Genomic DNA, 57,671 nt, shown 5'->3' on the forward strand with positions numbered 1-57,671 from the left:
GGATCTCAGAATAAAGCGCAACACCTCAAACGCCTCCCCTCATCCGGTCCTCCGGACCACCTTTTCCCCTCCATAGGGGAGAAGGGACTTTTTAGAAGCGCCTCGCCGGCGGCCGCACAACCAAAAGGGTGTTGATCTTCCTCCAGCCGCGCTAAAACCCATGCACCACGTCACCGATCACGCCATTACCGGAGCTTCCCCTTTGAGCGCTGCCGTCATCGAATCCACCGGCCTGTGGACCCCGCCCCATTCCATCTCCAACGAAGAGCTGGTCGAGAGCTATAACGCCTGGGTCGAACGCTGGAACGCCGAAAACGCCGAAGCGATCGAGGCCGGAGAGGCCGAGCCCAAATCCTCCTCCTCCGTCGAGTTCATCGAGAAGGCCTCGGGCATTAAATCCCGCTACGTCGTGTCGAAAGACCCGATCCTGGATCCGGAGATCATGGCGCCGCGCATCCCCGAGCGCCCGAACAGCGAAATTTCCATCCTGGCCGAAATGGCCGTGAACGCCGCGAAGGACGCGCTCAAGCGCGCAGGCAAGACCGCCGAAGACGTCGATGCGGTGATCTGCGCCTGCTCCAATCTGCAGCGCCCCTACCCGGCCATCGCGGTCGAGGTTCAGGACGCGCTGGGCGTTCAGGGCTGGGGCTTCGACATGAATGTCGCCTGTTCCTCCGCCACGTTCGGCCTGCAGGCCGCGGCGGACATGATCGGCGGCGGTCATGCCCGCTCCATCCTGGTGGTGAACCCGGAAATCTGCTCGGGCCATCTCAATTTCCGCGACCGCGACTCCCACTTCATTTTCGGCGATGTCGCCACCGCCATCCTGGTGACGCGGGAGGAACTGGCCGACGGGGGCTGGCGCATCCTCGGCACCCATCTGAAGACGCAGTTCTCCAACAATATCCGCAATAATTTCGGCTTCCTGAACCGCGCCGCGCCCGAGCACGCCGCCGAGGCCGACAAGCTGTTCATTCAGGAGGGGCGCAAGGTCTTCAAGGAAGTGGTGCCGCTGGTCTCGGCCATGATCCTGGAACAGCTGGACACGCTCGGCCTCACCCCCGCCGACCTCAAGCGCATGTGGCTGCATCAGGCCAATCTCAACATGAACCGGATGATCGCCCACAAGGTGCTGGGCAAGGAGATGGACGAGACCTACGCCCCGGTAGTGCTGGACCAGTACGCCAACACCTCCTCGGCCGGCTCCATCATCGCCTTCCACCTCCATTCGGGGGATTTCGAGGGCGGCGAGAAGGGCCTCATCTGCTCCTTCGGCGCCGGCTATTCCGCCGGCACGGTGTTCGTGGAGAAGCGCTAGGGGGTCACTGCCCGGGCAGTAATTGCTGTTCGCTGACCACGTAGGTCAGGTCGTCGCCGTCCGCTTCGTGGATCGTCACGTAATCGCCGTGACGCAGGCGGTGATCGCCGAGCTTGTAGACCGGCTCGTCATCGCTGTCGTCATTGACATCGTAGTCGAAATACCAGCGCTCGCCCTTGTGGCGCAGCCGCCCCTCGCGGCGCTCCGCGCGGTCATCGGTGAAGCGCGTCACCGTGCAGTCGCGCCATTGCTCCGACCAGTTGGAGGCGTCCAGCATCCCGTCGGAATCCAGCGGCGCGACCATCACGTATCCGAAGCGGTCGTCGCCGTCCGGAAAGCCCGCGTCCGGGTTGCGGGAAAGGCGAAGCGTGATGCGATAGAGCGCCATGAGGATACCTCCCTAGTGGGCCAGCAACAGGCTCGGCCCCTCCTGGTTCTGGACAAAGGCGCGCGTGGCGCCGCCAAACACCATCTGCCGCGCCCGGGAATGACCGTAGGCCCCGGCCACCAGCAGGCCGCAATCATGGTCGGTGCAGGCTTTCATCAGCGCCTCGCCGACATAGCCGTCCCCGGCGCGCATCTGCCTGGCGTCCACGCCGCGCGCCTGCAGCCACATCTGCGCCTGAACCGGATCGGCGATGGTTTCGGCGCCGTCCGTATCCTCGCCCGCTTGCAACACGCAGACCTTGTCGGCGCGGCGCAGCAGGGGCAGGGCGAACTTCATCGCCGTCGCGGCCTCGCGCGAGCCGTTCCAGGCGATGGAGATATTGTCGAGATTGAACGTCCCGCGCGCCACCACCACCGGCGCGGCGTCGGTGAAAAGGAAATCCTCGAACAGGGTGGAAAACGGCCCTGCCCCGGCCGCCGACCCGGAATCGATCACGGTGAACGCCGCCAGCCGGACAAGGCCGGAAACCTCCTTGCGGCTGAGCGCGCCGCAGAACCGGGCCTCGCTGTCATCTGCGTCGCCAAAGACCGATTTGAAGGCCTGCCGGGCAATCTTCAGCCCCTCCTCCTGCGCGTCGGACAGCGCCGAGAGCGCCGCGCTGGGCAGGCCGTCCACGACGCTGATACCGGCAAGATAGGCGGAATTGTCCGGCTCCACGAACGCCGCTTCCACCGAAGCCTCGATCTGGCGCGCCAGCGTGGCGGCGTTTTTCAGCAGCGCCGCATCCGACTCCGCACCGGCCATGGGGGCGAATACATATCGGCCAGCCATGAAAAACCCTCTGTGCAGCTCTTCCCGTTCAATTCAATCTAACGGTTTATTTCTCCACTGTAACAAGAAATGCAACTGGACCGATTACCGCTGGCCCCGCTTCAAGCCGCGGCAAAAAGGCTTTAGGGGAAGAGAGATGGCTCCCAATTCACGCAAAAAAGAACCGCCCAGAGCCTGGCAGCGCATGCTCTCGGGACGCCGTCTGGACCTGCTGGACCCCTCCCCCTTCGATATCGAGATAGAGGACGTCGCCCACGGCCTCGCCCGGGTGGCGCGCTGGAACGGCCAGACAATCGGCGACCACGCCTTCTCCGTCGCCCAGCACTCGGTCATCGTGGAGGGGATCGTGGCTAAGCTGGACCCGAAAACCACGCCCGCCGGCCGCCTCGCCGCCCTGCTGCACGATGCGCCGGAATACGTGATCGGGGACATGATCTCCCCCTTCAAGACCGCGCTCGGCTTTGACTACAAGGATTTCGAGGCCCGGCTGGAGGCCGCCGTCCATTTGCGTTTCGGCCTGCCCGCCAAGCCGCCGCGGGAGTTGAAAACACTGATCAAGAAGGCCGACACGGTCTGCGCCTATTTCGAGGCGACCCAGCTGGCCGGTTTTTCGGACGCCGAGGCGCGGCGCTATTTTGGCGTGCCGCCGCGCGGCATGAAGCTGACCCTGAGGCCCCAGACCACGATGGAGGCGCAGCAATCGTTCCTGGACCGGTTCGAGGAACTGCGCGCCAGACGCGACCGCAGCGAGGCGGCGATTGGCCGCCGCGCCCGCTCATTCTAGTCTTGCCGGTATGAGCGAGATCTGGATCTGCCCGCTTTCGGAAGTCGAGGAACAGGTGCGCGGCCTGAAACCGGCGCATCTGGTCAGCCTGCTGGACCCCGGCTCCATGATCGGCACGCCGCACGGCCTGCACCCGGACCGCCATTTGCGGCTGGAATGCCATGACATCGGCGACGCCCAGCCGCAAATGGCGCCGCCCGGCGAAGGCCACGCAAAATCGCTGATCGATCTGGCCGGGCGCTGGGACGAAAGCGCGCCGATCCTTGTTCATTGCTGGGCGGGGGTCAGCCGCTCCACCGCCTCGGCCTTCATCATCGCCTGCGCCCGCAATCCGGACGCGGACGAGCTGGAGCTGGCGCAGCGCCTGCGCAAGGCCTCCCCCACCGCCTGGCCCAATCGCCGCCTGATCCGGTTCGCCGACCGCATGCTGGGCCGGGACGGGCGCATGATCGCCGCCATCAAATCCATCGGCGAGGGCGACATGATGGCCTGGCCCGAGCCTTTCGAACTGGCGTGGCGATGAACGGCGGCGAGCTGGTCATCGGCCTGAACGCGGTTATCATGGCCGTGGATGGCGAGAAGCCGCTGGCGCTGGTGATCCGCAATGCCGGCCTGCCCGACGGCCTGCCCTTCGGCTCCTTCGAGCCGGACAGCCACCGCACCTTCGAGCTGGCCCTTCGCCGCTTCGTGACCGAGCAGACAGGGTTCTCGCTGGGCTATGTCGAACAGCTCTACACGTTCGGCGACCGGGGCCGCGAGGCGCCGCTGGCCGAGCTGGCCGGGGCCGGCGATGCGCGCGTCATATCGGTCGGCTATCTGGCGCTGACCCCGCAGCCCGACGAGCTGGATGAACGCGGCGGCGTCTGGGAGGGCTGGTACCGCTATTTCCCTTGGGAGGATCACCGCAAGGGCGAACCCCGCATCATTGCGGAGACCATCGCCTCGCGCCTTCGCGTCTGGGCCGACGAGTCCGGCTCCGCCGGCGGCCGTCAGGCGCGCTGGGACCGCGCCCGCATTGCTTTCGGCCTCGATGGCCGCGACTGGAACGGACAGCGCGCGCTGGACCGCTATGAACTGCTCTACGAGGCGGGGCTGGTTCCCGAAGTCTCCCTCGACCAGGCGCGGGACGGCGAAACGGCGGGGACGGCGGAGGAGAAAGCCGGGCTGGGCTGCCCGATGGCCTCGGATCACCGCCGTATCCTCGCCACCGCGATTTCACGCCTGCGGGCCAAGATCACCTACCGCCCGGTCCTGTTCGAACTCGTCGGCGAAACCTTCACCCTGCGTGAATTGCAGGACACGGCGGAAGCCATCCTTGGCTATCGCCTGCACGCGCAGAATTTCCGCCGCGCGCTGGACCGCTCCGGCATGGTTGAATCCACGGGCGAGATGGAGACAGAAACCGGCGGCCGCCCGGCGCAGCTTTACCGCTTCCGCCGCGAAATCCTGCGCGAGCAACCGGCGCTGGGCGTCGCCGCGCCCCGCCTGCGCACGCCCTGAGGAGACCGCCATGACCGATATCCGGATCAAGCGCATCTATGAGGACGCGGCGGAGAGCGACGGCTACCGGGCGCTGGTCGACCGGCTCTGGCCGCGCGGGGTCAGCAAGGACAGGGCGCAACTGGACGAATGGGCCAAAGACCTCTCGCCCACCGACGACATGCGCAAGGAATTCGGCCATGACGAGGACGCCTGGCCGCATTTCAGGAAAGCCTATCGCCAGCACCTCACCGCCGAAGCCTGTCAGGAGCGCATGAGAGAGCTTCTGGAGGCGGCGGGCGATGGCGCCCTGACCCTGCTGTTCGCCGCAAAGAATGAAGAGCGCAACAACGCCGTCGTCCTGAAGGACGCGCTGGAGGACATGAAGAGCCCATAGGGCCGCGACTCTCTGTCCGTCATAAAAGTTTGCTTTTTCACCCTTGGCGCCTATATTTTGCTCAGATTGAGAAAAAGGGGCGGCTGGATGACAGCCAGACCCCTGAAAATGCGACCGGCTAATACTCACATTGAGCATTAGAGACGCAAGGAGGAACGCCATGGACCGCGGCGTCACAGACATTCCGAACCGTGAGACCCAAGCCGAGGCCCCGCTGGCCTATACGGACGAAGTCAAACGCGAGACCGATCACCTCTATGAGCGCGTGAAGGATTTCATTCCGAAGATCGAATGGCCGATGCACGCCCCGCTGATCCACGCGATCAACAAGCTCAAGAAGGAGAAAGGCGCGGTCATTCTGGCGCATAACTACATGACGCCGGAAATCTTCAATTGCGTCGGCGACTTCACCGGCGACAGCCTGGCGCTGGCGCGGGAAGCGGCGGAAACCGATTCCGATCTGATCGTTCAGGCCGGCGTTCATTTCATGGCCGAGACGGCGAAAATCCTCTCCCCCGAGAAGACCGTTCTGATCCCCGATACGCGCGCCGGCTGCTCGCTGGCCGCCTCGATCACCGCCGAGGACGTGAAGCTCATCCGTCAGCGTTTCCCCGGCGTGCCGATCGTCACCTATGTGAACACCTCCGCCGAGGTGAAGGCCGAATCCGACATCTGCTGCACCTCCTCCAACGCCGTGCAGGTGGTGGAGAGCCTGGGCGCGGACCGGGTCTTCCTGATCCCCGACCAGTACCTAGCCAAGAATGTCGCCGCCCAGACGGACGTCGAGATCCTGACCTGGGCCGGGTCATGCGAAGTGCATGAGCGCTTTACGGCGGAGGACATCGCCTCCATGCGGGCCGCCAATCCGGGCGTCGTCGTTCTGGCGCACCCCGAATGCCCGCCGGACGTGCTGACCGCGGCGGACTACGCCGGTTCAACCTCCGCCATGTCCAATTATGTGAAACAGAAAAGCCCCAATCAGGTGGTGCTGATCACCGAGTGTTCGATGAGCGACAATGTCGCCGCGGAGAACCCGGACGTGAATTTCGTGCGGCCCTGTAATCTCTGCCCACACATGAAGCGGATCACGCTGCAGAACATCTATGACGCGCTGCGCTTCAATCAGCACGAAGTTGAAGTTGACCCGGCCGTCGCCGAAAAGGCGAAGGAAGCGATCCAGAAAATGCTGGACCTGCCCGAGCCGGAAGAAAAGCGCGACTTCGACACCAAGCGTCCGCAGAAAAATATCGAGGTCGTCAGCCGCGACGCGGCCTGATCTTCAAACAGGCTGATCCAAGAATGGCCATTCACCGCCAGCGCCTGCCCGATGACGCCGTCCTGATCATCGGGGCGGGGCTGGCGGGCCTGTATCTGGCGCTGAATCTGAAACCCCGAAAAGCGGTCGTGCTGGCCGCCAAGCCGGTGTCCGAAGGCGCGGCCAGCGCTTGGGCGCAGGGCGGCGTGGCCGCGGCGCTGGCGGCCGGAGACTCGCCGCAGGCCCATGCCGCCGACACGGTGCGCGTGGGAGCGGGACTGGTGGATCCGGCCATCGCGCAAATGATTGCGGAGGACGGGCCGGGCCTGGTGCGCAACCTTGCCTCGCTGGGCGTGCCGTTCGACCGGGACGCGGCGGGCGAATTTGTGCTGAGCCGGGAGGCCGCCCATTCGGCGGCGCGCGTAGCCCGGGTCTCCGGCGATCTGGCCGGGAAATCCATCATGGAGGTGCTGGTCGCCAGGGCGAAAGCCGCCGACTGGATCGAGCTGGCCGAGGGCAAGGCTCTGGACCTGTTAACGGATGCGCAGGGCGGCGTGGCTGGCGTGCTGGCCGCCACGGAAGACGGGCTGACGGAATTCACCGCCGGCGAGGTGGTGATCGCCTCGGGCGGGGTCGGCGGGCTTTATGCGGTGACGACCAATCCCCCCTCCTCCCGCGGCGACGGGCTGGCCATGGCGGCGCGCGCCGGAGCGGTGATCGGGGAAGCCGAGTTTGTGCAATTCCACCCCACGGCGATGGATATCGGCCGCGACCCGGCGCCGCTGGCGACCGAAGCCTTGCGCGGCGACGGCGCATTGCTGGTGGATGCGGACGGGGCGCGGCTGGTCGACCACGCCGAGGGCGAACTGGCCCCGCGCGATATTGTCGCCCGCGCCGTACATCGCGCCAAGGCCGCCGGCCGCCAGCCCTATCTGGACGCGCGCCACGCGATTGGCGAGGCGTTTCCCGACCGTTTCCCGACCGTCTTTTCCGCCTGCATGTCCGCCGGGATCGACCCCCGCCGGGATCTGATCCCCGTCGCGCCCGCCGCGCATTACCACATGGGCGGGGTGCGGGTAGACGCGCAGGGCGCGGCCAGCCTGCCCGGCCTGTCTGTCTGCGGCGAGGCGGCCTGCACGGGCGCGCATGGCGGCAACCGGCTGGCCTCCAATTCCCTGTTGGAGGCGATCGTGTTCGCCCGCCGGATCGCGGAGCGGCTGAAAGACAGCGATGCGGTCAGCCGGACCGCGCAATCGGCGGAGGCCCCGCCCCGCCTGCCGCGCGCCGATCTGGCGCAATTGCGTGAAGCCATGGCGCGGCATGCAGGCGTGGAGCGGACCGCGAGCGGTCTTGCCGGACTTCTTGATGAGATGAACGCCATGGAGGCGCGGACCGGCGGCGCAAACCCCTTGATCGCCGCGCGCCTGATCGCCGCCAGCGCCCTGATACGCGAAGAGAGCCGCGGCGCGCACGCCCGCGCCGACCATCCCGAGACACACGCCGAGGCGCGCCGCAGCGCCATGACGCTGGCCGAGGCGCGCAACGCCGCCGCCCGCGCCGCCTGACCAGGAGTTTCAATGAGCGCCGTGCCCTATCCCGTTCTGGAGCCGATTATCCGCCGCGCGCTGGAGGAAGACCTGTCCGGCGGCGATGTGACCAGCCTGAGCTGTATCGACGCGGACGCCACGGCGCGCGCCGTGATGCGGGCGCGAGAGGCCGGCGTCGCCGCCGGTCTGGACGCCGCCCTGCTGTCTTTTCGCCTGGTGGAGCCCTCGCTGCGGGTCGAGGCGTTGAAGCGGGACGGCGACCCGCTGGAAGGCGGCGATGACGTTCTGGCCGTCAGCGGCAATGCCCGCACCATCCTGATGGCCGAACGCACGGCGCTGAACTTCGCCACCCATTTAAGCGGCGTCGCCAGCCTGACCGCGCGCTATGTCGAGGCCGTCGCCGGAACGGGCGCTAAGATCAGCCCCACGCGCAAGACGCTTCCCGGTCTGCGGGCGCTGCAGAAGGCGGCCGTGGAGGCGGGCGGGGGATCGCCCCACCGGTTTGCGCTGGGCGATGCGGTGATGATCAAGGACAACCATATCGCGGCGTCCGGCGGCATCGCCGAGGCGATTGAACGCGCCCGCAAGGCCGGCGGCCATATGCGCCGGATCAGCGTGGAGGTCGATACGCTGGACCAGCTGGACATTGCGCTGGACGCCGGGCCGGACGTGATCCTGCTGGACAATTTCTCAAACAAGGCGCTGGCCGAGGCCGTGACGCGCAATCAGGGCCGCGCCGTGCTGGAAGCCTCCGGCGGGGTGAATCTGAGCACCGTGCGCGGCATCGCGGAGAGGGGCGTGGACGTGATCAGCGTCGGCGCGCTGACCCATTCCGCCCCGGCGCTGGATCTGGGTCTGGATTTCGAGGCCTAGCCGCAAACGAAAACGGCCGGGCGTGACGCCCGGCCGTTTCCATCGATAAGTCCGCGGTGCGGAACTGTCAGATTACGCGTCCGTGTCCGGCAGGCGGCCAGCGGCACCCGGGAAACGGTAGAATTTGTGGCTGCCGATCACGCCGGTCTGCACCAGGCTGGGCGCCCAGTACGGGTTGATCGCGACCGTGTGATAGTGCGTCGCGCCATTGGTGGCCGGCTTCGCCAGACCCAGCATGGCGTGCGCGGCGACCTGATTGGCGTTGCGCCATGCCACGCCGCGCGGCTTGCGCGCCACCGAACCGTCACAGGTAAAGGTGAACTGGCAGCCCGTATTGCGGTAGGAGCCCTGATAGACGACGCCGCAGATCGTGTTCGGGTAGAGCGGGTGACGCACCCGGTTCATGACCACTTCGGCGACCGCCATCTGACCCGGGCGGGTTTCGGACCGCGCCTCGAAATAGACGGCGTCGGCCAGGCATTTGCGTTCTTTCGCCTGACGCTCGGCCTGATCGAAATGCGCCTGCGCGAAGGTCTGGTAGGCGCCGATCACGTCACGGTCGCGGGCCAGAGAATCCAGCGACTGGTTGGACGTGTAGGCGCGCGCCATGCGCCAGATCTTTTCACTGCGATCACTGCTGGTGAGGCGGAACCCGTTTTCGCGCGCGGCGTTGGCGTCGATAGAGAACATGTCGACGAAGGTTTCGGCGCGCTGGTTCCATTCCGCGTTGTTTTCCTGCGTTTGCAGCCGGGATTGCGCCATCGGCAGCGCGAAGGCCATCAGGCCTAGCGCCGCGGCGGCGGACGCAAACTTAGCGGCGGCGCGCGCTTTGCGCGCACGTTTGGAAACTTCAAGCTTCATGGTTTGGTTTTCGCATCGACGCCGCGCGCATCACGCAGCAGACAATTCTCGGCGGCCCTCTTCTATTTCTCAAAACCAGAAATAAGGTTTGGCCCCGTTCGTGAGCAGGCAGGTAGGGGCATCCTTCCGGCATGTCAAATTACGAATCAACGCAAGGATAGCGCCAAACCTTACCCGATTCTCCAAATTTTTATTAGTTCCATAGGTTTGCGGGCCTTCAGTGCTGCACTGCAACAAACTGAAAAAAGTTCCCTTACCGCTGTTCCTGCGATGGAACCCTGGCTTCAGAGCCTGATTTTTGCGCCTGATTCTCGCGGGCGCAATAAATCGCTATTGGTTTTCCGAAATCGCCGCCTGGGCCGCCGCCAGCCGCGCGATTGGCACGCGGTATGGCGAACAGGACACATAATCCAGGCCCGTTTTCGAGCAGAATCGAATCGAGGCCGGGTCGCCGCCATGCTCGCCGCAAATGCCCAGCTTGATGTCCCCGCGCGTCTTGCGGCCGCGCTCCACGGCGATCTCGATCAGGGCGCCGACGCCGGTCTGGTCCAGACTGACGAAGGGATCCTTCTCGTAGATATTGTTCTTGATGTAGTCGTTCAGGAACTTGCCGGAATCGTCGCGCGACAGGCCATAGGTGGTCTGGGTCAGGTCGTTGGTGCCGAAGGAGAAGAATTCCGCGTGCTCGGCCACTTCATCGGCGGTCAGCGCGGCGCGCGGCAGCTCGATCATCGTGCCCAGCATGTATTTCGGCGCGACGCCCGTCTTGCCGGTCACTTCCTTCGCCACGGCGTCCACGCGCTGTTTCAGGAATTTCAGCTCCGGCGCGATGGAGACCAGCGGGATCATCACCTCGACCAGAGGCTGGACGCCGGTTTCCTTTTCGACGGCGGCCTGCGCTTCGAAAATCGCGCGGGCCTGCATCTCGTAGATTTCGGGGAAGGTCACGCCCAGGCGGCAACCGCGATGGCCCAGCATGGGATTGGTCTCATGCAGGTCGGCGGCGCGCTTCATCAGCTGGTCGGCCGGCAGGCCCGTGGCCTCGGCGACGGCCTGAACGTCCTCCTCCGTATGCGGCAGGAATTCGTGCAGCGGCGGGTCCAGCAGGCGGATCGTGCAGGGCCGGTCCTCCATGATGCGGAAAATCTCGACGAAATCGTCCGTCTGGTAAGGCTGGATCTTGGCCAGCGCCTTTTCGCGGCCTTCAACGTCGTCGGCCAGGATCATCTCGCGCACCGCGGCGATGCGGTCGGCATCGAAGAACATGTGCTCAGTGCGGCACAGGCCAATGCCCTCCGCGCCGAAATCCTTGGCAGTCTGCACGTCATGCGGAGTCTCCGCATTGGTGCGGACCTTCAGCTTGCGCGCGCGGTCGGCCCACTCCATCAGCCTGGCGAAATCGCCCGACAGTTCGGGCTGGACCATTTTCGCCTGCCCCATGAAGACCTGACCGGTGGCGCCGTCGACGGTGATGATCTCGCCGCGCTGCACCTTGCGGCCCGCTACGGTGAAGCGGCCCTGGGCTTCCTCGATCCGCATGTCGCCGGCGCCGCAGACGCACGGCGTGCCCATGCCGCGCGCCACCACGGCGGCGTGGCTGGTCATGCCGCCGCGAGAGGTGACGATAGCCTCCGCCGCGTGCATGCCGTGAATATCCTCGGGCGAGGTTTCTGTGCGGACCAGGATGACCTTCTCGCCGGCCTGCGCCATGTCGCGGGCGTCATCGGCGGTGAACACCACCTTGCCCCAGGCCGCGCCGGGCGAGGCCGGCAGGCCCTTGACCAGCAGGTCGCGCTCGCCCTCGGGGTCCAGCGTCGGGTGCAACAGCTGATCCAGCGAGGCCGGCTCGACGCGCAGCACCGCTTCGTCCTCGGTAATCAGGCCATCAGCGGCCATATCGACCGCGATGCGAAGGGCGGCGCGGGCGGTGCGCTTCCCGTTGCGGGTCTGGAGGAGATAGAGATTGCCCTGCTCCACCGTGAACTCGATGTCCTGCATGTCCCGGTAATGGGTTTCCAGCCGGGTGAAAATCTTGTCCAGATCCGCATAGACCTCCGGCATGGCCTCCTCCATGGAGGGCATGTCGTCGCCCATTTCCTCGCGCGTCTTCTTCGTAAGATTCTGCGGCGTGCGGATGCCGGCCACCACGTCCTCGCCCTGTGCGTTGATCAGGAACTCGCCATAGACGCGGTTTTCACCGGTGGACGGGTTGCGGGTGAAGGCGACGCCGGTGGCGGACTTCTCGCCCATATTGCCGAACACCATGGCCTGAACGTTCACCGCCGTGCCCCAGCTGTGCGGGATGTCGTGCAGGCGGCGATAGGTGTTCGCGCGCTCGTTCATCCATGAGCCGAAGACCGCGTCCATCGCGCCGTTCAGCTGTTCGCGCGGATCGGTGGGGAACGGGCGGTCGTGGTTTTCCGCCACGGCCTTCTTGTAGGCGGCGACGATCACTTCCCAGTCATCGGCGGAAAGCTCTGTGTCCAGGTTGAAGTCGTTCTCCGCCTTGTAGTCGTCCAGGATCTCCTCGAACACGGAATGGGAGACGCCCAGCACCACGTCGGAATACATCTGGATGAAGCGGCGATAGGAATCGAAGGCAAAGCGGCGATCGCCGGAAAGTATCGCCAGACCCTCCGCCGTCTCGTCGTTCAGGCCGAGATTGAGGACCGTATCCATCATGCCCGGCATGGAGGCGCGGGCGCCGGAGCGGACAGAGACCAGAAGCGGGTTGGACGGGTCGCCGAATTTCTTGCCGGCCTTTTCCTCCAGCTCGGCCAGGGCGGAGTCGATCTCCGCCGTCAGGCCGTCCGGATAGGTGCGGTCATTGTCGTAATAGGCGGTGCAGACTTCGGTGGTCAGGGTGAAGCCGGGCGGGACGGGCAGGCCCAGCGAGGCCATCTCGGCCAGGTTCGCGCCCTTGCCGCCCAGAAGATTCTTCAGCGAGGAATCGCCATCGGCCGAGCCGCCGCCGAACGCATAAATCCACTTCCGCTTGGAGCCTGACATAAAGCTGACTTTCCTTAAGCTCGCGATTCAATCCGGTCGAAATCCGCCACCGCGCGAAGGGATTCGCGAATCTGCCCCAGCAGGAGCAGGCGGTTGCGGCGCAGTCCCTCGTCCTCGGCGTTCACCGTGACCGCATCGAAGAAATCGTCGATGCGCGCCCGCAGCGGGGCGATAGCCGCCATGGCGCCCTCGAAGTCTTCCGCTTCGATGGCCGCCTCGGCGGACGGTTTGGCGTGTTGCAGCGCATCATACAAGGCCTTTTCCTGCGGTTCAGGCAGGTTCGACCCGTCCGGCGCGCCCGCGCCCTCAAACCCCTTCTTCTCTTCGGCTTTGAGGATATTGGCCGCCCGCGTGTAACCGGCCAGCAGATTCTCCCCGTCCTCGGTCGCCAGGAAGGATTGCAGCGCCTCGACACGCTTGACGATGGCGACAAGGTCGTCCTCGCCGAGCGCGAAGACGGCGTCGATCAGGTCATGGCGGATACCTTGTTCGCGGAGCGCGACTTTCAGGCGGTCGGCGAAGAAAGCTAGAAGATCGGCTTTTGTTGGCTCTAACCACTCATAGGGAAAGGCGTCCCCTGTATACCTGTTTCTACCTAAAAGTCCCTGTACTAATGAATTGAGGTAAAGACGACATCCGTTCTCCAGAACCAAACGGATGACGCCCAGCGCCGCCCGCCTTAACGCATAAGGATCCTTCGACCCCGTCGGCTTTTCATCAATTGCCCAGAAACTAACCAGCGTATCCAGCTTGTCGGCCAGAGCGACGGCGACCGAGACCGGCTCTGTCGGGACTTCGTCGGAGGGGCCTTGCGGCTTGTAATGCTCCCGGATGGCGTTGGCGACGGCGTCCGGCTCGTTGAATTTCCTGGCGTAATACCAGCCCATCACGCCCTGAAGGTCGGTAAATTCGATGACCATCTGGGTGGTAAGGTCGGCCTTGGCGAGCATCGCGGCGCGTTCGGCCTGATCCGGGTCGGCGCCGACAACGGGCGCGAGTTCTTTCGCCAGCGCGGCGACACGCTCGGCCTTGTCCTTCACGCTGCCGAGCTTGCGATGGAAGACGACGTTTTCGAGGTCGTCGACGCGCTGATCCAGCGGGCGTTTGAGGTCTTCCTCCCAGAAGAAGCGGGCGTCTTCCAGGCGGGCGGTGAGGACGCGCTCATACCCCTTTATGGAGGCGCCGCCGCCATCGGAAGGGTTCAGGTCCGCCACGGCGATGAAGCGCGGGGCGAGTTGGCCCGTCTTCGGGTCGGCGACCGCGAAATATTTCTGGTTCTTGCCCATGGTGAGGCGGATTGCTTCATCCGGCAGGTCGAGGAATTTCTCGCCGAACGTGCCCAGGATCGGGTTCGGCCATTCGGCGAGGCCGGCGTTCTCGGCCAACAGGGCGGAATCCTCCACCCAGTCCAGCCCGGCCTCCTTGCAGATCGCCGCGACCCCTTCGGCGATGCGCGCCTCGCGGTCGGCGGCGTCCAGCAGGACATGGCCGTCCGTCTCCAGCGTCTTGCGGTAGCTGGCGAAGTCCGAAACCTCGAACGGGCCCGGCCCGTGGACGCGGTGGCCCTCGGTGACATTGCCGCTCTTCACTCCGGCAAATTCGAAAGGCACGACCGCGCCATCGAACAGGCAGAGAATGCGGCGCAGCGGGCGGACCCAGCGCTCCGACCGGCCGCCCCAGCGCATGGATTTCGGCCACGGAAAGGACCGGCAGATTTCCGGCGCGATCTCCGCGATGACGTCCGGCAGCTTGCGGCCCGGCTTTTCGATGATGGCGACGTAGAAATCGCCCTTCTTGTCCTCGCGCGTTTCGCAACTGTCCAGGCTCTCCAGCCCGGCACTGCGCAGGAAGCCCTCCACGGCCTTGTCCGGCGCGCCGACGCGCGGGCCCTTGCGCTCCTCGCGTACGTCCGGGGTCGCCCCGGGCAGGTCGTCGATGACCAGCGTCAGGCGGCGGGGCCCGGCAAAGCTCTGCACGGCGGCGGGCTTCACGCCGGCCTTTTCCAGCGCCTCGGTCATCAGGCGCGTCAGGTCGCGCGCGGCCTGGCCCTGCATGCGCGCGGGGATTTCCTCGGAAAAGAGTTCAAGGAGAAGCTGCGGCATCAGGCCAGTCTCGTCGGTTTATAGGTGCGCTCGGTGGGCGGGCCGTCGCCGGTGTTCACCACCGAGTCCCGCTCGATCAGCAGGACATGCACTTCGTCGGTCACGGTTACGGGCCGGTGCTCCACCCCGCGCGGGACGATGATGAATTCGCCCTCGCTGATAGTTTTCTCGCCGTCGCGGAATTCCATGCGCAGCACGCCCCTGGTGACGAGGAACATCTCGTCTTCCCGCGCGTGCGCATGCCAGTCGAACCCGCCGCGCAGCTTGGTCAGCTTCACGTGCTGGTCATTCACCTGCCCGGCGATCCGCGGCTGCCACGCCTCGTCGAACGTCGCGAAGCTCTTTTCCAGATTGATGACGCGCGGGAGGGTCATGAAATGGCTCCCCCTTCGCTTCCCCTCTCCCCTCGTGGGAGAGGGGTCAGGGGTGAGGGGGCGTCTCCGCCAATCGCGCACCTGACTTGTTCAAGCACCCGGTCCGTCTCATCCCAGACTTCCGAATTGTCGAAGCGCAGGACAGTAAAGCCTTCCGCCTTCAGCCAGTCGTCCTTCTTACGATCGAAGGCGCGAGCCTCATCGCTTTCATGATGCGGCCCATCCAGTTCGATGGCCAGCTTGGCTCCATGATGGACGAAATCGACGGCGTACGGACCAATCGGCGCTTGCCGGCGAAACTTGCCTTCGACGCCCTGCATGGCGCGTAGCTCATTCCAGAATTTCTTTTCCGTCGCGGGCATGTCCGCGCGCAGCCGTTTGGCGCGGGCATTAGTCAGGCCGAATGAAGTCTGGCGATTTTCCTGCGATCTGGGCGTGCTCATGCGTGCGCCCCCTTCCCCTCGGTCCCCTTCCCACGAGGGGAAGGGGAAGCCAATTTTACCCACCCTTCCGCGCAGCCTTTGGCGAGGTCGCGGACGCGTGCGATATAGGTGGGGCGTTCGGTGGCGGAGACGACGCCGCGGGCGTCCAGCAAATTGAAGAAGTGGGAGGCCTTGAGGGCGTAGTCGAAGGCCGGCAGCGGCAGGTTCTTTTCCAGAAGCAGGGCCGATTGCGCCTCCGCGTCCTCGAAATGCCGCTTCAGGGCCTCGACATTGGCGTGCTCGAAATTGAATTCGGAGAACTGGCGCTCTTGGGGCAGGAAGATGTCGCCATAGGTGACGCCGTCATCGTTGTAGCGCAGGTCATAGACGTTATCGACGCCCTGCACGTACATCGCCAGACGCTCCAGCCCGTAGGTCAACTCGCCGGAGACCAGGTCCACGTCCAGCCCGCCGACCTGCTGGAAATAGGTGTACTGGCTGACTTCCATGCCGTCGCACCAGACTTCCCAGCCAAGGCCCCAGGCCCCGACAGTCGGGTTTTCCCAGTCATCCTCGACGAAGCGCACGTCATGCAGGGCGCGGTCGATGCCGATGGCGTCGAGACTGCCGAGATACAGCTCCTGCAGGTTTTCCGGGTTGGGCTTCAGGATGACCTGGAACTGGTAGTATTTCTGCAACCGGTTCGGGTTCTCGCCATAGCGGCCGTCCGCCGGGCGGCGCGAGGGCTGCACATAGGCGGCCTTCCACGGTTTCGGCCCGAGGCTCATCAGCGTGGTCGCCGGGTGCAGCGTGCCGGCGCCGACCTCCACGTCGTAGGGCTGGAGAATGGCGCAGCCGCGCTCCGACCAGTAGGTCTGGAGACGGAAGATCAGGTCCTGGAACGAAGGCGCGTTACCGCCGTTGCGCTGGCTCATTTAGGGGCCGGATATCTCGCTGGGGACGTTCTTTGAAAAGTCGCGCGCACCCTACCCGGATGCGCCGGTGAATCAAGAAAGCGGCGCTTCTAGAGGAAGGCGATGACCGCGCCGCCAATGACAACGCCCAGCACGCCCTCGCCCATCACGGCCAGCGGATACCAGTTGGGCTGGCCCGGCTGCGGACCGGAAAACATCATCGTGGCGCTGATCGAGCCCACCGCGCCCGCCAGAATGAGGGCATGAACCATGGGGAAAGACGGGGCGATCAGGGCGCATACAACGCCGCCCAGAAACGCCGCCACGGCGCCAAAGCCAAGATTGGCGTTGATATAGGCCGGGGTCGGGTGCGGGCCGGTCAGCATCAGGCGGGAGGTGAGGAAATGCCCGCCCATGACCAGCGCGGCCATGACGATATACCCGATCAGGATGGACAGGATGCTCAAGCCGATGGCCATTCGTCCCTCGCGCGAATCGATGAAGATTTTGTGAGATTAACCCAAAACGCGGCCCGCCACCGCGTCCAGCTTCGCGACCAGCGCGGGATCGCGCGCTTCGGCCGCGGTGAGGATGGCGAAGTCCAGCGCGCGCTCGATGCCCTGCGGGCTGGCCTCGCGGGTTTCGGGCAGCGATTCCGCCAAGTGGCGGATCGTGGATTTCGCCTTGTCGGCATTGGCTTTCAGGATCGCCAGGATCTCGCTGACGTCCAGATCGTCGCCGTCCCGCCAGCAATCATAGTCGGTGACCATGCAGAGCGAGGCGTAAGGAAGCTCCGCCTCCCGCGCCAGCTTGGCCTCGGGCATATTGGTCATGCCCACGACCGAGCAGCCCCAGCTCTTGTGCAGGCGGGATTCCGCGCGGGTGGAGAATTGCGGGCCTTCCATGGCCAGATACGTCCCGCCCTCGGTCACGTCCGCGCCCGCCTTTCGCGCAGCTGCGGCGGCGAAACCCGAAAGCCGCGCGCAGACCGGGTCGCTGACCGAGACATGGCCGACGCAGCCCGGCCCGAAGAAGCTCTTTTCGCGGTTGATGGTGCGGTCAACGAACTGATCGACCAGCAGGAAGGCCCCGGGCGGAAGCTCCTCTTTCAGGGAGCCGCACGCGGAAATCGACAGGATGTCGGTGACGCCGGCGCGCTTCAGCGCGTCGATATTGGCGCGGTAATTGACGCCCGACGGCGGCAGGGGATGTCCTCGCCCGTGACGCGGCAGGAAGACCAGCGAAACGCCGCCAATCTCCCCCCGTATAAGCGCGTCGGAGGGATCGCCCCACGGGGTCTCGATCCGCTCCTCGCGGACATTCTCCAGCCCGTCGATCTCATAGAGACCGGAGCCGCCGATAACGCCGAGGGTCCAGGCGGACATCGCCGCGCCCTGTTCCCTAGTGCTCGACGTCGCGCCAGACTTCCTTGTAGGCGAGGAAGGTGAGGCCGGACAGGATGATCAGGAAAATGATCACGCCAAAACCCATGCGCTTGCGCGTTTCCATGTGCGGCTCGGACGCCCAGGCCAGGAAGGTGGTGACGTCTTCCGCCATCTGCTCCGGCGTGGCTTCCGTGCCGTCCTCATAGGTGACGCGGCCCTCGGTCAGCTGCGGCGGCATGGCGATCCAGTGGCCGGCGAAATATTCGTTGTAATAGAGGCCCGCGCGCGGGGGCTCCTCGCCTTCCGGGGCGTCCTTGTACCCGGTCAGCAGGGCGTCGAGATAGTCGGCCCCGCCGCCGCGCGCCTTGACGATCACTGACAGGTCGGGCGGATGCGCGCCGCCATTGGCCGCGCGCGCCGCGTTGTCGTTCGGGTACGGCGCGGGGAAACGGTCCGATGTCTGGCCCGGACGCATGAACATGTCGCCCAGATCATCCGGCCCGTCCTCGATCTGGAACTCGGCGGACAGCGCCTTGATCACCGGATTGTCGTTCGGGTTCGGGTAGTCCTCGTCATGGAAGGGGCCGCCCTCCTGGCCCAGCATGCGGAAATACATGTAGTCCATGCTGTGGCAGGCGGCGCAGACCTCGCGATAGACCTGATAGCCGCGCTGCAGCGAGGCGCGGTCGAACACGCCGAACGGACCTTCAAACGACCAGTCCTGGTTCGGGGCGTGCACCTCTTCCTCCGCGGCGATGGCCGTGGTGGAGGTCAGAAGCGCAACAGCGATGAGAAATACGCGCATCATGTCAGACTTCATCTCTCTCTTACTCGGCCGGCGCAGGCGTTGCGGCGGTATCTGAACGCGGTTTCCCGCGGTCCCCGTGGATCGAATCGGCAATGGAGGCGGGACGCGGCTTGGGCGTCTCGATCAGGCCGACGATGGGCAGGATCAGCAGGAAGTAGGCGAAGTAGTACACGGTCGCCAGACGCGAGGCGTGGAGCACCCAGCCTTCCGGATTCTGGCCGCCGCAATAACCCAGCAGCAGGCAAGCGCCGACGAAGATCAGGAAGAACCAGCGCATCACCGGACGGTAGCGCATGGAGCGCACCCGGGAGGTGTCCAGCCAAGGCAGGATGAACAGCACACCGATGGAGGCGAACATCGCCAGCACGCCCATCAGCTTGTCCGGGATGGCGCGCAGGATCGCGTAGAAGGGCAGGAAATACCATTCCGGCACGATGTGCGACGGCGTCACCAGCGGATCGGCCGGGATATAGTTGTCCGCATGGCCCAGAATGTCGGGCATGTAGAAGACGAACACCGCGAACAGGATGAAGAACAGCAGCAGGGCGAACCCGTCTTTCACCGTGTAGTACGGGTGGAACGGCACCGTGTCCTTGCCGGACTTCACGCTGACCCCGGTCGGGTTGTTGTTGCCCGGCACGTGCAGCGCCCAGACATGCAGCGCCACGACGCCGGCGATGGCGAAGGGCAGCAGATAGTGCAGCGAGAAGAAGCGGTTCAGCGTCGGATTATCGACGGAGAAGCCGCCCCACAGCCACGTCGTGATCGTCTCACCGATGATCGGCAGCGCGCCGAACAGATTGGTGATCACCACCGCGCCCCAGTAGGACATCTGGCCCCACGGCAGCACATAGCCCATGAAGGCGGTCGCCATCATCAGCAGGAAGATGACCACGCCGAGGATCCACAGGATCTCCCGCGGCGCCTTGTAGGAGCCGTAATACAGGCCCCGGAACATGTGCAAATAGACCGCCAGGAAGAACATCGAGGCGCCATTGGCGTGGATATACTGGATCATCCAGCCCCACGGCACGTCGCGCCGGATGCGCTGCACGCTCTCAAACGCGTAATCGACGTGCGCCACATAGTGCATGGCCAGCACGATGCCGGTGACGATCTGCACCACCAGGATCAGCGAGAGAATGCCGCCGAACGTGTACCAGTAGTTCAGGTTCTTCGGCGTCGGGAAATTGATCATCGTGTCTTGGCTGAAGCGCACGATGGGCAGGCGCGAATCCAGCCATTTTTCGATGCCGGTCTTGGGTTCGTAGGTCGAAGGGCCGCTCATGAGTCAGATCACCCGATCTTTACGACAGTGTCAGAAAGGTACTCATAACCCGGAACTTCCAGGTTTTTCGGCGCGGGGCCTTTGCGGATGCGCCCGGCCGTATCGTAGTGCGAACCGTGGCACGGGCAGAACCAGCCGTCATAGTCGCCGGACCGGTTGCCCAGCGGCACGCAGCCCAGATGGGTGCAGATGCCGACCATGATCAGGAATTGCGGCTGATACTCGCCGCCGGACAGCGGAACCAGGCGTTCCTGGTCGGTGGCCGGGTCGCGCAGACCGGAGACATCGACGGAGCGCGCCTCCTCGATCTCTGCCGGGGTGCGGTGACGCACGAATACCGGCTTGCCGCGCCACATGACGGTGATCTGCTGGCCTTCGGTGACCTGCGACAGATCGACCTCGGTCGAGGCCAGCGCCAGCGTGTCGGCGGCCGGGTTCATCTGGTCGATAAACGGCCACAGGGTCAGCGCGCCGCCGGCGGCCGCCGCGGCGCCGGCTGCGATATAGATGAAATCGCGGCGGGATGGTTCGCTCACCGGCTGTAATCCTCTTCTCTCGTGCGCGCGTGAATTTGAAGATTCGCGCGGCGGCCTTCCCCTTCGGCTCGAGCCCCCGCTCCGCGCTTGCACTGAATTACTAGTCTCAAGACGCCGCCGCGGCCAGCGACGGCTCGCCGCATCACGCAGCTTGGAACAACAGAGAACGCGGCTTAATGCGCGCGGCGTCGATTTTCAACCGTATTACGCGCATTTACGGCGCCTGATACGGATTTCCCCATCCCGAAGGGCGGGCTTTTTCATACGCCTCCAGAAAGGGCTGCATATGTTCTTCATAGCGCCGCCACCCCCCGATGGACTTGGTGGAAATCGGCTGGCGCACCTGGGTTTTGGAGGCGGTCTTCACCGCGCGGTCGGTCTTGTAGAAATTATTCTGCACGTCCTCGACCGGCAGTCCGGCGTGTTCGAGGAGCTTCGGCGCCCAGACATCCGGCTCGGCGGCCAGTGATTCGTAAGGGATGAACAGCAGCTTTTCCGGAAACAGCTCCAGGAAATAACGCTGAAGATCCTCCACCTGCACCATCCGCTCGGCAATGCGCTCCCATGCCCAGGTCCAGTCATGGCGGACCAGGAAGCGCGTCTTCAGCACCGAAAGCGCCACATCGCGCGGGTCGCGGCGGATCCAGACGAAACTGGCGTTTGGCAGCGCCGCCATCGCCGCGCCGGCGTGGTAGGGCAGGTCCAGCGCCTTGTCGACGACGCGGCCCTCGCTCTCCGGACCGAACTCTTCATCGACAAAGCGCAGATAGATCTGGCCCAGCTTTCCGAACGGATCGCCGCCGGGGCCGCCGAAATTGCGCTGGAAATGATTGAGGCGCTGCGGGTCAAGCCGGCCCAGCGGGAACGCCGACACGCGCATTGCGTCCAGCTCTCCGCCGTCCTTTACCTGGCTGTGCGTGGTCAGCAGCTGCTCCAGCAGCGTGGTGCCCGAGCGCGGCATGCCGAAAATGAAGATGGGGCGCGAGGATTCCGCGCCCATTCCGCGATCCTCGAGTTTTTTGTAGAGCGCGGCGCTGAAGGTCCGTTTGATGCGCTCCACATAGGCGCGCTCGCCCGCGACATCATAGGGCCGCTCGGCCGCCATGATCGCCTGACCTTCCGCGTAATTCTCATACGCCTTGTCGTATTCCCCGATGCGGTCATAGGCGTCGCCCAGCGCGTAATGCAGATTGGACAATTCCTTGGTCTTGGAGGCGCCGGCCTTTATCAGGCGGTCGCGAAGCGCCTCCATCTGGCCATACGCCTTGTCGCCCAGTTCGAACTTTTCCAGCTTGACCAGCTGGTTCCAGCTTTCGACGTCGTTCGGGTCCAGTTTCACGACCCGCCAGAACATGTCCTTCGCGCAGTCCATGTCGCCCAGGAAGAAGGCGAAATTGCCGGTGCGGAAGGCGGCCGGGGCGGATGTGGGGTGTTTTTTCTGCAGCGCCTGCGCGATCTCGAACGCCTCTTCGGTCCGTCCGGCGGAATTCAGCATGCGGCTGAGCTTCATGCGGCGGTCATCATCGCGCGGCTTGGCGGCGGCGAATTTCCGTTGCGCGCGGACGGCGGAAAAGCGGTCCCCCGCGTCGGCGGCAAGATCGGCCACCAGCCCCCAGCGGTCGCCGATATCCTCGTCCCGCGACACGATTGCGCGAACAATATCGATCACCTGCATGGCGCGGCCCGCCTTGGTGGCGTCAATCGCCGCCTGGATGGCGTCCTCGATGGGGGGCGTTTGAGCTTGGTCGGCCAAGAGCGTCGTCCGTCTAGTTGTCGCTGGAATAGGTCTGGTAGGCGTCGATAAAGGGTTGGAGGTGTTTTTCATAGGCCTTCCAGCGCCCGATCGACTTGGTCGAGATGGGCTGACGGGCCGATTCCAGCGACGCCGTGGCAATGGCCTTGTCGCTCTTGTGGAAGCGGTCCTGCACCGGTTCAGGCTGCAATCCGCAATGGGCGAGTATCTTCGGGATCCAGACATCGGGCTCGCGCGCCAGATCCTCATATTCCACTTTCAGGATGGCGTCGGGGAACAGGCCCGCGAAATGCTCCCGCAGTTTTTCGAAATGCGCCATGCGATGAGCGATATCCTGCAGACGCCAGCTCCAGTTTTGCTGGTTCAGCAGCCGGATCCGGAAATTCGACCACGCCACGTCGCACGGGTCACGGCGAATCCAGACGACCGGCGCCTGCGGCAGGCCGGCCCGGATCACGCCCGCCATGAAGGGCAGGTTGATCGCCTTGTCCACGATCTTCCCGTCCGGGCCGAACTGTTCGCCGATCAGTTGCTGATAGACATCGCCGACCACCGACCAGGGACCGTTCTCCCGTCCCGCGAAACGCTTCTCGAACTCCTCCATCCGCTCCGGCTGGAAGCGGCCGAGAGGGTAGGAGGCAATGCGCATCGCCGACAGCTCTCCGCCATCCGCCACGGCGCTGTGCGCGGACAGAAGCCGCTGCAGCAGCGTGGTGCCGGAGCGCGCCATGCCCAGAACGAACAGCGGCCGGTCGCCCGGCGCGCCGGCGCCGGGGCGCGACTGGTAAAAATCGGCGTCGAAAGTGTCGATAATGGTGTCGACATAATCGTCGAAAGCGTCGGCGTGATACGGGTCATGCGCCGCCATGATCTTCGATCCGGCGTCGAAATGAGCAAACGCGTCGTCCCGCTCCTCCAGCTTGTGGAAGGCGTCGCCCAGCGCAAATTCCAGCGCCGCGCGCTGTGTCGGCGCGGCGTTCTCCAGCTTCGGGCGAACCGCCTGCATCGCGGCGATATCTTCCCGCTGCCGCCCCGACCGGTCGAGATTCTGAAGGTGCGACCAGGCGTCGGGGTTCATCGGGTCGGCCTCGACCACTTCCCGGAACAGCTCGGCCGCGCGCTCGATCATGCCGAGATGCGAGGCCAGGAACGCAACGCGGAATTTCGCCCCCGGCACGTTCGGGGCCCGGGCCAGCACCGCCTCGGCGATCTTCATGCCCTCATCGGTGCGGCCATAACCGCCCAGCATCCGGGCCAGCGCAAAACGATGATTGAGGTCGCCCGGCGCATGCGCGATCAGTTTTCGCTGCGCGATGATTGCAGTGCGCATATCGCCGATATCGGCGGCCATTTTCGCCACCTCCCCCCAGCGCGCGCCCAGATCGGGCGACTGGGCGGTCAAACGCCGCACAGCGCCCAGCGTGACGTCCCGGCGATTGCCGGCCAGGGCCTGCCGCGCGCGTTGCAACAATGTCCCGGGGTCCGACGCGGCGTTGTTCAACGGTCAGTCCCGTAATAGGCGTCCAGAAACGGCTGGAGATGCGCCTCATAGCGCTTCCAGCGGTCCACGGCCCGTGTGTGGATCGGTTCGCGCACCTGCGTCATCGCCGCGGTCGAGACGCCTTTCCGGGACTTGTGGAAGTCCAGCACGCCGGGCTCCATCTCCAGCCCGCAATGCGTAACGATGCGCCGCGCCCCTTCTTCCGGCGCGGCGGTCAGCGATTCATAGGGCGCGGTGAGGACGCGGTCCGGCAACAGGGCGGCAAAATGCTCATGCAATTGGTCAACGGCCCTGATCCGGGCGGCCAGACGCTGCTGGCCGTAGCTCCAGCCATGCTGGCCCGCGAACATGACGCGCAGCGACGACCAGGCGATGGCGCCGGGATCGCGCTGCATCCAGATTATCGGCGCCTCGCTCAGCATCTTGGCAATGAGCCCGACCTTGAACGTGTTGTTAAGCGCCTTGTCCACGACGTGGCCGCGCAGGCCGAACTGTTCCGACATCAGCTCCAGATATCGCCCGCCCATCTTGCCCAGCGGGTCGTCGGACTTGGAAAATTCCAGAAAGGCCTGGATACGGTCGCCGCGGCACGTCCCCAGCGCGTGGGTCGCCACCTGCATGAAGGGCAGCTCCCCGCCGCCGGCCGATCCGCTATGCGCGCCCAGAATCTGCTCCACCAGCGTGGTGCCCGACCGCGGCATGCCGACAACGAAGATGCTGCGCTTGCCCGGCGCCCCCGCGCCGCGCGTGTTCCGGAAAAAGGAGTCGTCGAACGTGCGGCGAAGATCATCGACATAGGTCTGCAGATCGTCGGCGTTGAAAGGCGTTTCCTTCGCCATCATCTCCGCGGCCTGGCTGACATAGGCGAAGCCTTCATCGACCTCGTCCAGATCGTCCAGCGCCTTGCCGATACCAAAGCCGATCGCCGCTTTTTCCCGGCCATCGGGAATCTGGGCAGAGTCCCAGGCCTTCTTCATGGCGTCGATGTCGGGGTCGCCGGCTTCGAAACGCTTCAGCCAGGCGATCAGGTGCCAGGCCGACCCATAGGTGGGGCGCATCGCCACGGCTTTGTGGAGATAATTGAGCGCCCGGTCGGTCTCCCCGGCGCGCGCGGCGCAACTGGCCGCAAAAAAGGCAAGGCGCGGCTCGTGCGGAACCTGCTGGAACAGGGCCTCGGCAAGGGGCAGCGCCTCCCGCGCCTTGTCTGCATCCAGCAGGATGCGCGCCAGCAACAGCGTGCGGTCCGGCTCGTCCCGGTTGAGGGCCAGATAGCGGCGCGCGGCGTTTTCGGCCGCGAAATAATCGTAGGAATCCTTGGAAAGCTCCGCCACGTCCTTCCACTTGTCGCCCAGCTGCGCGCGGCTGCGCAAAAGCCCGCGCATCCGCGCCGCGGTAATATTGGGCGCCCCCTTCTTCAGGGCGGCCCGGGCCTCGGTCAGCGCGGCGTCGATACGCGCCTCGACCTCGCCGGGCGCTAAATTCTGTCCTGTGGCGCTCACGTTTTCAGTTCCCCTCGCCCCTGAACGGTGTGCTGCGTGCGTTTTGGCGCGGCGATACGTTTTTGACAATCATTGCAGCGGCCAACAACCGCCCGCCCGCGTCTTCATGAATGATACGGCTCGCCCCATTCCTCGGGCCAGATGCGCTCGAAAATATCCGTGAAAGGCTGCAGGAAGCCGCCCCAGCGCCGCCATTGCCCGATATTGCTGGTCGTTATCGGCTGCCGGACCTGCATGAGCGAGGCCGTATTGACCACTTGCGGCCCTTTGTAGAAATCGGTCTGCACAGGTTCAGGGGGCAGGCCGCAGTGATCGAGCAGACGCGGCGCCGCCGTGTCAGGATCGGAAACCAGCGCCTCGTATTGCAGGTCAAGAATGCGCTCGGGAAACAGCGCCATGAAATGCCGCTTCAGGGCCTCGGCGTGCACGATCCTGTGAGCGATCCGCTCCCAGCTCCAGGTCCAGTCGGCGCGGCGCGGGAATGGCGTCTTGTATATCGACAGCGCCGTATCGCGGGGATCGCGGTTGAGCCAGACAAAGGACGCTTCGGGCAGACCCGCCAGCGCGGGCCCGGCCAGCAGCGGTATCTCCAGAGACTTGTCCACGACGCGGCCCTGCGCGCCATAAATTTCCGAGACAAATTGCAGATAGCGGCCGCCCAGCGTGTTGAAAGCATTGTCGCCATAGGCGCGGGCGAGCCGCTTGAAATCCTCCGGCGCGAACTGCCCCAGCGGGTAGCAGGCCAGGCGCAGCGCTTCCAGCTCTCCGCCGCCGGCCACGCCGCTGTGCCGGTTCAGCATGCGCTCCACCAGCGTGGAGCCGGAGCGGGGCAGCGACACGATGAAAATCGGGCGGTTTGACTGCTGCCGCTCGCCGGCCGTGCTGACGCGTTTGTAGAAATCGCCGTCAAAGATCGCTTTCGTGCGCTCTATGAAGTCGCCCTCGCCCTCCACCGAATGGGGCCGTATCGCCTCCATCGGCTCCTGGGCGCGATCAAAATGGGCGGCGGCGCGGTCCAGCGCCCCGGTCTTTTCGTAGAGATCGCCGAGCGCGAATTGCAGCGCGGAGGCCTGCTCCGTGCGCCCGGCGTCAAACCACTGGCTGCTGAGCGTCTCCATCTCCGCCGCCGCCTTGTCCGGCGACTCAAACCCGTCCAGCTTGACCAGCTGCCGCCAGCTTTCGATGTCCTGCGGGTTCAGTTTCAGAGTCCGCTGATAGGCGTCGCGGGCGCCGTCCATATCGCCGCTATAGAGCAGCATCACGGCGTGCTGGGCGTTCAGGCGCGGCGATTGAGGGTCCCGCGCCAGCAGGCGGGCCGTGATATCCAGCGCCTCCTCCATCCGGGCGGCGCGCGCCAGGTAATTGGCCAGATTGGCCTGCGGCGCCGGATCGTCCGGGCGGGCCGCCGCGTAGCGTTTCTGCGCCTCCACCGCGCCGACCGCATCGCCCAGATCGTTCGCCAGAAGGGCGGCTTTTCCCCAGAGGTCGCCGATATTCTCGCCCCGGGCCAAAAGAATCCGCGACAGCTCGAACGCCACGTCATAGCGGTGGTCCGCCTGCGCCGCGCGGGCGGCTTCAAGAATGGTCTCGGGCGTGGGCGCGGTGCGTCCGTCCACCGGACCGGAAGGTGAAGTCATGAATGCGCTCGATCATTTCGCGCCGGATCGGGGCCGGGCCGGGAAGGCTGCCGGCCGACTTTGACAAGTGGAATGACCCGGTGCAACTCGCTGGTCCCGTAGAGACGCGATTGGACGCCCATGACCAGATCCAGCCCCCTGCCCGACGACATCGAGGAAAAGAAGCGCAAGGCCTCCGAGTGGTTTGCCGCGCTGCGCGACCGCATCTGCGCCGCGCTGGAGACGCTGGAACAGGACGCCGACCCCGATCTCTATGACGGCGAAGCCGCCCGCTTCGTCCGCTCCCCCTGGACGCGCGGAGACGGATCGAAGGACGAAGGCGGGGGCACGGCCTCTCTCCTGCACGGGCGGCTGTTCGAGAAGGCGGGCGTGCATATTTCCGAAGTGAAGGGCGAATTCTCGCCGGAGTTCGCCAAACAGATCGACGGCGCCGAGGACGATCCCCGCTTCTGGGCCAGCGGAATTTCCCTGATCGTGCACCCGCGCAATCCGCGCGTGCCGGCCGTTCACATGAATACCCGCATGATCGTGACCACGCGCTCCTGGTTCGGGGGCGGCATGGACCTGACGCCGGTGCTGTCATACCAGCGCGACCGGGATTTCGAGGACGCGCGGGACTTCCATCAAGCCTGCCGGGACGCCTGCGAACCGCACGGCAAGGATTATTACAACCGCTATTCGAAATGGTGCGACGAGTATTTCCATCTGAAACACCGCGACGAACCGCGCGGCGTCGGCGGCATTTTTTACGACCGGCACAATAGCGGGAACTGGGAGGACGATTTCGCCTTCACCCGCGATGTCGGCGAAAAATTCAATGATATCTATCCGGCGCTGGTCCGCCGCCGCATGGACGAGATCTGGTCGGACGCCGAGCGCGAGGAACAGCTGGTCCGGCGCGGCCGCTATGTGGAATTCAACCTGCTCTATGACCGGGGCACGATTTTCGGCCTGAAGACCGGCGGCAATATCGAGTCGATCCTGTCCTCCATGCCGCCTGTCGTGAAATGGCCGTGAAATAAGGACGCGCCCTTGCAGGGCTCCGGTCCCGGCGCTACCTGACCCGTCATGACAGAACCCGCCATGACCGACGCCATCCGGCCGCCCCGCAATTTCCCCGCCGTCAACTGGATCGGGTTCTGGACGCTCTACAAGAAGGAAGTCCTGCGCTTCCTGAAAGTGACGTTCCAGACGGTGCTGGCGCCGGTTGTCACCACGCTTCTCTATATCGTGGTCTTCACCATTGCCCTGGCCGGGTCGCGCACGGCGGTGGCGGGCATTCCCTATCCGCAATTCCTGGCGCCGGGCCTGATCATGATGGCGATCCTGTCCAACGCCTTCCAGAATTCCGCCTCATCGCTGCTGATCTCCAAGGTTCAGGGCAATGACGTCGATTTCCTGATGCCGCCGCTGGCCGCGGGCGAGCTGGCGGCCGCCTTCATTCTGGGCGCGGCGACGCGCGGCATTGTCGTGGCGGCGGTGACCGCGGCCACGATTGCGCCCTTCATCAATATCGTTCCCGACCACTGGTGGGCCGTTCTGTATTTCGGAGTCGGCGCGTCGCTGCTGCTGGGGATGCTGGGCGTGATCGGCGGCATATGGGCGGAGAAGTTCGACCATATGGCGATGGTGCAGAACTTCATCATGCTGCCGCTGGTATTCCTGTCGGGCAGTTTCTATTCGATCTCCCGCCTGCCGGAAGCTTTCCAGACCGCCAATCATTTCAACCCGGTCTTCTACGTGATCGACGGGTTCCGATATGGCTTCACCGGTCATGCCGACGGATCGGTCATGGTCGGCGTCATCATCGTGGGCGTGGCCAATATCGCCTGTCTGGCGATCACGCTGGGCCTGCTGAAGTCCGGCTGGCGGCTGAAAAGCTAGAGCGCTTCCCGGCCGCCGAACTTGCGGTAGGCCTCGATAAATTCGCCCATGTGCTTCTCGTAGCGCCGCCAGCTGCCGATCGACTTGGTCGAGATCGGCTCCCGCACGGACTCCACCGACGCCGTCGCCACCGGGCCGTCCTGCTGGTGGAAGGTTTCCTCCACAGCTTCGTGCGGCAGGCCGCAATGCTCCAGAATCCTGTCTGTCCACTCGCCCGGATTGGCGGCGAGGTCTTCGTATCTGACGTTCAGGATCCGCTCCGGCGCGATGGCGCTGAAATGATCCTCGAACCGCTCCACCTCCACGATGCGGGAGGCGATATGCTCCATGTTCCAGCTCCAGTCCTGCTGGAACAGGCGGCGCTGGAAGATCGACCAGGCGACATCGCGCGGATCGCGTCGCGTCCAGATGACCGGCGCGTTCTCGTACAGGGCCAGTATGAAACCCATGCGGAACGGAACGAAGATCGCCTTGTCCACGACCTTGCCTTCCGAACCGAAGCGTTCGGTCAGCAGGCGCAGGTGGAAATCGCCCAGCGCGCGCCATGAAGAATGATCGCCCGAAGGGGTGGGTTGCTCGGTCGGGGCGACCTGATCCGGGGCGCGGCCCTCGATCGGGTAGCCGGCCACGCGCAGCGCGCCCAGCTCGCCCCCGCCCGCAACCCCGCTATGGGCCGAGAGAAGGCGCTCCAGCAGCGTCGTGCCCGAGCGCGCGGTCCCCGCAACGAAAATCGGGCGCGTGCTGTCGTGACGCCCCTGCTCCGCCCCTTTCGCCATGGCTTCGGCGGAATGCGCCTGCCGCGACGCGTCCGCGAACTGGCGCACCCGGGCGGGATCGTAATTGCCGGTGGAGGCGAACAGACGGTTGGCCTTCGAGAAGTGCTCGAACGATGAATCCGTGTCTCCGGCGCGGTCATTCATCACGCCGAGCGCGAATTCAAAAAGCGCCGTCTGCTTGGGATCGGAATCGCCGGCGGCGCGGTAGACGTCCATGAAGCGGTCGAACCGGGCGCCTTCATCCTTCGACAGGCCCTTGAGCACGGCCAGCTGATACCAGCTTTCCGCCGAATTCGGCTCCAGCTCCAGGATTTCCTCGTGCTTGGCGCGCGCCTCGTCGAACCGGCCCAGATGGGCCAGCGCCACGGCGGCGCGCAGCTTCAGCTTGGCGTAGCCCGGATTCTGCTTTTCAAGCCGGGTCAGGACTTCCAGGGCCTTCTCGTCGCGGCCGAATTCGATCAGGTAATGGGAGAGCTGATAGACCCGGTTGAGATCGCGCGGATCCTCTTCCTGACTTTTCATCGCGCACTGAACAGCGGCGCCGGAATCGCGAAGGTCCCCGGCCAGATGCGCCAGCGGCCCCCACGCCCCCTTGCGGATGGCTTCGGGCTGCTCCAGCGCCCGGCGGATGATCTGAACCGCCTGCGCCGGTTCGCCGTTCTTCACGGCGGCCTGCGCCCCCTTGACGGCGGGCACCTTGCCGCCGCGCTCCTGATTGCCGTTCGCGCCTGCCTGCTTGTTGCTCATTATCTTACGTCTTCCCCCGGGAGTTCGCGGCCCGCCTTTGGCCTGTCGCCGCGTCGTTTGCGCGCCTTCTTAATCGTCTTGCAGGCGCCTTGTCATCCCGCGAGGCTGCGCGATGGCCGCGCGATGGCCGCAGAGACGATCTTGACCCGCCGATAAGAGCGTGGTGAGGCTCGCCGCGATCTAACGCACATGGAGACGCTTCATGCCCGCCCCCCTTATGGACACCTATGCCCCGCCGCCCGTCGTTTTCGATCACGGCAAGGGGGTCTATCTCTACAGCGACGATAACGAGGAATATCTCGACTTCATCGCCGGCATCTCGGTGAACGCGCTGGGCCACGCCCATCCTAAAGCTGTCGAGGCGCTGACGGCGCAGGCCGGCAAGCTGTGGCACCTCTCCAACATGTTCCGCGTGCCGGGGCAGGTTGAACTGGCGAACAAATACATCAAGGCGACCGGCTGGGCCGAGCGCGTCTTCTTCACCAATTCGGGAACCGAGGCGATTGAATGCGCGCTGAAAACGGCGCGCAAATACCAGTTCGTGAACGGCCATCCCGAGCGTTACCGGATCATCAGCTTCACCGGCGCTTTCCATGGCCGCACCTATGGCGCGATCAATGCCGGCGGCAACCCGAAATATCTCGAAGGCTTCGGCCCCGCCATGCCCGGTTTCGATCAGGTCGAATTTGGCGATCTGGAGGCTGTGAAAGCAGCGATTTCCGATGAAACCGCGGCGATCATCGTTGAGCCTGTGCAGGGCGAAGGCGGCGTTCGCGCCCTGCCCGAGGAATTCCTGCGCGCCCTGCGCGATCTCTGCGACGAACACGGCCTGATGCTGATCTATGACGAGGTGCAATGCGGCGCCGGGCGCACCGGCAAGCTGTTCGCCTATGAATGGGCCGGCGCGGACGATGCGCGGCCGGACATCATGGCGGTGGCCAAGGGCGTGGGCGGCGGTTTCCCGATGGGCGCCTGCCTTGCGACCGACGCCGCGGCGGCCGGGATGCAGATCGGCTCCCACGGCTCCACCTTCGGCGGCAATCCGCTGGCCATGGCGGTCGGCAACGTGGTCATCGACGAGCTGACCAAGGACGGCTTCATGGACCACGTCGTGAAGGTGTCCAACTTCCTGCGCCAGCAGGTGGCCGGGCTGGCCGATGAATATTCCGACCTGGTCGAGGACGTGCGCGGCAAGGGCCTGCTGATGGGCCTGAAGCTGAACGAGCGCGTGGTGAACAAGGACGTCGCCGCGCTGGCGCGTGATGAGAAGCTGCTGGTCGGCGCGGCCGGCGACAATGTGCTGCGCATGGCGCCGCCGCTGATCATCGAGGAAAAGCACGCCCGCGAAGCGGTCGAGAAACTGGACCGCGCGTTCGCCAAAGCGCGTGAGAAACTGTCGGACTGACCCGCATGGATACGCCGCGTTCCAACAGCCCCGCCGGACTGGACGATCTGGCTGCGACCGACGACACCGTCGCGCCGTTCCAGATTGAAAAACAGCCCGTGCGCGGCCGCGTGGTCCGCATGGGCCCGGCGCTGGACCAGATTCTCACCGCCCACGACTACCCGGAGCCGGTCGCCCGGCTGCTGGGCGAGGCGGTGCTGATCACGGTTCTGATCGGCGCGTCGCTGAAATTCGACGGCCGGCTGATCCTGCAGGCCAGCGGCGACGGGCCGGTGTCCTTCCTGGTGGCGGATTACGCCACCAGCGGGGCCATCCGCGCCTATGTGAAGCTGGACCCCGAACGCGTGGACGCCGCCATCGAGGCGGCTCAGGAGGGGCTGGGCGCGCTTCTTGGCGAAGGCACGATGGCCATGACCATCGACCAGGGTCCGGACATGGACCGTTATCAGGGCGTTGTGCCGCTGGAAGGCGAGACGATCGCCGAAGCCGCCGAAGCCTATTTCGCCCAGTCGGAGCAGATTCCCACCCGCATCAAGTCCGCCATTGGCCGCTGGCAGGGCGGGGGCGAAGCCACGCACTGGCGCGGCGGCGCCATGATGATCCAGCAGATCGCCGCCGACGATGCGCGCGGCGACGCGGGCGAGGCGTGGAACACGGCCCGCGCCCTGTTCGACACCCTGGCCGATGACGAGCTGAGCGATCCGGAGCTTTCCGGCGGACGCGTGCTGTTCCGCCTGTTCCATGAAGACGGCGTGCGCCTGATGGATTCGCAAGCCATCCGGTTCGAGTGCCGCTGCTCCCGCGACAGCGTGCGCAATCTTCTGTCCAGCTTCTCCGAAGAGGAAATCGGGGAGATGGTGGAGGACGGCGCGGTCAGCGCGACCTGCGAATATTGCAATACGCAATACGCTTTCGACGCGGCGGAACTGGCCCCCGGTCAGCCGCGCCAGTAGGCGGGCGACAGCAGGACCAGCACGGTCACGACCTCCAGCCGGCCGACGAACATCCCCGCCGCCATGGCCCATTTCGCCGCGTCGGGAAGCGGCTGGAACGTGCCCGCCGGCCCGATGATCGTCCCCAGCCCCGGCCCGACATTGGCAACGCTGGTCGCCGCGCCCGACAGCGCGGTCACCAGGTCCAGCCCGATGGCGGACAGGAATATGGCCAGGGCGGCAAAGCACAGGAAAAACAGGAAGAAAAAGCTGAGGACCGAGAAGATCGTGTCCTCCGGCACCACGCGGCCATTATATTTCAGCCGCGCCACCACGTTGGGCCGCGCCATCTCCAGCACATAGGTTTTCAGCGCCAGAAAGGCGATCTGATAACGGAAGATCTTGATGCTGCAGGAGGTCGATCCCGCGCACCCGCCTATGAACATCAGGCAGAAAAAGAAGGCGTTCGCGAACCCGCCCCACAGCGCATAATCGGCCGTGGCGTAGCCGGTTCCGGTCATGATCGACACCGCGTTGAACGCGGCCAGGCGCACCCCGCGCACCGGCTGATGGATTTCCGCCAGCCACAGATAGAAGGTCAGAATCAGCGTGACGGTCAGGAAAATGCCCAGATAGACCCGCACCTGCGAGTCGGTCAGGAAGGCGTCGGGCCGCCCGCGCGCCGCCATCATGTAGAGCACGAACGGCACGCCGCCCGCGAACATGAAGATCGTCCCTACAATATCCGCCCCGCCGGTCATGAACGCGCCCATGGAGCGGTCGGAGGTGGAGAACCCGCCCGTGGCGATGGTGGTCATGGCGTGGCACACCGCGTCGAACAGGCTCATGCCCGTCGCCCAGTAGGAAATGGCGCAGGCCATGGTCAGGGCGATATAGATGCCGCCGATAAAGGCGGCGATCTGGGTGGCGCGGGGCAGGATCTTCTCCGACTTGTCGGAGGATTCGAGGCGGAACAGCTGCATCCCGCCGACCCGCAACATGGGCAGAACGGCCAGCGCGGTGACAATGATGCCGATGCCGCCCATCCATTGCAGGATGGACCGCCACAGCAGGACGCCCGGCGGCATGTCGTCCAGGCCGGTCAGAATCGTGGCCCCGGTGGTGGTCAGGCCCGATGTCGACTCAAAAAACGCATCGGTGACCGACAGGCCCAGATCGCTGATCACGAAGGGAATGGCCCCGAACGCGGCCAGCAGGACCCAGGTCAGCGAGACCAGCAGGAAGGCGGTGCGCACAGTCAGGCGCTTGCCATGCCCCCAATTGGCCAGCGCCAGCCCGCCGCCCAGGAACATCGAAAGCCCGCCGCCCGTCGCAAAGGCGCGCCAGTCCTTCGACCCGGCGATCAGGTCGGCCAGCATCGGCAGCATCATCGCCGCGCCCAGCCCGGACAGCAGCACGCCGATCACCAGCATAACGGGCCGTACATCCATCACGTTGAGCTGGTTTCCCCCGAAAAACACGCGGCGCGCTTGATCCCCCGCGCCGTTCGACCTTAAGCCTGTTCGACAACGCGCCCAAGCGCGAGTCGGGACAACAGCGCCATTTCATGACAGGCATACTCCCCAGCCAGACCCTGGCCCAGATGATCGAAAGCGGCGCGCTTGCCGCCACAGACGGATTCGAGCCGGGCCAGATCCAGCCCGCCAGCCTTGATCTGCGGCTCGGGCGCACCGCCTACCGGCTGCGCGCCAGTTTCCTGCCCGGCGCGGGACGCACGGTGGAAGACCGCCTGAACGGCGACATCGTCATGCACCGGATCGACCTCAGCGAAGGCGCGGTTCTGGAGACGGGCTGCGTCTATCTTGTCCCGCTGGCCGAGCGTCTGGCCCTTCCGGAAGACGTCTCCGGCGCGGCCAACCCGAAAAGCTCCACCGGCCGTATCGACGTGTTCACGCGCGTCATCACAGACGGCGCGCAGGCCTTCGACGCCGCGCCAGCCGGCTATCAAGGCCCGCTCTATCTGGAAATCAGCCCGCGCACCTTCTCTGTCCTGGTGCGGCCGGGCGCGCGTCTGGCGCAGATCCGCCTGCGCCGCGGAAGCCCGGCGCCGCTGAAGGAAATCACCTTGGGCGTGGACCTGACGGGCGGCGAGTCCGGAGTCATCGGCTATCGCGCGCGCCGCCATTCCGGCCTGATTGATCTTGAGAATCTGGGCGGTCACGATCCCGCCGATTTCTGGGAGCCGGTGCCAGCGCGCGGCGGACGCATGGTTCTGGATCCGGACGAATTCTATATTCTCGCCTCCGCCGAAAGCGCCTCCGTCGCGCCGGATGAGGCGGCGGAAATGGCCCCCATCGCCACCGAGATCGGCGAATTCCGCGCCCATTACGCCGGCTTCTTCGACCCCGGCTTCGGCTGGGAATCCGCCGGCGGCGCAGGCTCCCGCGCCGTGCTGGAGGTGCGCGGCCGCGATGTGCCCTTCATGCTTGAGCACGGACAGGCCGCCGCCCGCCTTGTCTATGAATCGCTGGAAGCCCCGGCGGACGCCGTCTACGGCGCCAGCGGCTCCCACTACCAGGCCCAGGGCCTGAAACTCTCGAAACATTTCGGCGGGTGGGGCTAGACGGGGACGCCTTCAGGCCCCGGGCCGGGCAATATTTTCCATCGCCAGCGTAACGCCCGCGGGCGACAAGCCTTTCCGCGCAGGAAGCGTCTCGGGCGTCTGGATATCCCAGACCAGACCCATGCGCTCCAGCAACTGGATGAACCGCCAGCCGGGGTCGCTCTGTCCGGGATAGTGGCCGTGGCGGGCCGAACCCGGGAATGCATGATGATTGTTGTGCCAGGCCTCGCCCATCGTCACGAACCCGGCGACCGGCACGTCATGCGCCTGAACGCCCGCCCCGTCGACCAGCCAGGATTGCGGGCCCTCCCGCTGGGCGTAACGCCCGATCAGCCAGTGCATGGTCACGCTCAGGCTGACCCGTACGAAAACGCCCCACACAACCCATGCGAAACCGCCCATGAGGAACAGGACCGCCGCCAACACGCCCTGTTGCAGCATCCAGGTCCGCTCGAGGAAGCGGTAAAAGCGGTCTCCCGTCACCGTCTCGCCGGGATCGAAGCGCGGCGGATGATAAAGCTCCAGCCGGCAGTGCAGGTTCATCCATGCATCGCGCCAGAACCCGGCCCGGTGAGAATAGAAATCGTGGCAGTCCGGCTGGCGCTGCGCCCAGTCGCGCATGTCATGCGTGCGGATCATCCAGAACGGACCGCCCATCCCCACCATCGCGCCAAACCACACCAGAACATGTTCGGTCGGTTTCGAGCATTTGAAACTGCGGTGAATCAGCAGTCGGTGATAGCCGACCGAATGACCCGCGCAGAGCGTCAGCGCGGTCAGCCCGAGAAAAACAAGGAAAGCGTCCAGCGTGAAAAAGAGCGGCCCGAGAAACGCGGCCCCCGCCAGCATGGCACCGTTCCAGATCGAATAGGCGGGGCTCCACCTGATCCGTCCCCTGACGGCGTCCGCCGCCTGTGTCTGGTGGATGGAATTGACCTTGTAGGGATCGCGTTCTTCCGACACCGCCGCCTCCAGGCAATTATATATTTAAGTAATCCCTTATTTCCTTAATCGCTGAAAGTCAATCATTTAACTTATTTCTTAAATCTCTATATGATCGTCGAATGATGGAGATTCGTTGATGCAGCGCGTGTTTGAAGCCCTGGCGTCGCAAGTGCGCCGCAAAATTCTGGCCTATCTGTCGGAGTCGGAACTGACCGCCGGCGAAATCGCGGAGCGTTTCGAAATTTCCAAACCCGCCGTGTCCCAGCATCTCGGCATTCTGGAGAATGCCGGTCTGGTCGAGCGGGAAAAACGCGGCCAGTTCGTTCACTACCGGATCGTGCAGGACAATCTGACCAATACGCTGAACGATTATGTCCAGCAGGTCTGCCCGGTCAGCCGTCCCCTGCGCCGGGAGAGCGCGGAAATCGCCCGCAAAAAGGCGAAGCCCTAGGCCGCCCGCCCCACCGTTTCGACCAGCGAGTCGACGATCTTCTCGACCTTCCGGGCGTCGTCGCCCTCGGCCATGATGCGGATCAGGGGCTCGGTGCCGGATTTTCGGATGACGAGGCGCCCTGAATCGCCCAGCTCGGCTTCGGCCTCGCGGATCGCCTCTTTCACTTCATCGGCCTCCAGCGGCGCGCCGGACTTATAGCGGACATTCTTCAGGATCTGAGGGGCCGGTTCGAACTGGCGCAGGATCTGGCTGGCCGGCTTGTCGGCCTCCACCATCGCGGCCAGCACCTGCAGCGCCGCCATCAGGCCATCGCCGGTCGTGGCGAAGTCCGACAACACAACATGGCCGGACTGCTCGCCGCCCAGATTGTAGCCGTCGGCGCGCATCTTCTCGACAACATAGCGGTCGCCGACCTGCACGCGCTCGAGGGCGAGCCCGTCCTCTTTCAGGCAGCGCTCCAGCCCCAGATTGGACATGATGGTCGCCACGATGCCGGGCTTGGCGAGGCGCTCGCGCTTGTGCCAGGACCGCGCGATCAGGGCGAGGATCTGGTCGCCGTCGACGATCTCCCCGTGCTCGTCACAGACGATGATGCGGTCGGCGTCGCCATCCAGCGCCAGTCCGATATCGGCGCGCATTTCCTTGACCTTGGCGGCCATAGCGCCGGGATGGGTGGAGCCAACCTCGTCATTGATATTGAAACCGTTCGGGCTGACGCCGACCGAGATAACCTCCGCCCCCAGCTCCCAGAGCGCGGCCGGGGCGACCTTGTAGGCCGCGCCATTGGCGCAATCGACCACCACGCGAAGCCCGTTCAGGCGCAGGCGGCGCGGCAGGGTGGCTTTCACGATCTCCACATATCGCGCCTGCGCGTCATCCACGCGCTTGGCTCGGCCCAGCTTGTCGGCCGGGGCCAGCTCTTCCTCCAGCCCCCGGTCCATCAGGCTCTCGATTTCCAGCTCCGTGGAATCGTCCAGCTTGTAGGCGTCCGGCCCGAACAGCTTGATGCCATTGTCGTGATAGGCGTTGTGCGAGGCGGAAATCATCACGCCGAGATCAGCGCGGAGCGAGCGCGTCATCATCGCAACGCCCGGCGTCGGCAGCGGACCGAACTGGAAGACGTCCATCCCGACCGAGGTGAAACCCGCCACCAGCGCCGTCTCGATCATATAGCCGGAAAGACGCGTATCCTTGCCGATCACCACCGAATGGCGGCGGCCCGTATCGCGCCGGAAATAGCGCCCCGCCGCCTGGCCGAGGCGCAATGCGGTTTCCGCGGTCATTGGCGGCTTGTTGGTCAGGCCGCGCACGCCGTCGGTTCCGAAATAGCGTTTTTCCATTCTGGCGCCTCTTTTTTCGCCGTAATTCAATTGCAGGCAACATGACTCGGTCGCCATTTACCTTTGCCGGGTTATAGCGTCCATGACCTGACGAATCGCTAAAGGGATCAGTTCAATGTGCGGAATTATCGGAATTGTCGGTGACAAGCCGGTCGCAGAGCGGCTTCTGGACGGCCTGCGGCGGCTGGAATACCGCGGTTACGATTCCGCCGGGCTGGCCGTACTGGACGACGGCAAGGCCGCGCGCCGGCGCGCCGCCGGCAAGATCAAGGCGCTGGAATCCGCATTCGAGGCCGATCCCGTCGACGCCCATATCGGCATCGCCCATACGCGCTGGGCCACGCACGGCGCGCCGAATGAGACAAACGCCCATCCCCATCGCGCCGGCCGTGTCACAGTCATCCATAACGGCATCATCGAGAATTTTCGGGAGTTGAAGGACGAGCTGCACGCCAAGGGCCGCACTTTCGTCACCCAGACCGATTCCGAAGCGGTGGCCGTGCTGGTCGACCAGGCGATGGACGAGGGAATAACGCCCCGCGAAGCCGTGCAGGGCGCGCTGTCGCGGCTGGAAGGGGCGTTCGCGCTGGTCTTCCTGTTCGATGGCGAGGATGACCTTCTGATCGGCGCCCGGCGCGGCTCTCCGCTGGTGGTGGGGCTGGGCGACGGGGAAACCTATCTGGGGTCGGACGCCATGGCCGTCGGCCCGCTGACCCGCCGCGTGATCTATCTGAAAGAGGGCGACTGGGCGGTCGCCACGCGCGCCGGCGCAACCGTTTATGACGAGGACAATCAGGAAGTGACGCGCCCTGTCGCGCTGCTGGAAGCCAATCAGGCCGTGGCCGCCAAGGGCAATCACCGCCACTTCATGGAAAAGGAAATCTACGAACAGCCGGAGGTGGTGGCCCGCACCCTCTCGGCCTATGTGAACGAGGACCTGACGATCAGCCTGCGCGACGGTCTGGATTTCTCACAATTTAGCCGCGTCCTTATCACGGCCTGCGGCACCGCCAGCTTCGCCGGCGAGATCGCCCGCTACTGGTTCGAGCAGGTGGCGAAACTTCCCGTCGAGGTCGATATCGCCTCGGAGTTCCGCTACCGCGAACCGGCGCTGGACACGGGCGCGCTGGCCCTGTTCATCAGCCAGTCGGGCGAGACCGCCGATACGCTGGCCGCCCTGCGCTATTGCAAGGATGCGGGCCTGACCACCGCGGCGCTGGTGAACGTGCCCGAATCCTCCATCGCGCGGGAGGCGGACATCGTCCTGCCAACCCTGGCGGGGCCGGAGATCGGGGTTGCCTCCACCAAGGCCTTCACCTGCCAGCTCGCCGCGCTTGCCGCGCTGGCCGTGGCGGCGGGCGCGCAGCGCGGCGCGCTGTCGAAAGACGAGGCCACCGCCCATGCCCGTTCGCTGATGCACGCGCCGCATTTGATGAACAAGGCGCTGGAGACCGAAACCGATATTCAGGCCATGGCGCAGGAACTCTCCCGCGCCCGGGACGTGCTGTATCTGGGCCGCGGCGTCTATTTCCCGCTGGCGCTGGAGGGCGCGCTGAAGCTGAAGGAGATCAGCTATATTCATGCGGAGGGCTACGCCGCCGGCGAGCTGAAGCACGGCCCCATCGCGCTGATTGAGGACGGCACGCCGGTCATCGTCATCGCCCCGCACGACAAGCTGTTCGACAAGACCGCCTCCAACATGCAGGAGGTCGCGGCGCGCGGCGCGCGTCTGGTGCTGATTTCCGATGAAAAGGGCCTGAAGGAAGCGGCCGACCTGGAGCCCGCCGGCATCGCCGCGCCAGAGGCCGATCCCCTGATCGCGCCCATCGTCTACGCCGTCCCGGTGCAGCTTCTGGCCTATCACGTGGCTGTCGAGAAAGGCACCGATGTGGACCAGCCGCGGAACCTCGCCAAGTCGGTAACGGTTGAGTAGCCCGCCCCGCGCTTTACCCTGTGCCGGACACGGCCCCCAGCAAGAGTGATGAAATGAAAAAAGTCCGCAAAGCGGTCCTGCCCGTCGCCGGTCTCGGCACGCGCGTCCTGCCCGCCACGAAGTCCATCCCGAAAGAGATGCTGCCGGTCTTCGACCGCCCCGCCATCCAGTACGTGGTGGACGAGGCGCTGGAAGCGGGGATCGAGCATCTGGTCTTCGTCACCGGCCGCAACAAGGGCGCGATCGAGGACTATTTCGACCGCGCCTATGAGCTGGAAACCACGCTCCAGAACAAGGGCAAGGACGACGTGTTGGCGGAACTGGAAGCCTCCATCCCCGAGCCCGGCTCCATGAGCTTCGTGCGCCAGCAAGCCCCCAAGGGGTTGGGCCATGCCATCTGGTGCGCCCGCGACGTCATAGGGGACGAGCCCTTTGCCATCCTGCTGCCGGACGTGCTGGTGAAGGCCGCGCCCTCCTGTCTTGCGCAGATGACCGCCGCTTACGAACAATCGGGCGGCGGCAACGTGATCGCGGTGGAGGAAGTGGCGCGCGAGGACGTGAACAAATACGGCATCATCGACCCTGAAGGCGGGACCGAGGGCGTCATCAAGATGAAGGGCATGGTGGAAAAGCCGGACGTCGATTCCGCGCCCTCCAACCTCTCCATTACCGGCCGCTATATCCTGCAGCCGGAAATCTTCAAGCTACTGGCGACGCAGGGGCGCGGCGCGGGCAACGAAATCCAGCTGACCGACGCGATGGCGCGGCTGATGGAGGAGCAAGCCTTCCACGCCGTGAAATATGAGGGCCGCTCATATGATTGCGGCAACAAGATCGGATACCTGACCGCCATCGCGGCCTATGCCCTGAACGATGCCGAATGGGGCGCGGAGGCCCGTCAGGCCTTGGCGGATGCGCTGGACGGCGCGTCCTGAGCGGCGCGCCATTCCTTCAGCCAGTCCACGAAACGCGAAACCCCGTCTTCCAGCGCGACCTTGTTTTCGAAGCCGTAAGCCTCGCGGATATGGGTCACATCGGCGGAGGTGGTCAGCACATCGCCCTTGTGGCGCGGCAGGTCTTCGCGCCGCGCCGGCTTGCCGACGGCTTTTTCCAGCGCGGTTACCAGCTCCAGAACCGGCCGCGCGTGTGAACCGCCGATATTGAACAGGCGGTGGCGCCCGCTCTCCGGCGCATCTTCCACGACGCGGACCAGCGTATCGATGACATCGTCGATATAGGTGAAATCGCGCACCATCTCGCCGCCATTGAAAAGATGGATCGGCTCGTCCCGCATCATCGCTTCGGCGAACAGCCAGTAAGCCATGTCCGGCCGGCCCCATGGGCCATAAACGGTGAAGAAGCGCAGCCCCGTCTGGGTCAGGCCATAAAGGCTGGAATAGGCGTTGCTCATCAGCTCGCCGGACCGCTTGGTCGCGGCGTAGAGCGAAGCGGGGTCATCCACCCGGTCCTCTTCGGAGAACGGCGCGGCGTCGCGTTCGCCATAGACGGAACTGGACGAGGCATAGACCAGGTGGCGCACGCATTCGGCCCGCCGCGCGGCCTCGATCACCGACAGATGCCCCATCATGTTGGAGCGGCCATAAGCCAGCGGATTTTCCAGCGAATAACGAACCCCCGCCTGCGCGGCGAGGTGCAGGATCCGCTCGGGCTTCACCGCCTTGACCAGCGCCTCCGTGACCTCCGCATCGGCCAGGTCCAGCTTTTCGAAGGAGAAGGCGTCAGAACGGCCAAGCTCGGCCAGGCGCGCCTGTTTCAGGGCCGGATCGTAATAATCATTGATGACATCCACGCCTACGACTTCCGCGCCGCGCGCCATCAGCGCGCGGCAAGCGTGGAAGCCGATAAACCCTGCGGCGCCAGTGACGAGAATTTTCATCTTGCTGCGAGATTTCCTGTCAGGCGCGGCCCTTGCGCCGCGTGATGGATTGCCGCGCTTGGTAACCGATCCCGCTGAACCTGTCGATCAAGCGGGCGCAATCGGCGACCGCGATCCATAAGCGATGAAATGCGGATTGGCGAAATCGGAATCCAGCGCCTGCTCGCGCTTGTCATAGCTGAGCGGCTGACCGTCCACCGTGGTCACGCATCCGCCCGCGCTGACCAGCACGGCGTGACCGGCCGCGGTGTCCCATTCCATCGTGCGGCCCAGCCGCGGATAGACATCGGCCGCGCCTTCCGCCACCAGGCAGAATTTCAGGGACGATCCGGCGGAGACCGTGTCCGTCACGCCCAGCGCCTTTAGAAAATCGTCCGTCTCCGGGGTGCGGTGGGACCGGCTGGCCACCGCGGTCGGCGGGCTGGCCGGCTGGCGCACGGACATGGGTTTGAGGTCATATTCGCCGGGATTGCGGCAATCGACTTCACCGGTCCTGGCGTGATCGCCACACCCGACATAGAGCTTCTTCGTAGCCGGCGCATAGACCACGCCGATCACCGGGGTACGGTCCCGCACCAGGCCGATATTCACCGTAAAATCGCCGCCGCCGCGAATGAATTCCTTGGTGCCGTCCAGCGGATCGACCAGGAAGAAATCCCCGTCCGTATCGGGAATGCGTCCCGCCTCGACAGACTCCTCGGCAACCACCGGACAGCCGGGCGCGAGCTTGGCCAGCTCTTTCAGGATATAGGCCTCGGCCCGCTGGTCGGCGATGGTGACCGGCGAGTCGTCGTCCTTGCGCTCGACTTCGAGGGAATTGCCCTCATAGACGTCCAGGATGATCCGCCCGGCCTCAAGCGCGATGCGCTCCAGGCCCTTGATCAGGTCGGCGTCACAGATCGAATTTGTGGCCGACATAGCCCAGAAGCTCCTCTACGCATTCCTCGACGCTGCGCTCTGCGGTGCGCAGGGTAAAATCGGCCTCGGCCGGCTCTTCATACGGCGCGGAAACGCCGGTGAAGTCCTTGATCTCGCCCGAACGCGCCTTCTTGTAGAGGCCCTTGGGATCGCGCTCCTCGCACACTTCCAGCGGGGTCGCGACATAGATCTCGTGGAAGCCCTCGCCCACCGAATCCCGCGCCCGCTGACGGTCGGAGCGATACGGGGAAATGAAGGATGAGAGCACGATCACGCCAGCGTCGGAGAACAGCGAGGCGACCTCGCCCACGCGGCGAATATTCTCCGCCCGGTCTTCCGGGGAGAAGCCCAGATTGGCGTTCAGCCCGTAGCGCACATTGTCGCCGTCCAGCACGTAGGTGGAGTAGCCGCGTTCGAACAGCGCTTTTTCCAGCGCCACGGCGATGGTGGATTTGCCCGCGCCCGAAAGCCCGGTGAACCACAGCACCCCGCCCTTGTGATGGTTGCGGCGTTCGCGCGCCGCGCGGTCCACATTGGTGGTGACCTTGTAGATATTGGTGGACTTCACGGTGCTCAGCGAGCGCTGATCCGGATAGCCCTCCATGGAGATGATGCCGCCGCCGGCGATGTCGTAGCCATCGACGATCACAAAGCGCCCGGTGTTCGGATTCTCGGTGAACTCGTCCAGCGCGATCATGCGCTTGCAGCGGATGATCACCTCGCCAACCTGATTGCGCTCGACCTGTTCGGCTTCGCGGTTGGACAGGTCCCCGGTGTCGACGATGCGCTCAACCGACTCGATCTTGGCGTTCGCCTGCAGCGTGCCGATCTTGATCTTGTAGGCTTTCTTGACGCTCAGCGGCTCGCGGCCGAGCCAGAAGATGCGCGCCCGGAAGACGTCCGTCTCCACGGGAGGATTATCCACCTGGCTCATGATCTGGCCGCGCTCGACGAAGATCTGCTCTTCCAGCGTGATGCCGACGCTCTCGCCCGCGGAGGCCGCGGTCGGGTTCTCGCGGCTGTCGGGCCAGGTCTCGATGCTCTTGATGCGTGAAGACTTGTTCAGCGGGGAGAACATCACCCGGTCGCCCACGCGCAACTTCCCGGACTCGATCCGTCCGGCGATGATGCGGCGGTCGTCAAACTTGTAGACGTCCTGAACCGGCATGCGCAGCGCCTGGTGGGACAGCGGCTCGGGCATCTTGAAGCTGTCGAACGCCTCGACCACCGTCGGACCCTTGTACCAGCCCATATTGGCTTTTTCGTCGCCATCGGTGCGCATGGCGATCATGTCGCCCTCGCGCGCGGAAACCGGCACGACGAACGTCGCATCGACCCCGACGGAGTTCAGATACTGACGGTACTCGGCCTCGATCTCGTCGAACCGGGCCTGGCTGTAATCCACGCGGTCCATCTTGTTCACCGCGACCGCCACCTGGCGCACGCCCATCAGGGACAGCAGATAGCCGTGGCGGCGGGACTGCTCCTGCACGCCCTCGCCCGCGTCGATGACCAGCAGCGCCGCATCGGCCTGCGCCGCGCCGGTGACCATGTTCTTCAGAAACTCGGTATGGCCCGGCGCGTCGATGATCGTGTAGTCGCGCTTTTCGGTGTGGAACCAGATCTGCGAGGTGTCGATCGTGATGCCCTGATCACGCTCGGCCTGCATGGCGTCCATCAGGAAGGCCCATTCGAAGGGCATGCCGCGCTTGCGGCACATCTCGGTGATCGCTTCCATCTTGCCGTCCGGCAGAGAGCCGGTGTCATGGAACAGGCGGCCGACCAGCGTCGATTTGCCGTGATCCACGTGACCCACGATCACGGTGCGCAGAAGCTCGCGGTTGCGGTCCGCCTCCGCCTGGATTTTAGCGTCTTTGGGCATGGGCATGTCTTTCGTCATCGGACCCGGTGTAAATGGAGAGGGCGCGCGCCGGCGCTAGAGGTAACCGCCTTCGCGGAGACGTTCGAAAGCGTCTTCGGTCTCGTGATCCATGGCGCGGCCGGAGCGTTCGGAAACCTTGGTCGTGCGCAGTTCCTGGATGATCTCCTCGACCGTCGAGGCGTCGGAATCGACCGGGTTGGTGATGTCCTGATCGCCCAGCGAGCGGTAACGCTTGCCGTTCTTGGAGAAATACAGGGAGATCAGCGGGATCTCCTCGCGCTTGGTGTATTCCCAGATATCCAGCTCCGTCCAGTGCAGCAGCGGATGGATGCGGATATGCGTGCCCTCGGGATAATCGGTCTTGTACTGGTCCCAGAATTCCGGCGGCTGATCGCGGAAATCCCAGTTGCCTTCCAGCCCGCGGGGCGAGAACACACGTTCCTTGGCGCGCATGGACTGCTCGTCCCGGCGGATGCCGGCGACCAGACCGTTGAAGCCATGCTTCTGGGTCGCCATGCGCAGGCCCGCCGTCTTGCGGGCCGCGGAGCGCGCGGCCGGGCCAAGGCCCTCGCCGTCAATGTCCTCGATCGGCGGACATTCCTCGCGAATGAAGTCCAGACCCCATTCCTCGGCGTAGCGGTCGCGGAATTCATACATTTCGGGAAATTTCTTGCCCGTATCGACATGCATCACCGGAAACGGGATGTGACCCAGAAACGCCTTCTTGGCCAGCCAGACCATGACGTTCGAGTCTTTGCCCAGCGACCACAGCAGGGCCATCTTGTCGATGCGATTGAATGCTTCGCGGAAAATATAGACGCTTTGCGCCTCGAGCCTATCGAGCCGATCCATGACTGGCCGTCCGTTCCCTTTAGATTTGGCGTACACGCGAGCCGAAACGGGCGAAATGCTGCGCATCCCGCCCACCGGCGCGCGAACCTAGCGATACGCCGTCATAGGGGCAATCACTAACCAATCATTATTCGCAGCTACGCTGGTTCATTGATTGCATGGCGGGCGCGGTCTAGAGAAACGGCCCTGACGGGATACATCAAAGGGGGACGGCGGTGCGGAGTTCTGCCGCGGCCACACGCGCGAAGAACTGGATGATCGACAAGGCGCTTCCGCTATGGCGGGAACGCGGCGTTGATCCCGCGCGCGGCGGATTTGTCGAACGTCTCACCCTGCAAGGCGAGCCGGACTATCACGCCATCCGGCGCCTGCGCGTACAGGCCCGCCAGATCTATGTTTTCTCCCATGCTTCCATCCTTGGATGGGACAGCGGCGGCAAGACGCTGGCGGCGAACGGATTCGACTATCTGGTCGATCGCGGCTGGCGCGCGGACGGCGAACCCGGCTGGGTTCACCTGCTGACGCCCGAGGGGAAAATCGAAGATCCGCGCCGAGACGCCTATGACCATGCTTTCGTCCTTCTGGCCTGCGCATGGGCGTACCGCGCCACCGGCGATTCGCAGATTCTGGACGTGGCTGAAGAAACCCTCGCCTATCTGGACGAGGCGATGGGCGCGAAAAATGGCGGCTGGCTGGAAGGCGCGCCGCACGCCGGCCCGCGCCGCCAGAACCCGCACATGCACGCGCTGGAAGCCTTCCTCGCCCTCTATCAGGCCACGGGCGAACAGCGCTGGCTGGACCGGGCGCTGGATGTTTTCAAGCTGTTCGAAACGCACTTCATGTGCGGCGATAGCGGCCGCCTGACCGAGTATTTCGAAGATGACTGGCGCCCCGCCAACGGCGCCCACCGCGACCGGTACGAGCCCGGCCACCACGCCGAGTGGATCTGGCTTCTGCACCGTTACGCTCAGGAAACCGGCGCCGACACCGCCGACCACGCTGCCGCCCTTTATGACTACGCCGTCAATCGCGGCATGGACCGCCACAGCGGCTTCTTCTGGGACGAAGTGACCGGAACCGGCGAAATCCGCCGCGCCAGCCGCCGCTGCTGGCCCCAGACGGAGCTTCTGAAAGCCCGGCTGGCGCGTATCGAGGCCGGAGCGAACGGCGAGGCGCGCGAGGAAGCGGAGGCGACGCTGGACGCCCTGATGGATGTTTATCTGACGCCGCAGCCCGAGGGCGGCTGGATGGACCGGTTCGACGCCAAAGGGCGCCCGGCCGCCGACGCCATTCCCGCCAGCACGCTTTACCACCTGATGTGCGCGTTCGCCGAAGCCGACCGGGTTCTGAACGCGAAAGAGGATTCATGACCGACAAGACCGTCGTCACGCCGGTGATCATGTCCGGCGGGTCGGGCACGCGCCTGTGGCCGATGTCGCGGCAGGCCCGGCCCAAGCAGCTGCGCGCCCTGATGAGCGATCACACGCTGCTGCAGGAAACCGCCCTGCGCGCTTCCGGCGAGACGGGCGATGTGACGTTCGGCGACCCGATCATCATCTGCAACGCCGCCCATCGCGAGGAAATCGCCGCGCAGATGGACGCTGTCGGGATCACCCCGGCCGCCATCGTGCTGGAGCCGGTGGGCCGCAACACCGCGCCCTGCGCCGCCGCGGCCGCAGCCCTGATGGCGGAAACCGGCGAGGACGGCCTGATGCTGCTGCTGCCCGCCGACCATCATATCCGCGACGCGGAAGGCTTCCGCGCCGCCGTGGCGCGCGCGGCCGGCGCGGCGCGGGACGGCGCGCTGGTCACGTTCGGCATCCGCCCGGACGGGCCGGAGACCGGCTATGGCTATATCCGCCGCGGTGAAAAATCCGGCGCGGTCTATTCCGTCGACCAGTTTGTCGAGAAACCGGACCGCAAAACCGCCGAACGCTATCTGGAAGAAGGCCTGTATTCCTGGAACGCGGGCATCTTCCTGTTCCGCGCCGACCGCCTGGCCGAGGAAATGCGCGGCCAGTGCCCGGAGATTCTGGACGCCGCAGCCGCCGCGCTGAAGGCCGCCCTGCGCTCCGACGGCGTGATCGCGCTGGACCCGGCCATCTTCGCCGACTGCCCGTCCGACTCCATCGACTATGCGGTCATGGAAAAGACCAGCCGCGCGGCCGTCCTGCCCATGGATATCGGCTGGAGCGATATCGGCTCCTGGTCGGCGCTGTGGGAGCTGGCGGACAAGGACGAAGCCGGCCTCGCCGCCCATTCGGACCGCGTGATCGCCATTGGCGCCAGGAACAGCTATGTGCGCAGCGACGGTCCGCTGGTCGCCGCGCTGGGCGTGGAGGACCTGATCGTCGTGGCCTCCGGCGACGCCGTGCTGATCGCCCGCCGCGACGCGGTTCAGGACGTGAAGAAAGTGGTCGAGGAATTGAAAGACCGCGGCCGCAAGGACCTGGTCTAAGCCGGCTTCACCGACGCCACGCAGCGCGCAATCGCGTCCCGCCAGGCTGGCAGGGCGATCCCGGCCGCTTCCCGCAGCTTTGAACAATCCAGCCGCGAATCCGCGGGCCGCGGCGCCGGCGCGCCCCAGGCCTCGGTCGTGGTCGGCGAAACCGACGCTTCATGGCCGAGGCGCCGCACCTCGTCCGCAATCGCCTCGCCCACCTCGAACCAGCTCGCATCCCCGGCGCCCGCCGCGTGATACAGGCCCGGCTCCGCCGCGCCCTCCAGACGCGCCTCGGCCAGTTTGAAGATTGCCGCGGCGAGGTCCGGCGCGAAGGTCGGATTCAGCGTCTGGTCCGCGACGACGTTCGCCTCGCCCGCCTCGATCAGGCGGCCGGCGACGGCGCGCACGAAATTGCGGCCCTCATCGTCAAACACGCCGGACGTGCGGACGATCACCGCTTCGGGGTGCGCCGCGGCGACGGCGGTCTCGCCCGCATATTTGGATTTTCCATAGACCCCCGCGGGATGCGGCGCGTCCTCTTCGGTATAGGGCCGGCCCAGCTGGCCATCGAACACATAATCCGTGGAAACATGGAAGAAGGCCGCTCCGGCCTTCTCCGCCGCATCGGCGGCGGCGGCCGCGCCTGTTTCGTTCACCGCGAAAGCCGCGTCCGGCTCCTCTTCCGCCTTGTCGACGGCGGTGTAGGCGGCGGCGTTGATCACCAGCGCCGGCGCGGTCTTGGCGATGGCGTCGCGCACGCTGCGCGGATCGGTCAGATCCAGCACCGGACGCCCCAGCGCTGTTGCCTCAAACCCGCTCTCGCAGCTCTGCAGCGCCCGCGCCAGCTGGCCGGAGCTTCCAAGGATGAGCGCCAGTCTCCGAGCCATGGGCTTAAGCGAAATCCCGCGGCAGGGCGTCCAGTTTCGGCCACTGGGTGTCGCGCTCCGACTGCACCGGCGTTTCCAGCCAGTCCGGCCAGTCGAACCCGATCACCGGATCGTCCCAGGCGATGCCGCGCTCATGTTCGGGCGAATAGAAATCCGTCGCCTTGTAGAGAATGGTCGTGTTGTCCTCGAGGGTGAGGAAAGCGTGCGCGAACTGTTCGGGCAGGAACAGCGCCTCGCGTGATTCGGCGCGCAGCTCATAGGACGCGCTCTGCCCGAAGGTCGGCGAATCGGGGCGCAGATCGACCGCGACATCCAGAACCGCCCCGGACACCACCCAGATCATCTTGCCCTGCGCCATCGGCGGCGCCTGATAGTGAAACCCGCGCAGCGTCCCGCGATTATTGGAAACCGACCAGTTATCCTGAACGAAGCGGGCGGGCAGCCCCGCCTCTTCCATCCGCCGTTCGGAGAACAGCTCGGAAAACCATCCGCGCGAATCTTCAAAAGCCGGCGGCTTGAGCTTCATGAATCCGGGCAAAGCGAGTTCGGTGGCGAATTCTGCGCTCATAATAGTCCTTCTGGGCGGGAATAAGCTGCTATAAATGCGGGAATTAAGGCTGTCACCGGCTCTGCGGGCTTGTCACCCTTCTATCACACCGCCTAAAGAGGCCCGCAACGCATGGCGTGAGCCAAAGTTCTGGGAAATACAGCGGATAGACGCACATGAAAGTGATCGTACTCGGTGGCGACGGCTTCTGCGGCTGGCCGACCGCGCTGCACCTCTCCAACGCGGGACACGACGTGATCATCGTCGACAATCTGTCCCGCCGGAAAATCGACGTGGAGCTGGAGGTCGAGTCCCTCACCCCCATCCGCCCGATGAGCGAGCGCCTGACGGCGTGGAAGGAAGCCACCGGCAAGGATATCCGCTTCGAGAATTTCGACATCGGCCAGGATTATGACCGTCTGGTCCGCCTGATTGAGGATGAACAGCCTGACAGCATCGTTCACTTCGCCGAGCAGCGCGCCGCGCCCTATTCCATGAAAAGCGCGCGTCACAAGCGTTACACCGTGGACAACAACCTGAACGCCACCAATGACGTTCTGGCCGCCATCGTGGACGCCGAAAAGGACATCCACCTCGTCCATCTCGGCACGATGGGCGTCTATGGCTACGGCACTGCCGGGATGAAGATCCCGGAAGGCTATCTGAAGGTGAAGCTGGATACGCCCGAGGGCGAAGTGGAGAAGGAAATTCTCTACCCGGCCAATCCGGGGTCGATCTATCACATGACCAAGACCCAGGATCAGCTCTTCTTCTATTTCTACAACAAGAATGACGGCGTGAAGATCACCGATCTTCACCAGGGCATTGTCTGGGGCACCCAGACAGAGGAGACTCGCAAGGACGAGCGCCTGATCAACCGCTTCGATTATGACGGCGATTACGGCACCGTGCTGAACCGTTTCCTGATGCAGGCCGCCGTCGATTACCCGATGACCGTGCATGGCACAGGCGGCCAGACCCGCGCCTTCATCCATATTCAGGACACGGTGCGCTGCATCCAGCTGGCGGTGGAAAACCCGCCCCAGTCCGGCGAGCGCGTGCGCATCCTCAACCAGATGACCGAGACGCACCGCGTCCGCGATCTGGCGAAGATGATTTCCGACATGACCGGCGCGGAAGTGGCCCAGGTCTCCAACCCGCGGAACGAGGCGGACGAGAACGACCTGCATGTGGAGAACGACACCTTCCTGTCCATGGGCCTGAAGCCCATCACCCTGGCCGAAGGCCTGATGGAGGAAGTGACGGAAATCGCGAAAAAATACGCGGGCCGCGCGGACAAGAGCAAAATCCCGTGCACCTCGGTCTGGAATTCCGGCAAGGAAGCCGGCGCGCCCAAGCCCAAACTCGTCGCCGGCTAATCTGAAGGCGGGCCGGATATCATGCCGGCGGTCAGCGTCATCATCGTTGCCTATCAGAGCGCGGACTGCCTGCCGCGCTGCCTGAGCGCGCTGGCGCATCAGAGCTTCCGCGATTTCGAGATTATCCTGATCGACAACGCCTCGCCCGATGGCGGGCCGGACGAGTCTGCGCTTCCCGATAACGCGCGCCTGATCCGCAACGCCGAAAACCGGGGCTTCGCCGCCGCCAATAATCAGGGCGCGGCGGAAGCCAGGGGGCGCTGGATCGCGCTTCTCAACCCGGACGCCTTCGCGCGGCCCTCTTGGCTGGCCGAGCTGATCGGCGCGGCGGAGCGCCATCCCGATCACCGCATGATCGGCTCGCTGCAACTGATGGACGAGGACGACGACGTGCTGGACGGCGCGGGCGATGTCTATCACGCCTCGGGTCTGGCCTGGCGCGGCGGGCATGGCGACCCGGCCGGCATCGCGCCGATCCGCGATGCGGAAATCTTCGGCCCCTGCGCCGCCGCCGCCCTCTATGACCGGGAGATGTTTCTGGCCGCGGGCGGCTTCGACGAACGCTATTTCTGCTATTTCGAGGATGTGGACCTGGCCCTGCGCCTGAACCTGAAGGGCGAGCGCGCGCTGGTCGCGCCCAGGGCCGTGGTGCGCCATGTCGGCTCCGCCAGCTCGGGCGGGCGGCGGTCGGACTTCGCCGTCTATCACGGCTTCCGCAACCGCCTCTGGACCTTCATCAAGTGTACGCCCGCCCTTGTCCTGCCGCTGGCCGTCCCCTGGCATCTGGCGGCGACGCTGGCGCTATTGGCGATCCACACCGCGCGCGGCGGCGGCAAGCCGGCGTTCCGGGGGCTGTGGGACGGGCTGCGCGGCGCTGGTGAGTTCTGGCGCGCGCGAAAAAGCGCCCTCCCGGCGGAGGACGCTTTCCGCGCCTATGGGCGCGCCGTTTCGTTCAGCCTGACCGCGCCGCTATTTCGCGGCATCCACGAGAAGCCGCTGGACTAGAGCGTCTCCGCGCAATTGTAGTCCGGATCGGGTTGTCCCTGATCGTTCCTCGGCACGTCGTCGCCGTTAAGAACGCCCAGAAGCTCCATGTCGAAGACCAGCGCCGCGTTCGGCGGGATAACCCCGCCCGCGCCTTCCGGCCCGTAGGCCAGTTCCGGATGGGCGTAGAGCTTCCAGCGGTCGCCCGGCTTCATCATGGACAGCGCCTCGATCCAGGCCGGGATAAAGCCCGCCGCCGGATAGGCCAGCGGTTTGCGTCCGCCCTCGCGGGAGGAATCGAACACCGTCCCGTCCACCAGTTCGCCGGTATAATCGGCGCAGACCCAGTCGAACGGGCTGGGCGACTCGCCGTCTTCCGGCCCGGCTTCCAGAACCTCGTATTGCAATCCGGATTCGGTGACCTGAACCTCATCGCGCTCCGCGTTCTCCGCCAGCCACGCCTCGGCCTCTTGCAGATTCTCGTCCGCTTCGGTCTCGCCCTGTTCCGGGGCCAGATCCACCGGCCCGGCGTCCGCCTCCCCGCCATCGGCTTCAGGAATATCCTTCCCGGCGTCAGCCATTTCGGTTTCGGCCGGGGCTGAGTCTTGCGCGGCGGCGTCGGTGTCGGCGTCCTGCTGACCGCAGGCCGCGGTGAGAAGCGCCGCCACGGCGGCGGCGGAAAGAGACAGTGCAATACGCATCGGCGGGCTCCAGTCGGAAATGCAAAAGGGCGGGCACGTTACCGCACCCGCCCGTCCGCTTCGAGAGGCTTGAAGCCGATTATCTGTAGACAGCAGGCGTGGCGCGCTATTGCGCGTTCAGCACCTTGTCCAGGAACAGCGTTTCCGCCTCCGACTGGTAGTCGCGGTTGGACTTCTTGCGGAAGCCGTGTCCCTCGTCCATGGCCAGCAAATACCAGGCTTCCACGCCATTCTCGCGCGCCGCCTCCAGCATCTGCTCGGCCTCGCTGGCCGGCACGCGCGGATCGTTGGCGCCCTGGATGATGAACAGCGGCACGCGGATCTTGTCCGCCTGGTTCAGCGGCGCGATCTCTTCCAGATAGGCCCGCATTTCCGGATCGCGCTCATCGCCATACTCGGCGCGGCGCAGGTCGCGGCGATAGCCTTTCGTGTTCTCGAGGAAGGTCACGAAATTGGAGATGCCGACGATATCCACCGCTCCGGCCAGCCGGTCGGAATAATCCACCGCCGAGGCCAGAACCATATAGCCGCCATAGGAGCCGCCATAGACGACCACCCGGTCGCTATCGAACGCCGCCCGGCCGCCGATCCAGTCCAGCAGCGCGCCGATATCCTTCACCGAATCCTTGCGCAACATGGCGTTGTCCAGCCGCACATAATCCTTGCCGTAGCCGGAGGACCCGCGGACGTTCGGCGCGATCACCGCCGCGCCCAGCTCATTCACCCAGTACTGGAAGGTGGAGGAGAAGCCGGGGCGGTACTGCCCTTCCGGCCCGCCATGGATATAGACGATCACCGGGTGCGGCCCTTCGCCCGCGGGCTCATAGACCCAGGCCGGGATTTCGCGACCGTCGAAGCTTTCGAACTTCACCAGCTCCGGCTCCACGAAACTGTCGGCGTCCAGACCGCCCAGCTCGCTGTCCGTCCAGCGGGTCAGCTCGCCGCTTTCCATGTCCAGAACCCAGACATCGCCCGACGAGGTGGCCGAGGAGAAGCTGAAGCCCAGCCGGTCGCCGTCATCGTCGAAATCGACCGAGGAGATCAGCCCCGCCGGCAGGTCCGGCCCGTTGCGGCTCTCGCCGGTCTCCAGGTCCAGGAAATACAGCGTCTCCGTGCCGCCCTCGTTCAGCGTATAGGCGACCGTCCGGTTGTCCGGCGACAGGACGATATTCTCCACGTCCCACTCGATATCGGGCGTCAGCACCTCGATCTCGTCAGTCGCCGGGTCCACCGCCACGATGCGCTGGAACTGGCTGTCCTCGTCGCTGACGCTCAGAACGCGGCCATCGGGCAGGAACTCCCCGCCGCCCCAGGCGACCTCCACCTCGGGCCGGATCTCGTCCAGCTCGCCGGTCTGCGGGTCCAGCGTGTAGAGATGCGAGCGGTTGATCGACTCATATTTGCCGATCAGCAGCGTCTGGCCGTCCGCCGCGAAATCCAGCGGATACATCGCGCCATCGCCTTCCAGCACGACCTCGCGCGAATCCGGGCTTTCCGGATTGGCCATCAGGATATCCCAGTCCGGCTCGGCCGCGGTGGAGCGGAACCACGCCACCCGCTCGCCGTCATCGGACCACAGATAGGAGCCGTTGCGCGTGCCCTCTTCGGTGAAATTCACCGTCTCGCCGCTCGCCAGGTCATACAGCCAGCCCTGATAGAATTCGTCGCCGCCCGTGTCCTTGGAGAAGATGAAGGCGTCGCGCGATCCCTCGCGGATGGAGGCGCCGCCCACCGGCTCGTCATAGAAGGTCAGCTGTTTGCGCGCGCCCATGGGGGCGTCCACCTTGTGGATCTGCGCCACCTCGCCGAACCGCGTGGCGATCAGAACGCCGCCATCAGCGGTGAAGCCGTTGAACCCGGCGCTGCGGGCGTTCTCATAGAGCTGACGGCGGTCCTTCACCGATTGCGGGATCTCCGGGATCCCCTCGATCACCAGATTGCCGCGCTCTATGCGCTCCGGCGCGGCGTCCGCCGCCCCTTCCTCCTGCGCCAGCGCAGGCCCGGCCAGCAGGCCCAGGGCGGACGCCGCCCCGATCAGAATGGTCCGTTTCATGTCTTTCTACTCCCCAGTTGTCAGACAGTTATGCCGATCCGTCAGCTCGCCTCCGGCGGCAGGATCTGCACGCGATACTCGTTGGCGGAATCGAACTGTTCCGCGGCCAGAGATTTCAACGTCTCCAGCGTCACGTCCTCGTAATCGGCGCGCTGCGTGCGGTGGCGCATCAGCGCCTGATCGTCGGTCTGAGCCTCGCTGACCACGCCGATCCAGTAGCCGTTCTGCTCCTGGTTCTCCTCGATATTCTCCAGCAGCGGCCGCCTCGCCCGGTCCAGCTCGTCCCCGGTGAACCGGCCCTCGCGCATGTCGGCGGCCAGCTCTTCGGTGATTTCGAAAAACGGGTCCACGTCTTCCGGCTTCAGATCCAGCATCACCCGGAAATAGCCATAGCCCGGATAGGTGCGGTAGCCGGTATAATAAGCGTTGGGCGAATAGGTCGCCGCCTCCTGCTCGCGCACCCGCTCGGTCAGCTTAAGCTGGAAGATTTCCGCCAGCAGTGACATATGGCGCGCCCGCCGGGCCTCCTGCCCGTCCGGCGCGGGCCAGTAGACCAGCGCCAGCGCCCGGTCCGCCTCGCCCTCGTGCCGCACGGTCGCCGTCTCGCCCGTCTCCGGGAATTCGACGGTCCGCACATCCTCGAAATCGCTGCGCGCCGCCGCGCGCTCCGGGATCGCGCCCAGCGTCCGCGCGACCAGCGCCACGGCCTCTTTCTCGGTAATGTCGCCGACAATGCCGATTTCCAGCGCCGCGTTCCGGCGCGCCGGTTCGATGAAGGCGCGGGAATCGTCCAGCGACCAGGTCTCGACCTCTTCCTCGCCGGGGAAGCCGAAGCGCGTGTCGCCCGAATGGATCATCTGGGTGACGTCGCGGTTCATCACGCCCTGCGGGGTGGAGCCCAGCGTCTTGTAAAAGATGCGGTAGAGCTGCTGGAACTGGGCCAGTGATTCCGGGCGATAGGCCGGATCGGTCATATAGGCCGCCCACAGCTCCAGCTGCGCCTCCAGATCGCCGGGCGTCGTCCGCGCGCTGGCCTGGAACGCGTCGGACGTCGCGCCAAAACTCAGGCCCACCGACTTGCCGGCCATCAGGCGCTGGATCTCGTCGAAGGAATGTTCGCCCAGACCGCCCTGCGCATAGGCGTTGGAGAACAGGAAGCGTTGCCCGCCCTCGCCCTGCGGGGTTTCCAGCGCGCCGCCGCCAAACCGCATGCGCACGCGCACCACGTCATCCTCGAAATCGGTCTGCTTGAAATTCAGCATCACGTTGTTTGCGAAACGGATGCGGGTGATTTCCGGGTCTTCCACCACCTCGCGGGAGATCACCTCCCCCACTTCCCCGAAATCCTGATAGGCGAACTCGGCCGCCGCATCGTCTTCGCGCGGCTCGACCTCCTGCGAGGCGGCGGCCCGGTAGGCGTCCAGAATTTCCGCCTCCGGCTCCTCCAGCGTCTGGCTGGTGGAAAGATACAGCAGCGGCGTTTCGCCTTCCCACTGTTCACGGAACGCCGTCTCGACGGCCTCAAGGCTCAGCGCATCGGCGTTGGCCTCGAAAATCTCGTAGGCGTCGCGCGGATGCACGAACACGTCGTCGCCTGAGAACGACCCGACCAGAGAATTGGCCAGGTTCACGCTCTGCCGGGTATCGGCCTGCTCGGCGGCGTTGCGATAGGCGGTGCGCATATTGGCGATCTGCTCGTCCAGCTCCGCCTGGCTGAAGCCGAACTCCTGCGCCCGGCGCAGCTCGTTCTCGATCACGCCCAGCGCGTCGCCCCATTTCTCCGGCTCCGTAACCGCCGAAACGCTGGCAATGCTGGCGGTTTCCAGGAAATCGCCCTGTCCGGCGCTGGCGCTCAGGAACGGCGCGTCTTCCTGCCGGGAAATCGTCGCGAAGCGGCGGGACAGGATGGCGTTGCCCAGCCCCCGCCGCGTCTGCTCTATCCGGTTTTCCAGCGTGTCGGCCTTGGCCTCATAAGGGTCCAGCACATTGATCGCGATGCTGGTCGGGATGCCTTCCTCCTGGAAATATCCCGCCGAAAGCGCGCGGTCGCTCACCCCGCCCAGATCCGGTTCCGGCCCTTCCGCGCCTTCAACGGTCCAGTCGCCGAACGCCTCGCGGATGCGCCCTTCAATCTCCGCGGCGTCGAAATCCCCGACGGCGACGAAGAAGGCCCGCTCGGGCCGGTAATATTTGCGGTAGAGATCGACAAACCGCTCTCGCTGCGCGTTCGACAGAACCTCCTCGGTCCCGATGGGGAAGCGGCTGGCGGCCAGCGCGTCCGGGAACAGGAAATCGTAGCGCGCCTCGGCGTTGCGGAAGGACGGCGTGTTCCGCACCCGCTTCTCGGACAGCACCACCCCGCGCTCATTATCGATGGCGGACTCCGTCATCGTCAGGTCGTCCAGCTCCGACATCAGGAAGAAGGCGGTGTCCAGCGTTTCCTCGTCTGTTTCCGGCAGGTCCAGCTGGTAAACCGTCTCGTCGAACGAGGTATAGGCGTTGGTGTCCGGCCCGAAGGCGAGGCCCGTCCGCTCCAGGATTTTCACCATGTCGCCCTCGGGCACGTTTTCCGAGCCATTGAAGGCCATGTGTTCGATGAAGTGCGCCAGCCCGCGCTGGTCGTCCGCCTCCATCAGCGCGCCCATATCGATCCGCATCCGCAGGGCCGCGGTATTGGTCGGCGTATCGTTTTCCAGAATGGCGTAGCGCAGCCCGTTCTCCAGCTCGCCATAGACAACGTTCTCGTCCACCGGCAGATCGCTGGCCTGGTGCGGGAAGTCCGGTTGTTCGGCCTCATCGGGTTGCGCGGCGGGGGCGGCGGTCGCGGTCAGGCTCATGGCGAGCGCGCTGACCCAGATCGAAGACGCTTTCATTGAGGCAGTGTCCTGACAAGGCTTGAATTCAAGGCCGCGAAGCTTGGCCCAAGCCTGACAGGCGGCGCAAGGCGCGCCTTTATGAAACTGCTGTCATGTCCGCCGCGCTCAACCCCTTGGCGCCGGCCATCGGATCATGCTCGGCCACCCAGTGGCCGGGTTCGATTTCGACCAGTTGCGGCGTGTAGATTTCCCCGCCTTCATCCTCCGGCAGGCGGGATTTCAGGAAGCGCAGCGCGGCGCGCGGGTCCATCGGGCTGGGCAAGTCGCCCTCGATCTTGATGCGCTTGCGGC

The 57,671-nt window shown here is 65.1% G+C and carries 51 protein-coding genes (1 of these 51 running past the window's edge); 20 read left to right on the top strand and 31 right to left on the bottom strand.

What is annotated here, in order from left to right:
* Positions 1-202 precede the first annotated feature (202 nt).
* On the top strand, positions 203-1,318 hold the full coding sequence (locus L338_RS13030; RefSeq protein WP_022698835.1) for a beta-ketoacyl-ACP synthase III: 1,116 nt from the start codon (positions 203-205) through the stop codon (positions 1,316-1,318).
* A gap of 4 nt (positions 1,319-1,322) precedes the next feature.
* Here the strand turns inward: L338_RS13030 and L338_RS13035 are convergent, their stop codons facing one another.
* Both L338_RS13035 and L338_RS13040 read right to left on the bottom strand, forming a co-directional pair.
* Positions 1,323-1,706, bottom strand: a complete 384-nt coding sequence (locus L338_RS13035) for a hypothetical protein (RefSeq protein WP_022698836.1) — start codon at positions 1,704-1,706, stop codon at positions 1,323-1,325.
* Positions 1,707-1,718: 12 nt separating this feature from the next.
* Complete coding sequence (locus tag L338_RS13040; protein ID WP_022698837.1) at positions 1,719-2,537, bottom strand: universal stress protein; 819 nt, start codon at positions 2,535-2,537, stop codon at positions 1,719-1,721.
* Positions 2,538-2,673: 136 nt separating this feature from the next.
* Here L338_RS13040 and L338_RS13045 point away from each other — a divergent pair, with 136 nt between their 5' ends.
* The 7 genes from L338_RS13045 to nadC all read left to right on the top strand — a co-directional run bounded on the left by L338_RS13045 (position 2,674) and on the right by nadC (position 8,872).
* The gene (locus tag L338_RS13045; RefSeq protein ID WP_022698838.1) at positions 2,674-3,321 is read left to right on the top strand and encodes a YfbR-like 5'-deoxynucleotidase; all 648 of its coding nucleotides are present in this window, start codon (positions 2,674-2,676) and stop codon (positions 3,319-3,321) included.
* A gap of 10 nt (positions 3,322-3,331) precedes the next feature.
* Positions 3,332-3,844, top strand: coding sequence for a tyrosine phosphatase family protein (locus L338_RS13050; protein WP_022698839.1), 513 nt, complete (start codon positions 3,332-3,334; stop codon positions 3,842-3,844).
* Entirely contained in the window at positions 3,841-4,821 is a 981-nt protein-coding gene (locus tag L338_RS13055; protein WP_022698840.1) for an NUDIX hydrolase, read from the top strand. The genes L338_RS13050 and L338_RS13055 overlap by 4 nt, the downstream gene beginning before the upstream one ends.
* Positions 4,822-4,831: 10 nt before the next feature.
* Positions 4,832-5,197 (top strand): DUF488 domain-containing protein, encoded by a 366-nt coding sequence (locus tag L338_RS13060; protein ID WP_022698841.1) that lies wholly within the window; start codon positions 4,832-4,834, stop codon positions 5,195-5,197.
* Between the two features lie 160 nt (positions 5,198-5,357).
* Positions 5,358-6,473, top strand: coding sequence for a quinolinate synthase NadA (gene nadA / locus L338_RS13065; protein ID WP_022698842.1), 1,116 nt, complete (start codon positions 5,358-5,360; stop codon positions 6,471-6,473).
* A gap of 29 nt (positions 6,474-6,502) precedes the next feature.
* A complete protein-coding gene (locus L338_RS13070) occupies positions 6,503-8,017 on the top strand; it encodes an L-aspartate oxidase (protein WP_027068541.1) in 1,515 nt (504 codons plus the stop codon).
* 12 nt (positions 8,018-8,029) lie between these two features.
* Entirely contained in the window at positions 8,030-8,872 is an 843-nt protein-coding gene (gene nadC, locus L338_RS13075) for a carboxylating nicotinate-nucleotide diphosphorylase (protein ID WP_022698844.1), read from the top strand.
* Between the two features lie 72 nt (positions 8,873-8,944).
* Here the strand turns inward: nadC and L338_RS16700 are convergent, their stop codons facing one another.
* The 15 genes from L338_RS16700 to L338_RS13150 all read right to left on the bottom strand — a co-directional run bounded on the left by L338_RS16700 (position 8,945) and on the right by L338_RS13150 (position 26,961).
* The gene (locus tag L338_RS16700) at positions 8,945-9,733 is read right to left on the bottom strand and encodes a cell wall hydrolase (protein WP_022698845.1); all 789 of its coding nucleotides are present in this window, start codon (positions 9,731-9,733) and stop codon (positions 8,945-8,947) included.
* A gap of 330 nt (positions 9,734-10,063) precedes the next feature.
* On the bottom strand, positions 10,064-12,742 hold the full coding sequence (gene ppdK, locus L338_RS13085) for a pyruvate, phosphate dikinase (protein ID WP_022698846.1): 2,679 nt from the start codon (positions 12,740-12,742) through the stop codon (positions 10,064-10,066).
* A 14-nt stretch (positions 12,743-12,756) separates the two neighbouring features.
* Entirely contained in the window at positions 12,757-14,844 is a 2,088-nt protein-coding gene (glyS, locus tag L338_RS13090) for a glycine--tRNA ligase subunit beta (RefSeq protein WP_022698847.1), read from the bottom strand.
* Complete coding sequence (locus tag L338_RS13095; protein ID WP_027068542.1) at positions 14,844-15,218, bottom strand: cupin domain-containing protein; 375 nt, start codon at positions 15,216-15,218, stop codon at positions 14,844-14,846. Before L338_RS13095 ends, glyS begins: the two co-directional genes overlap by 1 nt.
* On the bottom strand, positions 15,215-15,661 hold the full coding sequence (locus L338_RS13100; RefSeq protein WP_051122791.1) for an endonuclease domain-containing protein: 447 nt from the start codon (positions 15,659-15,661) through the stop codon (positions 15,215-15,217). The genes L338_RS13095 and L338_RS13100 overlap by 4 nt, the downstream gene beginning before the upstream one ends.
* Entirely contained in the window at positions 15,658-16,575 is a 918-nt protein-coding gene (locus L338_RS13105; protein WP_022698848.1) for a glycine--tRNA ligase subunit alpha, read from the bottom strand. The genes L338_RS13100 and L338_RS13105 overlap by 4 nt, the downstream gene beginning before the upstream one ends.
* Before the next feature lie 89 nt (positions 16,576-16,664).
* Positions 16,665-17,033 (bottom strand): hypothetical protein, encoded by a 369-nt coding sequence (locus L338_RS13110; RefSeq protein WP_022698849.1) that lies wholly within the window; start codon positions 17,031-17,033, stop codon positions 16,665-16,667.
* Positions 17,034-17,069: 36 nt separating this feature from the next.
* Entirely contained in the window at positions 17,070-17,939 is an 870-nt protein-coding gene (locus L338_RS13115) for an S-methyl-5'-thioadenosine phosphorylase (RefSeq protein ID WP_022698850.1), read from the bottom strand.
* A gap of 16 nt (positions 17,940-17,955) precedes the next feature.
* Positions 17,956-18,747 carry a cytochrome c1 gene (locus L338_RS13120; RefSeq protein ID WP_051122793.1) on the bottom strand — a complete coding sequence of 264 codons (792 nt, stop codon included), beginning with the start codon at positions 18,745-18,747 and terminating at the stop codon, positions 17,956-17,958.
* Positions 18,748-18,766: 19 nt separating this feature from the next.
* Positions 18,767-20,035, bottom strand: a complete 1,269-nt coding sequence (locus L338_RS13125) for a cytochrome b (RefSeq protein WP_022698852.1) — start codon at positions 20,033-20,035, stop codon at positions 18,767-18,769.
* 8 nt (positions 20,036-20,043) lie between these two features.
* Complete coding sequence (gene petA, locus L338_RS13130) at positions 20,044-20,571, bottom strand: ubiquinol-cytochrome c reductase iron-sulfur subunit (protein WP_022698853.1); 528 nt, start codon at positions 20,569-20,571, stop codon at positions 20,044-20,046.
* Between the two features lie 214 nt (positions 20,572-20,785).
* Entirely contained in the window at positions 20,786-22,324 is a 1,539-nt protein-coding gene (locus L338_RS13135; RefSeq protein WP_022698854.1) for a tetratricopeptide repeat-containing sulfotransferase family protein, read from the bottom strand.
* A 13-nt stretch (positions 22,325-22,337) separates the two neighbouring features.
* Complete coding sequence (locus L338_RS13140; protein WP_027068544.1) at positions 22,338-23,825, bottom strand: tetratricopeptide repeat-containing sulfotransferase family protein; 1,488 nt, start codon at positions 23,823-23,825, stop codon at positions 22,338-22,340.
* Positions 23,822-25,324, bottom strand: coding sequence for a tetratricopeptide repeat-containing sulfotransferase family protein (locus tag L338_RS13145; RefSeq protein WP_022698856.1), 1,503 nt, complete (start codon positions 25,322-25,324; stop codon positions 23,822-23,824). The genes L338_RS13140 and L338_RS13145 overlap by 4 nt, the downstream gene beginning before the upstream one ends.
* 104 nt (positions 25,325-25,428) lie before the next feature.
* Complete coding sequence (locus tag L338_RS13150) at positions 25,429-26,961, bottom strand: sulfotransferase family protein (protein WP_152485903.1); 1,533 nt, start codon at positions 26,959-26,961, stop codon at positions 25,429-25,431.
* 120 nt (positions 26,962-27,081) lie between these two features.
* On the opposite strand from L338_RS13150, the gene hemF reads away from it, so the two are divergent.
* Together hemF and L338_RS13160 are read left to right on the top strand one after the other, a co-directional pair.
* Positions 27,082-27,978, top strand: a complete 897-nt coding sequence (gene hemF / locus L338_RS13155) for an oxygen-dependent coproporphyrinogen oxidase (RefSeq protein ID WP_022698858.1) — start codon at positions 27,082-27,084, stop codon at positions 27,976-27,978.
* A 66-nt stretch (positions 27,979-28,044) separates the two neighbouring features.
* The gene (locus L338_RS13160; protein WP_051122794.1) at positions 28,045-28,845 is read left to right on the top strand and encodes an ABC transporter permease; all 801 of its coding nucleotides are present in this window, start codon (positions 28,045-28,047) and stop codon (positions 28,843-28,845) included.
* Here L338_RS13160 and L338_RS13165 read toward each other — a convergent pair.
* Positions 28,842-30,368 (bottom strand): tetratricopeptide repeat-containing sulfotransferase family protein, encoded by a 1,527-nt coding sequence (locus L338_RS13165; RefSeq protein ID WP_022698860.1) that lies wholly within the window; start codon positions 30,366-30,368, stop codon positions 28,842-28,844. The genes L338_RS13160 and L338_RS13165 overlap by 4 nt on opposite strands.
* A 202-nt stretch (positions 30,369-30,570) precedes the next feature.
* Between L338_RS13165 and L338_RS13170 the strand changes: the two genes are divergently transcribed.
* Together L338_RS13170 and L338_RS13175 are read left to right on the top strand one after the other, a co-directional pair.
* Positions 30,571-31,773 (top strand): aspartate aminotransferase family protein, encoded by a 1,203-nt coding sequence (locus L338_RS13170; RefSeq protein WP_022698861.1) that lies wholly within the window; start codon positions 30,571-30,573, stop codon positions 31,771-31,773.
* Between the two features lie 5 nt (positions 31,774-31,778).
* Positions 31,779-32,726: an Hsp33 family molecular chaperone gene (locus L338_RS13175; RefSeq protein WP_022698862.1), complete on the top strand. Its 948-nt coding sequence runs from the start codon at positions 31,779-31,781 to the stop codon at positions 32,724-32,726.
* Here the strand turns inward: L338_RS13175 and L338_RS13180 are convergent.
* Entirely contained in the window at positions 32,711-34,186 is a 1,476-nt protein-coding gene (locus L338_RS13180) for a TrkH family potassium uptake protein (protein WP_022698863.1), read from the bottom strand. The genes L338_RS13175 and L338_RS13180 overlap by 16 nt on opposite strands.
* An 86-nt stretch (positions 34,187-34,272) precedes the next feature.
* On the opposite strand from L338_RS13180, the gene L338_RS13185 reads away from it, so the two are divergent.
* Positions 34,273-35,289 carry a 2'-deoxycytidine 5'-triphosphate deaminase gene (locus L338_RS13185; RefSeq protein ID WP_027068546.1) on the top strand — a complete coding sequence of 339 codons (1,017 nt, stop codon included), beginning with the start codon at positions 34,273-34,275 and terminating at the stop codon, positions 35,287-35,289.
* 12 nt (positions 35,290-35,301) lie between these two features.
* Here the strand turns inward: L338_RS13185 and L338_RS13190 are convergent, their stop codons facing one another.
* Positions 35,302-36,252 (bottom strand): acyl-CoA desaturase, encoded by a 951-nt coding sequence (locus tag L338_RS13190; RefSeq protein ID WP_022698865.1) that lies wholly within the window; start codon positions 36,250-36,252, stop codon positions 35,302-35,304.
* Positions 36,253-36,370: 118 nt separating this feature from the next.
* On the opposite strand from L338_RS13190, the gene L338_RS13195 reads away from it, so the two are divergent.
* Positions 36,371-36,685: a metalloregulator ArsR/SmtB family transcription factor gene (locus L338_RS13195; protein ID WP_022698866.1), complete on the top strand. Its 315-nt coding sequence runs from the start codon at positions 36,371-36,373 to the stop codon at positions 36,683-36,685.
* On the opposite strand, the gene glmM is transcribed toward L338_RS13195, so the two are convergent.
* Complete coding sequence (glmM, locus tag L338_RS13200; RefSeq protein WP_022698867.1) at positions 36,682-38,028, bottom strand: phosphoglucosamine mutase; 1,347 nt, start codon at positions 38,026-38,028, stop codon at positions 36,682-36,684. The two genes, L338_RS13195 and glmM, sit on opposite strands and share 4 nt — an antisense overlap.
* 115 nt (positions 38,029-38,143) lie before the next feature.
* Here glmM and glmS point away from each other — a divergent pair, with 115 nt between their 5' ends.
* Together glmS and galU are read left to right on the top strand one after the other, a co-directional pair.
* A complete protein-coding gene (gene glmS / locus L338_RS13205) occupies positions 38,144-39,961 on the top strand; it encodes a glutamine--fructose-6-phosphate transaminase (isomerizing) (RefSeq protein WP_022698868.1) in 1,818 nt (605 codons plus the stop codon).
* A 53-nt stretch (positions 39,962-40,014) separates the two neighbouring features.
* The gene (gene galU, locus L338_RS13210; RefSeq protein WP_022698869.1) at positions 40,015-40,896 is read left to right on the top strand and encodes a UTP--glucose-1-phosphate uridylyltransferase GalU; all 882 of its coding nucleotides are present in this window, start codon (positions 40,015-40,017) and stop codon (positions 40,894-40,896) included.
* Here galU and L338_RS13215 read toward each other — a convergent pair.
* The 4 genes from L338_RS13215 to cysD all read right to left on the bottom strand — a co-directional run bounded on the left by L338_RS13215 (position 40,860) and on the right by cysD (position 45,576).
* On the bottom strand, positions 40,860-41,858 hold the full coding sequence (locus tag L338_RS13215; protein ID WP_022698870.1) for an SDR family NAD(P)-dependent oxidoreductase: 999 nt from the start codon (positions 41,856-41,858) through the stop codon (positions 40,860-40,862). The genes galU and L338_RS13215 overlap by 37 nt on opposite strands.
* A gap of 87 nt (positions 41,859-41,945) precedes the next feature.
* Complete coding sequence (cysQ, locus tag L338_RS13220) at positions 41,946-42,776, bottom strand: 3'(2'),5'-bisphosphate nucleotidase CysQ (RefSeq protein WP_022698871.1); 831 nt, start codon at positions 42,774-42,776, stop codon at positions 41,946-41,948.
* The gene (cysC, locus tag L338_RS13225; protein WP_051122796.1) at positions 42,751-44,658 is read right to left on the bottom strand and encodes an adenylyl-sulfate kinase; all 1,908 of its coding nucleotides are present in this window, start codon (positions 44,656-44,658) and stop codon (positions 42,751-42,753) included. Before cysC ends, cysQ begins: the two co-directional genes overlap by 26 nt.
* 54 nt (positions 44,659-44,712) lie before the next feature.
* Positions 44,713-45,576, bottom strand: a complete 864-nt coding sequence (cysD, locus tag L338_RS13230) for a sulfate adenylyltransferase subunit CysD (RefSeq protein WP_422110948.1) — start codon at positions 45,574-45,576, stop codon at positions 44,713-44,715.
* A gap of 149 nt (positions 45,577-45,725) precedes the next feature.
* Here cysD and L338_RS13235 point away from each other — a divergent pair, with 149 nt between their 5' ends.
* Both L338_RS13235 and L338_RS13240 read left to right on the top strand, forming a co-directional pair.
* Positions 45,726-46,880, top strand: a complete 1,155-nt coding sequence (locus L338_RS13235; protein ID WP_022698874.1) for an AGE family epimerase/isomerase — start codon at positions 45,726-45,728, stop codon at positions 46,878-46,880.
* Complete coding sequence (locus L338_RS13240; RefSeq protein ID WP_022698875.1) at positions 46,877-47,968, top strand: mannose-1-phosphate guanylyltransferase/mannose-6-phosphate isomerase; 1,092 nt, start codon at positions 46,877-46,879, stop codon at positions 47,966-47,968. Before L338_RS13235 ends, L338_RS13240 begins: the two co-directional genes overlap by 4 nt.
* On the opposite strand, the gene rfbD is transcribed toward L338_RS13240, so the two are convergent.
* Together rfbD and rfbC are read right to left on the bottom strand one after the other, a co-directional pair.
* Positions 47,965-48,840, bottom strand: a complete 876-nt coding sequence (rfbD, locus tag L338_RS13245) for a dTDP-4-dehydrorhamnose reductase (protein ID WP_022698876.1) — start codon at positions 48,838-48,840, stop codon at positions 47,965-47,967. The genes L338_RS13240 and rfbD overlap by 4 nt on opposite strands.
* A 4-nt stretch (positions 48,841-48,844) precedes the next feature.
* Positions 48,845-49,408 (bottom strand): dTDP-4-dehydrorhamnose 3,5-epimerase, encoded by a 564-nt coding sequence (gene rfbC / locus L338_RS13250; protein ID WP_022698877.1) that lies wholly within the window; start codon positions 49,406-49,408, stop codon positions 48,845-48,847.
* A gap of 155 nt (positions 49,409-49,563) precedes the next feature.
* Between rfbC and L338_RS13255 the strand changes: the two genes are divergently transcribed.
* On the top strand, positions 49,564-50,766 hold the full coding sequence (locus tag L338_RS13255) for an NAD-dependent epimerase/dehydratase family protein (RefSeq protein ID WP_022698878.1): 1,203 nt from the start codon (positions 49,564-49,566) through the stop codon (positions 50,764-50,766).
* 21 nt (positions 50,767-50,787) lie between these two features.
* Positions 50,788-51,771, top strand: coding sequence for a glycosyltransferase family 2 protein (locus L338_RS13260; protein ID WP_022698879.1), 984 nt, complete (start codon positions 50,788-50,790; stop codon positions 51,769-51,771).
* On the opposite strand, the gene L338_RS13265 is transcribed toward L338_RS13260, so the two are convergent.
* The 4 genes from L338_RS13265 to L338_RS13280 all read right to left on the bottom strand — a co-directional run.
* Entirely contained in the window at positions 51,768-52,451 is a 684-nt protein-coding gene (locus L338_RS13265; protein ID WP_022698880.1) for an FKBP-type peptidyl-prolyl cis-trans isomerase, read from the bottom strand. The two genes, L338_RS13260 and L338_RS13265, sit on opposite strands and share 4 nt — an antisense overlap.
* Before the next feature lie 106 nt (positions 52,452-52,557).
* A complete protein-coding gene (locus L338_RS13270) occupies positions 52,558-54,504 on the bottom strand; it encodes a S9 family peptidase (RefSeq protein WP_022698881.1) in 1,947 nt (648 codons plus the stop codon).
* A 41-nt stretch (positions 54,505-54,545) separates the two neighbouring features.
* Positions 54,546-57,377 (bottom strand): M16 family metallopeptidase, encoded by a 2,832-nt coding sequence (locus L338_RS13275; protein ID WP_022698882.1) that lies wholly within the window; start codon positions 57,375-57,377, stop codon positions 54,546-54,548.
* 79 nt (positions 57,378-57,456) lie between these two features.
* On the bottom strand, positions 57,457-57,671 hold the end of the coding sequence (locus tag L338_RS13280; RefSeq protein ID WP_022698883.1) for an ABC transporter ATP-binding protein. The gene runs 1,654 nt beyond the window's last position; 215 of the gene's 1,869 nt are visible here — the last part of the coding sequence; the start codon falls outside the window, past its right edge; its stop codon occupies positions 57,457-57,459.

Origin of the sequence: Euryhalocaulis caribicus (assembly GCF_000412185.1) — a bacterium.
In the GTDB taxonomy this organism is placed as follows: domain Bacteria; phylum Pseudomonadota; class Alphaproteobacteria; order Caulobacterales; family Maricaulaceae; genus Euryhalocaulis; species Euryhalocaulis caribicus.

Coding starts and splice junctions, on each gene's coding strand:
- nadC (WP_022698844.1), top strand. CDS start 8,030: ATGAGCGCCGTGCCCTATCCCGTTCTGGAGCCGATTATCCGCCGCGCG.
- L338_RS16700 (WP_022698845.1), bottom strand. CDS start 9,733: ATGAAGCTTGAAGTTTCCAAACGTGCGCGCAAAGCGCGCGCCGCCGCT.
- glyS (WP_022698847.1), bottom strand. CDS start 14,844: ATGCCGCAGCTTCTCCTTGAACTCTTTTCCGAGGAAATCCCCGCGCGC.
- L338_RS13115 (WP_022698850.1), bottom strand. CDS start 17,939: ATGTCCGCCTGGACCCTCGGCGTTATCGGCGGCTCCGGTCTCTATGAG.
- L338_RS13060 (WP_022698841.1), top strand. CDS start 4,832: ATGACCGATATCCGGATCAAGCGCATCTATGAGGACGCGGCGGAGAGC.
- L338_RS13240 (WP_022698875.1), top strand. CDS start 46,877: ATGACCGACAAGACCGTCGTCACGCCGGTGATCATGTCCGGCGGGTCG.
- L338_RS13035 (WP_022698836.1), bottom strand. CDS start 1,706: ATGGCGCTCTATCGCATCACGCTTCGCCTTTCCCGCAACCCGGACGCG.
- L338_RS13100 (WP_051122791.1), bottom strand. CDS start 15,661: ATGAGCACGCCCAGATCGCAGGAAAATCGCCAGACTTCATTCGGCCTG.
- L338_RS13260 (WP_022698879.1), top strand. CDS start 50,788: ATGCCGGCGGTCAGCGTCATCATCGTTGCCTATCAGAGCGCGGACTGC.
- L338_RS13275 (WP_022698882.1), bottom strand. CDS start 57,377: ATGAAAGCGTCTTCGATCTGGGTCAGCGCGCTCGCCATGAGCCTGACC.
- rfbD (WP_022698876.1), bottom strand. CDS start 48,840: ATGGCTCGGAGACTGGCGCTCATCCTTGGAAGCTCCGGCCAGCTGGCG.
- ppdK (WP_022698846.1), bottom strand. CDS start 12,742: ATGTCAGGCTCCAAGCGGAAGTGGATTTATGCGTTCGGCGGCGGCTCG.
- L338_RS13195 (WP_022698866.1), top strand. CDS start 36,371: ATGCAGCGCGTGTTTGAAGCCCTGGCGTCGCAAGTGCGCCGCAAAATT.
- L338_RS13040 (WP_022698837.1), bottom strand. CDS start 2,537: ATGGCTGGCCGATATGTATTCGCCCCCATGGCCGGTGCGGAGTCGGAT.
- glmS (WP_022698868.1), top strand. CDS start 38,144: ATGTGCGGAATTATCGGAATTGTCGGTGACAAGCCGGTCGCAGAGCGG.
- cysD (WP_422110948.1), bottom strand. CDS start 45,576: ATGCGCAGCATTTCGCCCGTTTCGGCTCGCGTGTACGCCAAATCTAAA.
- cysC (WP_051122796.1), bottom strand. CDS start 44,658: ATGCCCAAAGACGCTAAAATCCAGGCGGAGGCGGACCGCAACCGCGAG.
- L338_RS13160 (WP_051122794.1), top strand. CDS start 28,045: ATGACCGACGCCATCCGGCCGCCCCGCAATTTCCCCGCCGTCAACTGG.
- L338_RS13095 (WP_027068542.1), bottom strand. CDS start 15,218: ATGACCCTCCCGCGCGTCATCAATCTGGAAAAGAGCTTCGCGACGTTC.
- L338_RS13270 (WP_022698881.1), bottom strand. CDS start 54,504: ATGAAACGGACCATTCTGATCGGGGCGGCGTCCGCCCTGGGCCTGCTG.
- L338_RS13255 (WP_022698878.1), top strand. CDS start 49,564: ATGAAAGTGATCGTACTCGGTGGCGACGGCTTCTGCGGCTGGCCGACC.
- L338_RS13175 (WP_022698862.1), top strand. CDS start 31,779: ATGGATACGCCGCGTTCCAACAGCCCCGCCGGACTGGACGATCTGGCT.
- L338_RS13050 (WP_022698839.1), top strand. CDS start 3,332: ATGAGCGAGATCTGGATCTGCCCGCTTTCGGAAGTCGAGGAACAGGTG.
- L338_RS13265 (WP_022698880.1), bottom strand. CDS start 52,451: ATGCGTATTGCACTGTCTCTTTCCGCCGCCGCCGTGGCGGCGCTTCTC.
- L338_RS13170 (WP_022698861.1), top strand. CDS start 30,571: ATGCCCGCCCCCCTTATGGACACCTATGCCCCGCCGCCCGTCGTTTTC.
- L338_RS13055 (WP_022698840.1), top strand. CDS start 3,841: ATGAACGGCGGCGAGCTGGTCATCGGCCTGAACGCGGTTATCATGGCC.
- L338_RS13045 (WP_022698838.1), top strand. CDS start 2,674: ATGGCTCCCAATTCACGCAAAAAAGAACCGCCCAGAGCCTGGCAGCGC.
- L338_RS13215 (WP_022698870.1), bottom strand. CDS start 41,858: ATGAAAATTCTCGTCACTGGCGCCGCAGGGTTTATCGGCTTCCACGCT.
- glmM (WP_022698867.1), bottom strand. CDS start 38,028: ATGGAAAAACGCTATTTCGGAACCGACGGCGTGCGCGGCCTGACCAAC.
- galU (WP_022698869.1), top strand. CDS start 40,015: ATGAAAAAAGTCCGCAAAGCGGTCCTGCCCGTCGCCGGTCTCGGCACG.
- hemF (WP_022698858.1), top strand. CDS start 27,082: ATGACCAGATCCAGCCCCCTGCCCGACGACATCGAGGAAAAGAAGCGC.
- L338_RS13120 (WP_051122793.1), bottom strand. CDS start 18,747: ATGATGCGCGTATTTCTCATCGCTGTTGCGCTTCTGACCTCCACCACG.
- rfbC (WP_022698877.1), bottom strand. CDS start 49,408: ATGAGCGCAGAATTCGCCACCGAACTCGCTTTGCCCGGATTCATGAAG.
- L338_RS13125 (WP_022698852.1), bottom strand. CDS start 20,035: ATGAGCGGCCCTTCGACCTACGAACCCAAGACCGGCATCGAAAAATGG.
- cysQ (WP_022698871.1), bottom strand. CDS start 42,776: ATGTCGGCCACAAATTCGATCTGTGACGCCGACCTGATCAAGGGCCTG.
- L338_RS13165 (WP_022698860.1), bottom strand. CDS start 30,368: ATGAGCAACAAGCAGGCAGGCGCGAACGGCAATCAGGAGCGCGGCGGC.
- nadA (WP_022698842.1), top strand. CDS start 5,358: ATGGACCGCGGCGTCACAGACATTCCGAACCGTGAGACCCAAGCCGAG.
- L338_RS13150 (WP_152485903.1), bottom strand. CDS start 26,961: ATGACTTCACCTTCCGGTCCGGTGGACGGACGCACCGCGCCCACGCCC.
- L338_RS13110 (WP_022698849.1), bottom strand. CDS start 17,033: ATGGCCATCGGCTTGAGCATCCTGTCCATCCTGATCGGGTATATCGTC.
- L338_RS13105 (WP_022698848.1), bottom strand. CDS start 16,575: ATGAGCCAGCGCAACGGCGGTAACGCGCCTTCGTTCCAGGACCTGATC.
- L338_RS13185 (WP_027068546.1), top strand. CDS start 34,273: ATGACAGGCATACTCCCCAGCCAGACCCTGGCCCAGATGATCGAAAGC.